56 protein-coding genes and 1 tRNA gene (2 of these 57 only partly in view) are annotated in these 55,825 nt (G+C 69.1%); 29 read left to right on the top strand and 28 right to left on the bottom strand.

Features of this window, described 5'->3' with window-relative positions:
- The 7 genes in view from AB0436_RS07985 to AB0436_RS07955 are tightly spaced (at most 1 nt apart) and all read left to right on the top strand, a layout consistent with a single transcriptional unit that may run on beyond the window.
- On the top strand, positions 1-378 hold the 3' portion of the coding sequence (locus AB0436_RS07985) for a hypothetical protein (protein ID WP_366466839.1). 96 nt of this gene lie to the left of the window's left edge; 378 of the gene's 474 nt are visible here — the last part of the coding sequence; its start codon lies off the left edge, out of view; its stop codon occupies positions 376-378.
- Positions 375-638 carry a monovalent cation/H+ antiporter complex subunit F gene (locus AB0436_RS07980; RefSeq protein WP_366466838.1) on the top strand — a complete coding sequence of 88 codons (264 nt, stop codon included), beginning with the start codon at positions 375-377 and terminating at the stop codon, positions 636-638. The genes AB0436_RS07985 and AB0436_RS07980 overlap by 4 nt, the downstream gene beginning before the upstream one ends.
- On the top strand, positions 635-946 hold the full coding sequence (locus AB0436_RS07975) for a monovalent cation/H(+) antiporter subunit G (protein ID WP_366466837.1): 312 nt from the start codon (positions 635-637) through the stop codon (positions 944-946). Before AB0436_RS07980 ends, AB0436_RS07975 begins: the two co-directional genes overlap by 4 nt.
- A complete protein-coding gene (locus tag AB0436_RS07970) occupies positions 943-1,215 on the top strand; it encodes a DUF4040 domain-containing protein (RefSeq protein ID WP_366466836.1) in 273 nt (90 codons plus the stop codon). Before AB0436_RS07975 ends, AB0436_RS07970 begins: the two co-directional genes overlap by 4 nt.
- On the top strand, positions 1,212-1,967 hold the full coding sequence (locus AB0436_RS07965) for an MnhB domain-containing protein (RefSeq protein WP_366466835.1): 756 nt from the start codon (positions 1,212-1,214) through the stop codon (positions 1,965-1,967). The genes AB0436_RS07970 and AB0436_RS07965 overlap by 4 nt, the downstream gene beginning before the upstream one ends.
- Positions 1,964-2,311 (top strand): sodium:proton antiporter, encoded by a 348-nt coding sequence (locus AB0436_RS07960; RefSeq protein WP_366466834.1) that lies wholly within the window; start codon positions 1,964-1,966, stop codon positions 2,309-2,311. Before AB0436_RS07965 ends, AB0436_RS07960 begins: the two co-directional genes overlap by 4 nt.
- A 1-nt stretch (position 2,312) precedes the next feature.
- Entirely contained in the window at positions 2,313-4,163 is a 1,851-nt protein-coding gene (locus tag AB0436_RS07955; protein ID WP_366466833.1) for a complex I subunit 5 family protein, read from the top strand.
- A gap of 285 nt (positions 4,164-4,448) precedes the next feature.
- On the opposite strand, the gene AB0436_RS07950 is transcribed toward AB0436_RS07955, so the two are convergent.
- The 8 genes from AB0436_RS07950 to AB0436_RS07915 form a co-directional block, all read right to left on the bottom strand.
- Positions 4,449-4,598, bottom strand: coding sequence for a hypothetical protein (locus AB0436_RS07950; protein WP_366466832.1), 150 nt, complete (start codon positions 4,596-4,598; stop codon positions 4,449-4,451).
- A gap of 56 nt (positions 4,599-4,654) precedes the next feature.
- Complete coding sequence (locus AB0436_RS07945; protein ID WP_365852718.1) at positions 4,655-4,861, bottom strand: hypothetical protein; 207 nt, start codon at positions 4,859-4,861, stop codon at positions 4,655-4,657.
- Between the two features lie 10 nt (positions 4,862-4,871).
- Positions 4,872-5,462, bottom strand: a complete 591-nt coding sequence (locus AB0436_RS07940) for a DUF5947 family protein (RefSeq protein WP_366466831.1) — start codon at positions 5,460-5,462, stop codon at positions 4,872-4,874.
- On the bottom strand, positions 5,459-6,010 hold the full coding sequence (locus tag AB0436_RS07935; protein ID WP_366466830.1) for a NifU family protein: 552 nt from the start codon (positions 6,008-6,010) through the stop codon (positions 5,459-5,461). The genes AB0436_RS07940 and AB0436_RS07935 overlap by 4 nt, the downstream gene beginning before the upstream one ends.
- The gene (locus AB0436_RS07930; protein WP_366466829.1) at positions 6,003-7,802 is read right to left on the bottom strand and encodes a nickel-dependent hydrogenase large subunit; all 1,800 of its coding nucleotides are present in this window, start codon (positions 7,800-7,802) and stop codon (positions 6,003-6,005) included. The genes AB0436_RS07935 and AB0436_RS07930 overlap by 8 nt, the downstream gene beginning before the upstream one ends.
- 135 nt (positions 7,803-7,937) lie before the next feature.
- Positions 7,938-9,026: a hydrogenase expression protein HypE gene (locus tag AB0436_RS07925; protein ID WP_366466828.1), complete on the bottom strand. Its 1,089-nt coding sequence runs from the start codon at positions 9,024-9,026 to the stop codon at positions 7,938-7,940.
- A complete protein-coding gene (locus AB0436_RS07920) occupies positions 9,023-9,568 on the bottom strand; it encodes a hemerythrin domain-containing protein (RefSeq protein WP_366466827.1) in 546 nt (181 codons plus the stop codon). The genes AB0436_RS07925 and AB0436_RS07920 overlap by 4 nt, the downstream gene beginning before the upstream one ends.
- Positions 9,540-11,015: a hypothetical protein gene (locus AB0436_RS07915; RefSeq protein ID WP_366466826.1), complete on the bottom strand. Its 1,476-nt coding sequence runs from the start codon at positions 11,013-11,015 to the stop codon at positions 9,540-9,542. The genes AB0436_RS07920 and AB0436_RS07915 overlap by 29 nt, the downstream gene beginning before the upstream one ends.
- A 406-nt stretch (positions 11,016-11,421) precedes the next feature.
- Here AB0436_RS07915 and AB0436_RS07910 point away from each other — a divergent pair, with 406 nt between their 5' ends.
- Both AB0436_RS07910 and AB0436_RS07905 read left to right on the top strand, forming a co-directional pair.
- On the top strand, positions 11,422-11,649 hold the full coding sequence (locus AB0436_RS07910) for a DUF2795 domain-containing protein (RefSeq protein ID WP_366466825.1): 228 nt from the start codon (positions 11,422-11,424) through the stop codon (positions 11,647-11,649).
- A 27-nt stretch (positions 11,650-11,676) separates the two neighbouring features.
- Positions 11,677-12,039 (top strand): DUF488 family protein, encoded by a 363-nt coding sequence (locus AB0436_RS07905; RefSeq protein WP_366466824.1) that lies wholly within the window; start codon positions 11,677-11,679, stop codon positions 12,037-12,039.
- Positions 12,040-12,106: 67 nt separating this feature from the next.
- Here AB0436_RS07905 and AB0436_RS07900 read toward each other — a convergent pair whose 3' ends face one another.
- The 3 genes from AB0436_RS07900 to AB0436_RS07890 all read right to left on the bottom strand — a co-directional run bounded on the left by AB0436_RS07900 (position 12,107) and on the right by AB0436_RS07890 (position 14,947).
- Positions 12,107-12,604, bottom strand: a complete 498-nt coding sequence (locus tag AB0436_RS07900; protein WP_366466823.1) for a hypothetical protein — start codon at positions 12,602-12,604, stop codon at positions 12,107-12,109.
- Between the two features lie 558 nt (positions 12,605-13,162).
- Positions 13,163-14,512 (bottom strand): erythromycin esterase family protein, encoded by a 1,350-nt coding sequence (locus AB0436_RS07895; RefSeq protein ID WP_366466822.1) that lies wholly within the window; start codon positions 14,510-14,512, stop codon positions 13,163-13,165.
- A 33-nt stretch (positions 14,513-14,545) separates the two neighbouring features.
- Positions 14,546-14,947 carry a ChaB family protein gene (locus AB0436_RS07890; RefSeq protein WP_366466821.1) on the bottom strand — a complete coding sequence of 134 codons (402 nt, stop codon included), beginning with the start codon at positions 14,945-14,947 and terminating at the stop codon, positions 14,546-14,548.
- A 163-nt stretch (positions 14,948-15,110) separates the two neighbouring features.
- Between AB0436_RS07890 and AB0436_RS07885 the strand changes: the two genes are divergently transcribed.
- A complete protein-coding gene (locus AB0436_RS07885) occupies positions 15,111-15,593 on the top strand; it encodes a potassium channel family protein (RefSeq protein ID WP_366466820.1) in 483 nt (160 codons plus the stop codon).
- 62 nt (positions 15,594-15,655) lie between these two features.
- Complete coding sequence (locus AB0436_RS07880) at positions 15,656-16,843, top strand: amidohydrolase (protein WP_366466911.1); 1,188 nt, start codon at positions 15,656-15,658, stop codon at positions 16,841-16,843.
- 66 nt (positions 16,844-16,909) lie between these two features.
- On the opposite strand, the gene AB0436_RS07875 is transcribed toward AB0436_RS07880, so the two are convergent.
- The 5 genes from AB0436_RS07875 to AB0436_RS07855 form a co-directional block, all read right to left on the bottom strand.
- Positions 16,910-17,947: a cytochrome d ubiquinol oxidase subunit II gene (locus tag AB0436_RS07875; RefSeq protein ID WP_366466819.1), complete on the bottom strand. Its 1,038-nt coding sequence runs from the start codon at positions 17,945-17,947 to the stop codon at positions 16,910-16,912.
- A 48-nt stretch (positions 17,948-17,995) separates the two neighbouring features.
- Positions 17,996-19,384, bottom strand: a complete 1,389-nt coding sequence (locus AB0436_RS07870; protein WP_366466910.1) for a cytochrome ubiquinol oxidase subunit I — start codon at positions 19,382-19,384, stop codon at positions 17,996-17,998.
- A 182-nt stretch (positions 19,385-19,566) separates the two neighbouring features.
- Positions 19,567-20,472: a biotin-dependent carboxyltransferase family protein gene (locus AB0436_RS07865; protein ID WP_366466909.1), complete on the bottom strand. Its 906-nt coding sequence runs from the start codon at positions 20,470-20,472 to the stop codon at positions 19,567-19,569.
- Between the two features lie 44 nt (positions 20,473-20,516).
- Complete coding sequence (locus tag AB0436_RS07860) at positions 20,517-21,164, bottom strand: allophanate hydrolase subunit 1 (protein ID WP_366466818.1); 648 nt, start codon at positions 21,162-21,164, stop codon at positions 20,517-20,519.
- Positions 21,161-21,967 carry a 5-oxoprolinase subunit PxpA gene (locus AB0436_RS07855; protein ID WP_366466908.1) on the bottom strand — a complete coding sequence of 269 codons (807 nt, stop codon included), beginning with the start codon at positions 21,965-21,967 and terminating at the stop codon, positions 21,161-21,163. The genes AB0436_RS07860 and AB0436_RS07855 overlap by 4 nt, the downstream gene beginning before the upstream one ends.
- 127 nt (positions 21,968-22,094) lie before the next feature.
- On the opposite strand from AB0436_RS07855, the gene AB0436_RS07850 reads away from it, so the two are divergent.
- The 6 genes from AB0436_RS07850 (at position 22,095) to AB0436_RS07825 (ending at position 26,661) form a co-directional block, all read left to right on the top strand.
- Complete coding sequence (locus tag AB0436_RS07850) at positions 22,095-22,802, top strand: GntR family transcriptional regulator (protein ID WP_366466817.1); 708 nt, start codon at positions 22,095-22,097, stop codon at positions 22,800-22,802.
- A gap of 158 nt (positions 22,803-22,960) precedes the next feature.
- A complete protein-coding gene (locus tag AB0436_RS07845) occupies positions 22,961-23,701 on the top strand; it encodes a DUF969 domain-containing protein (protein ID WP_366466816.1) in 741 nt (246 codons plus the stop codon).
- Positions 23,698-24,666: a DUF979 domain-containing protein gene (locus tag AB0436_RS07840; protein WP_366466815.1), complete on the top strand. Its 969-nt coding sequence runs from the start codon at positions 23,698-23,700 to the stop codon at positions 24,664-24,666. The genes AB0436_RS07845 and AB0436_RS07840 overlap by 4 nt, the downstream gene beginning before the upstream one ends.
- A 12-nt stretch (positions 24,667-24,678) precedes the next feature.
- On the top strand, positions 24,679-25,335 hold the full coding sequence (gene pcp / locus AB0436_RS07835) for a pyroglutamyl-peptidase I (protein ID WP_366466814.1): 657 nt from the start codon (positions 24,679-24,681) through the stop codon (positions 25,333-25,335).
- Entirely contained in the window at positions 25,332-26,411 is a 1,080-nt protein-coding gene (locus tag AB0436_RS07830) for a DUF2891 domain-containing protein (RefSeq protein ID WP_366466813.1), read from the top strand. Before pcp ends, AB0436_RS07830 begins: the two co-directional genes overlap by 4 nt.
- Before the next feature lie 28 nt (positions 26,412-26,439).
- A complete protein-coding gene (locus AB0436_RS07825) occupies positions 26,440-26,661 on the top strand; it encodes a DUF6480 family protein (protein WP_366466812.1) in 222 nt (73 codons plus the stop codon).
- A 96-nt stretch (positions 26,662-26,757) separates the two neighbouring features.
- Here the strand turns inward: AB0436_RS07825 and AB0436_RS07820 are convergent, their stop codons facing one another.
- From AB0436_RS07820 to AB0436_RS07810, 3 genes are all read right to left on the bottom strand, one after another.
- Positions 26,758-28,224: an ornithine decarboxylase gene (locus tag AB0436_RS07820; RefSeq protein WP_366466811.1), complete on the bottom strand. Its 1,467-nt coding sequence runs from the start codon at positions 28,222-28,224 to the stop codon at positions 26,758-26,760.
- 50 nt (positions 28,225-28,274) lie between these two features.
- A complete protein-coding gene (locus tag AB0436_RS07815) occupies positions 28,275-29,360 on the bottom strand; it encodes a glutamate--cysteine ligase (protein ID WP_366466810.1) in 1,086 nt (361 codons plus the stop codon).
- Positions 29,361-29,423: 63 nt separating this feature from the next.
- Positions 29,424-30,284, bottom strand: coding sequence for an MBL fold metallo-hydrolase (locus AB0436_RS07810; protein ID WP_366466809.1), 861 nt, complete (start codon positions 30,282-30,284; stop codon positions 29,424-29,426).
- Between the two features lie 303 nt (positions 30,285-30,587).
- Here AB0436_RS07810 and AB0436_RS07805 point away from each other — a divergent pair, with 303 nt between their 5' ends.
- Positions 30,588-30,992 carry a DUF2795 domain-containing protein gene (locus tag AB0436_RS07805; RefSeq protein WP_366466808.1) on the top strand — a complete coding sequence of 135 codons (405 nt, stop codon included), beginning with the start codon at positions 30,588-30,590 and terminating at the stop codon, positions 30,990-30,992.
- A 154-nt stretch (positions 30,993-31,146) separates the two neighbouring features.
- On the top strand, positions 31,147-31,581 hold the full coding sequence (locus tag AB0436_RS07800) for an ANTAR domain-containing protein (RefSeq protein ID WP_366466807.1): 435 nt from the start codon (positions 31,147-31,149) through the stop codon (positions 31,579-31,581).
- 35 nt (positions 31,582-31,616) lie between these two features.
- Here the strand turns inward: AB0436_RS07800 and AB0436_RS07795 are convergent, their stop codons facing one another.
- From AB0436_RS07795 to ligD, 5 genes are all read right to left on the bottom strand, one after another.
- Complete coding sequence (locus tag AB0436_RS07795; protein ID WP_366466806.1) at positions 31,617-32,426, bottom strand: SDR family oxidoreductase; 810 nt, start codon at positions 32,424-32,426, stop codon at positions 31,617-31,619.
- Positions 32,427-32,478: 52 nt separating this feature from the next.
- Positions 32,479-33,663: a PP2C family protein-serine/threonine phosphatase gene (locus tag AB0436_RS07790; protein ID WP_366466805.1), complete on the bottom strand. Its 1,185-nt coding sequence runs from the start codon at positions 33,661-33,663 to the stop codon at positions 32,479-32,481.
- 266 nt (positions 33,664-33,929) lie between these two features.
- Positions 33,930-35,294 (bottom strand): AI-2E family transporter, encoded by a 1,365-nt coding sequence (locus AB0436_RS07785; protein ID WP_366466804.1) that lies wholly within the window; start codon positions 35,292-35,294, stop codon positions 33,930-33,932.
- A gap of 171 nt (positions 35,295-35,465) precedes the next feature.
- Positions 35,466-35,882 carry a CBS domain-containing protein gene (locus AB0436_RS07780; RefSeq protein ID WP_365852776.1) on the bottom strand — a complete coding sequence of 139 codons (417 nt, stop codon included), beginning with the start codon at positions 35,880-35,882 and terminating at the stop codon, positions 35,466-35,468.
- Positions 35,883-36,050: 168 nt separating this feature from the next.
- Positions 36,051-37,100, bottom strand: coding sequence for a non-homologous end-joining DNA ligase (ligD, locus tag AB0436_RS07775; protein WP_366466803.1), 1,050 nt, complete (start codon positions 37,098-37,100; stop codon positions 36,051-36,053).
- Positions 37,101-37,273: 173 nt separating this feature from the next.
- Here ligD and AB0436_RS07770 point away from each other — a divergent pair, with 173 nt between their 5' ends.
- From AB0436_RS07770 to AB0436_RS07745, 6 genes are all read left to right on the top strand, one after another.
- Positions 37,274-39,811, top strand: a complete 2,538-nt coding sequence (locus AB0436_RS07770) for an ATP-dependent Clp protease ATP-binding subunit (protein WP_366466802.1) — start codon at positions 37,274-37,276, stop codon at positions 39,809-39,811.
- A 111-nt stretch (positions 39,812-39,922) separates the two neighbouring features.
- Positions 39,923-42,202 (top strand): catalase, encoded by a 2,280-nt coding sequence (locus tag AB0436_RS07765; protein ID WP_366466801.1) that lies wholly within the window; start codon positions 39,923-39,925, stop codon positions 42,200-42,202.
- A gap of 232 nt (positions 42,203-42,434) precedes the next feature.
- The gene (locus tag AB0436_RS07760; RefSeq protein ID WP_366466800.1) at positions 42,435-44,099 is read left to right on the top strand and encodes a ubiquinol-cytochrome c reductase cytochrome b subunit; all 1,665 of its coding nucleotides are present in this window, start codon (positions 42,435-42,437) and stop codon (positions 44,097-44,099) included.
- A 159-nt stretch (positions 44,100-44,258) separates the two neighbouring features.
- On the top strand, positions 44,259-45,182 hold the full coding sequence (locus AB0436_RS07755; RefSeq protein WP_366466799.1) for a 4Fe-4S dicluster domain-containing protein: 924 nt from the start codon (positions 44,259-44,261) through the stop codon (positions 45,180-45,182).
- Positions 45,179-46,222 carry an NrfD/PsrC family molybdoenzyme membrane anchor subunit gene (gene nrfD / locus AB0436_RS07750; protein WP_366466798.1) on the top strand — a complete coding sequence of 348 codons (1,044 nt, stop codon included), beginning with the start codon at positions 45,179-45,181 and terminating at the stop codon, positions 46,220-46,222. The genes AB0436_RS07755 and nrfD overlap by 4 nt, the downstream gene beginning before the upstream one ends.
- Before the next feature lie 83 nt (positions 46,223-46,305).
- The gene (locus tag AB0436_RS07745) at positions 46,306-46,884 is read left to right on the top strand and encodes a hemerythrin domain-containing protein (protein WP_366466797.1); all 579 of its coding nucleotides are present in this window, start codon (positions 46,306-46,308) and stop codon (positions 46,882-46,884) included.
- A gap of 95 nt (positions 46,885-46,979) precedes the next feature.
- On the opposite strand, the gene AB0436_RS07740 is transcribed toward AB0436_RS07745, so the two are convergent.
- The 4 genes from AB0436_RS07740 to AB0436_RS07725 are packed head-to-tail and all read right to left on the bottom strand — an operon-like array spanning position 46,980 to position 50,200.
- Entirely contained in the window at positions 46,980-47,483 is a 504-nt protein-coding gene (locus AB0436_RS07740) for a hypothetical protein (RefSeq protein WP_366466796.1), read from the bottom strand.
- Complete coding sequence (locus AB0436_RS07735; protein ID WP_366466795.1) at positions 47,473-47,850, bottom strand: hypothetical protein; 378 nt, start codon at positions 47,848-47,850, stop codon at positions 47,473-47,475. Before AB0436_RS07735 ends, AB0436_RS07740 begins: the two co-directional genes overlap by 11 nt.
- A complete protein-coding gene (locus tag AB0436_RS07730; protein WP_366466794.1) occupies positions 47,847-49,547 on the bottom strand; it encodes a cbb3-type cytochrome c oxidase subunit I in 1,701 nt (566 codons plus the stop codon). The genes AB0436_RS07735 and AB0436_RS07730 overlap by 4 nt, the downstream gene beginning before the upstream one ends.
- On the bottom strand, positions 49,544-50,200 hold the full coding sequence (locus AB0436_RS07725) for a cytochrome c oxidase subunit II (RefSeq protein WP_366466793.1): 657 nt from the start codon (positions 50,198-50,200) through the stop codon (positions 49,544-49,546). Before AB0436_RS07725 ends, AB0436_RS07730 begins: the two co-directional genes overlap by 4 nt.
- A gap of 347 nt (positions 50,201-50,547) precedes the next feature.
- On the opposite strand from AB0436_RS07725, the gene AB0436_RS07720 reads away from it, so the two are divergent.
- The 4 genes from AB0436_RS07720 to AB0436_RS07705 all read left to right on the top strand — a co-directional run.
- Positions 50,548-51,381, top strand: a complete 834-nt coding sequence (locus AB0436_RS07720) for a hemerythrin domain-containing protein (protein ID WP_366466792.1) — start codon at positions 50,548-50,550, stop codon at positions 51,379-51,381.
- Positions 51,382-51,461: 80 nt separating this feature from the next.
- Positions 51,462-54,722 (top strand): formate dehydrogenase, encoded by a 3,261-nt coding sequence (fdh, locus tag AB0436_RS07715; protein WP_366466791.1) that lies wholly within the window; start codon positions 51,462-51,464, stop codon positions 54,720-54,722.
- A gap of 113 nt (positions 54,723-54,835) precedes the next feature.
- Positions 54,836-54,928, top strand: a tRNA-Sec gene (locus AB0436_RS07710).
- 533 nt (positions 54,929-55,461) lie between these two features.
- A protein-coding gene (locus tag AB0436_RS07705; RefSeq protein WP_366466790.1) for a hypothetical protein crosses the window boundary here: on the top strand, positions 55,462-55,825 show its 5' portion. Its footprint extends 245 nt past the window's final position; only the first 364 of its 609 coding nucleotides appear in the window; its start codon is at positions 55,462-55,464; its stop codon lies beyond the right edge, outside the window.

Below are 55,825 nucleotides of genomic sequence, written 5' to 3'. Positions count from 1 at the left end.
GCCGCGGCCTGCGGGCTTCCCTGCGCGGTGGCGGCGCGCGCCGGCCGCAGGGCGGTGGGGGGCGCCTGGGCGCCGAGGCTCCGGTGGGCCGCATGGGCGTTGCCGTGGGCCGGTGCAGTGGTCGCGGACACGGCACGGGTGCTGCTTGTACCTCTCCGTCGGCGGGACCGGTCCCGGCCGTTGGGAGAGCTGCGGGAGATCGAGCTTCCGAAGGGTGAATCCCGTGAGGTCGCCGCCGCCCGCGTCGCGTTGGCGACGATGGCGCTCTCGGCGACGCCCGGTTCGTTCGTCGTCGATCACGATGCGGAGGAGCACACGCTGGTGGTGCACTCCCTGGTGGAGGGGCACCCGCGGATGGAAGAGGTGGTCGGCCGGTGAACCCGTGGCTGCTCGGCACGATCGTGCTGCTGGTCGGCGGCTTCTGCCCGGCCGCCTGGCTGGGGACGCGTGGCGATCCCGTCGATCGGCTGGTCGGGCTGGAGATCGGCTCGGTGGTGGCGTCCTTGTTGCTGGTGCTGCTGTCGCAGGCGCTCGGCCAGCCCTCGTACCTGATCGTGCCCTTGGTCATGGTGCTGCTTTCGTTCGCCGGCACGCTTGTGTTCACCCGTCTGCTCGTGCCTCGGGCGCCCGACTCGTGAGCGGCCTGGTGCATGGAGTGATGCTGGCGTTCTACGCCGCCGGGACCGTCGTGGTGATCTGGTCGGTCCTCGCGGCGTTGACGGTGCGGCGGGCCTACAACCGTCTGCACTTCGTGACGCCGGCCACGTCCCTGGGGGCGCCGTTGATCGGTGTGGCGCTCGGCATCGAGAACGGGTGGGGTCTGACCACCGCCTTGGACGAACTCATCATCGTGCTGCTCGCCATCACCGGACCGGTCCTGGAGTCGGCGACCGGGCGGGTGGCGGCCCAGCGCGACGGTCTGGTACCCGAGGACGCACCCTCGTGACGGTCCTGATCGCCGTGGCGCTCACGGTGGTGGGACTGCTGGGTACGGCGGTCGTCCTCACTGCTGCGCCGGAACGCCAGGCGGTCAGTCTGTCGGTGTTCGGGCTGGCGCTGACCGTGCTCTTCGTCGTTCTCCTGGCCCCCGATGTCGCGTTGTCGCAACTGGGTATCGGTGCGGCGATGGTCCCCTTGATGGTGATGCTCGCCAGCCGCAGGATCCGCCGTGACCAGGACCGTGAGAGGCACCGTGCGGAGGGGGAAAACGGGTGAGCAGGAGGGCTCGCACGCTGGTGTTCCTGGTGGGCGCGGCGGGGCTGGCCGCGCTGCTGGCGCTGGTGTTCCTCGACATGCCGGTGTTCGGCGGGTCAGTGCATCGCTACCGGGATCTCGCTGTGGCGGTGGCCGCTCGGCAGGCAACCGCGAACGTGGTGGCATCGGTCAACTTCGATCAGCGGGCCATCGACACGCTGGGTGAGGAGACCATCCTGTTGGGTTCCGTCATCGGTGTCGCGGCGCTGCTGCGTCCGACCCGGCGGGAACGGGAGCAACGGCCGCCACGGACCGGCCGGACGCTGGAGACAACCCGGCTGGCGGGTTACGTGCTGCTGCCGGTGACCCTGATCATCGGCTTCGACGTGGTGGCTCACGGTCAGGTGACCCCGGGCGGCGGGTTCCAGGGCGGAGTCGTGCTGGCCACCGGCCTGCACCTGCTGTATCTGACCGGGAACTACCGGGCTCTTGTCCGGCTGCGCCCGGTGCGGATCTTCGACGCGGGTGAAGCACTCGGTGCGTCGCTGTTCGTCGCACTGGGGCTGGCCGGCCTCGCCGTATCGGGTGCGTTTCTGCGGAACATCTTTCCGACGGGCACCTTCGGGCAGTTGCTGTCCGCCGGGACCGTGCCCGTCTTCAACCTCGCTGTCGGGGTCGAGGTCGCCTGCGGGATGGTCGTGCTGCTGAGCCACTTCTTCGAGGAGGACATCACGGTGACCGCCGGCGCCCGATCGGCGAAGGACGGGGAATGAGCATCTACGCGTACTGTGTGGCCGGCTGGCTGCTGCTGGTCGGCGGCTACGGCATCGTCCGCAGCACCAACCTGGTGCACACGGTGGTGTCCTTGTCCGTCGCCCAGTCGGGCACCTATGTGCTACTGCTCGCGGTGGGCTACCAGCAGGGTGCCACCGCGCCGGTGTTCGGCTCCACCAGCCCGCCGTCCACCGGCGTCGTCGATCCGGTGGTGCAGGCCATGACGCTCACCGACATCGTCGTGTCCGCAACGGTCACCGCGCTGCTCCTGACGCTGGCCGTCCACGTCAACAAACAGCACGGAACGGTCGATCCGCAGGCGCTCACCTCGCTCAGGGGCTGATGTGGGTCACGACACGACGGCCGCCCCTCTGCTTCCGCTTCTCGTCGCGCTGCCCGTCGCCATGGCGTGTGTACTGGTGGCGCTCGGTCGCCGGCTGCCGCATCCGGCCCTCGACATCGCCGCGGTGGGCACCGCCCTGGGCGTCACCGCGCTGGCCGGCACCACGCTGGCTCTCACCGGCACGAGCCGGGTCGTCACCTGGATGGGCGGGTGGACGCCCGTCCATGGTGTCAGTGTCGGCGTCCCGCTGGTGGCGGACCCGGTCAGCGCCGGTCTGGCATTGCTGATCGGTGGCCTGGCCAGTTGCGCCCTGTTGTTCAGCGGGCGCCACTATCCGTCGGTTCGTGGTTACTTCCACGCTCTGGTGCTGCTCTTCCTGGCCGGCATGGAGGGCTTCGTGCTGTCGGGCGACGTCTTCGACATGTTCGTGTTCTTCGAGCTGATGGGTGCGGTCGCCTATGCGCTGACCGGCATCAAGATCGAGGACCGGACGTCTGTGCAGGGCGGCCTCAACTTCGGCGTCGTCAATTCCTTCGGTGCGTACGTGTCCCTGGTCGGGGTGGCGATCCTGTACGCGCGCCACGGGCAGCTGGGACTGGCGCAGCTCGGCGCCGCGGTGGCCGCGCACCGGCCCGATGCGCTGGTCGTTGGCGCGTTCGTCACGCTCATCACCGGTTTCCTGGTGAAAGCGGCGGTGGTGCCGTTCCACTTCTGGCTCGCCGATGCTCACGCCGTCGCGCCGGCCCCGGTGTGCGTGCTGTTCTCCGGGGCCATGGTCGAGCTCGGCCTCTATGGCGCCGCACGTGTGTACTGGACTGTCTTCGGTGTGGCCCTGCCGCATGCCGACATCGGCCGGGCCTTCATGGTGGCGGGTGCGCTGACGGCCGTGGTCGGCGCGGTCATGTGCTTCACACAGCACCATCTCAAGCGGCTGCTGGCCTACTCCACCATCGCCCATGTCGGGCTGTTCACCATGGGGCTGGCCACCCTCGACCAGGACGGCACGGGCGGCGCGGCCCTCTACGTCGCCGGTCACGCGGGGGTGAAGTCCGCTCTGTTCCTGCTGGTCGGCATCCTGTTGGGAAAGCACGGCAACGTCGATGAGCGCCGACTGCACGGACGCGACCGGAAGGCCCGCGTCACACCGGTGCTGTACTTCCTGGCAGCATTCGGTCTGGCCGGTCTGCCACCGTTCGGTTCGGCGCTGGGCAAGTCCGTCACGGAGGAAGCCGTGGGCTCCGCCGGATACGCGTGGGGACCGGCGCTCTTCGTGCTCGTCTCCGCGGTCACCGGTGCGGCCGTGCTGCGGGCCGGGATGCGGATCTACTTCGGTCTGGGGCCGGCGCCCGACGTCGACGGCCCCCACCGGGAAGCCGACCGTGAGAGCAGCGGTAACGAGGAACACCGCGAGACGCCGCCGCTGTCCGGTACTCCGGTGAACATGGTCATCGCCGTCGCGGTGCTGGTGGCCGGTGCGCTGGTGGTCGGCGTACTGCCCGGTTCGGGCGAGGCGTTCGGGCACGCGGCCCAGACCTTCGTCGACGGGAGCGGTTACATCAGCCGGTCCCTGACCGGCCGGGGCGGCGAGTCCCCCGGTCTCGAGCCGCGTACGGAGTGGACGGCTCTCGGCGCGGGCCTCGGCCTGTTGTCGGCGGCCCTCGCGCTCGGCCTGGCGTGCCTGGCCGTGTGGGCGCCACGTCTCCCTGCCCGGGTGCGCGCCCTCGGTCATCCGCTGTCGCCGGCTCTGGCGTTGCTGCACCGGCTCCATTCCGGGCACGTCGGGGACTACCTCGCCTGGCTGCTGTTCGGTGTGGCAGGGCTCGCGGCTCTGGTCGGCCTGCCGCTGCGCTGATCGCCGGATAGCCGTGGTTGGGTCTTCCCCGCCGGGAAAACGCGGTGGGTGAGGTCGACGCGGCACGCGGCATCGGAGGTCACGGGTGCATCCTCGTCCACGTGTGAAGGGTGTCCCGGAGCGGGGAGGTCAAACGGCTCCCGGATGGTCCGGGCGCCCTTCGTTGAGCGGCCCGCACGGCCCGCACGGCCGGTTCGCGCGCCGGGCAGGGCGACGTGGCCGGGGCATGGCTCGGCTCGGCATCGGTGATGTGGCCGATGCCGAGCCGAGCACTATGCGGGGAGCTCAGCGGGGGTGTAGGGAGCCGGCCCGGAAATCCACCATCCGCCAGATCCTGATCTCGCGTGCCAGTCCCGGGAGCTCCTTCACCAGGATGGCGAGTCCGAGTCCTCCGACCAGCACGGCCTGCGCGATCAGCACTCGTTTCGCAGTCACTCACATTCCCTTTCTCTGCTGCCCCGTTGAGTCAGCGTCCCTCGCCTCTGGGGATGTCAGCCGGGCGAGATGTTCGGCATGACCTTCATGATCGCGTTGTGCTTCTTCCAGTGGATGCCTGTTGAGCGCCGTGCGTCGGAGGTGCCGTCCTTGTGGTGCCCGGGCTGGCGCTTGAAGGACTTCTCATTGCCTCTGTGGGTACCGAAGACCGTCTTCGGCGTGTCGGGTTTGACAGCAGGCTTTCCTACTCGGATCTTGCCCATTGCTTCCTCCTTACCGGTGTTCGGTCAGTTCTGCGAAGAACCGCTCGATCTCGGGCCATACCCGGCCGCCGCCGGACAGTCCCTTCCATTCTCGCCGTACGACGGCGACCATGCGGAAGCAGTCGTCGACGGGGACGATCCAGTGGTGCCGGGCGTCACGCGCGGTGTTGACCAACAACGCCTCCACGTCCGCCGCCAGATCCGCGAGCTGGGGGCAGTGGTCGACGACCTGGCACCAGGCCTGCGCGTCGACCTCCCACTCGGTCGCTCCGGCCGGGCTCGGGTAGTGCGCGGACACCGTGCCGTCCGCGCGCGGTACGAAGAAGGCCAGGCCGACCGGCACGCCCAGGGGTTCCGTCGAGACAGGGGCCAGCCGGATCCGCCGTTGCGGAACCAGTCGGTAGTGGCCCCGGCTGGCGGCATCCCGGACGAACAGCAGCGAGCACGGGCGGCACGCGCACAGCAGTTCCCCGCGGTCCGTGTCGACCATGTGCCGGTGGTCGGCGGGCACGGGCTCGCTGCACAGTTCGCAGTGTTCCGCCGCTTCGGCCCGCCGGGCACCGGCCCGGCGAATGACGCGTTCGAGGGCGCCGGCGCTCACGCCGTGCCTCCGGACGCCACGGGCCGGCGCGTCACCGAGTCCAGGGGAACGAAAGCGGCGTCCGGCTGCTCGGCCGCCGGTTCCCAGCGGACGGCCGACAGTTCGGGTGCGGCGGCCAGTACGGCCTCGCGGACGGCCTCCTCGACAGGGGCCGCGGAGGAGCCGCAACCTTTGACCGTCAGCCGCACGCTCGCCACACCGTCGCTGATGCCGGTCAGTTCCATCTCCCCGCCGTGTTTCCGTACGGCCGGCCGGAGGTTGTCCAGAGCGCGGACCACCCGGTGTTCCAACGGGTCGGGATGGATCTCGTGCAGCACCATCAGGTGGCCGAGCAGTTCATCGTCGACCAGCCGGCCGCTGAGCTGCGGGTCGGCGAGGTCCCGCACCCGTGCCAGCGCCTCACCGTAGACCTCGGCGAGCGCCTGGACGGCTTCGATCGCCGCGTCCGACGTCGGCCCCGGCGTTCCCTCGACACGCTCCAGCAGCTCGTCGATGCGGGCGAGGCGCTGACCGATCGCCGGGGCGTCGAGCCTCCCGTGGTCAGTCATGGGTGGCTCCGAACGTCGGCGAGTGCAGCTTCTTGAGTTCCTTGCCCTGACCGAGGTACATGTGCACGCCGCAGGGCAGGCAGGGGTCGAAGCTGCGGACGGTACGCATGATGTCGACGCCCTTGAAGTCGTCCGGACCGTTCTCCTCGAAGATCGGTTGCCCCTGTACGGCGTCCTCGTAGGGGCCGGGGGTGCCGTACATGTCCCGCGGGCTGGCGTTCCACGGCGTCGGCGGATAGGGATGGTAGTTCGCGATCTTCTTGTCCTTGATCACCAGGTGGTGCGAGAGCACGCCCCGGACCGCTTCGTGGAAGCCGCAGCCGATCGCCTCGTCGGGGACTTCGAAGTTGGTGAACATCTTGGTGTCGCCGGCCCGGACCATCTGCATCGCCCGTTCGAGGAAGGTGAACGCCATGGCCGCGGAGTACGCGACGAAGTACGGGCGGGCCCGGTCGCGTTCCAGGGTGTTGTTCCACTGGGGGATCTTCCACTCCAGTGTCATCTCCGGCAGCTTCTCGCTCTTGGGCAGGGAGATCTGCACACTGTGCCCGGTGGCCTTGACGTAAGGGGTGTCGACCAATCCGTTGAGCGCCGTCGACCACAGCCGTGCCAGTGGGCCGCCACCGGTGTCGAGCGCGAGGTGCTCCTCGGTGTTCTTGTCGTACCAGCGTGGGCTCATCACCCAGCTGTAGTTGCCTTGCAGGTCCCTCTTCTGAGGCACCGGCACGGTCGTCTGGTTCCAGGGATGGCGCATGTCGACGGGGTTGCCGAGCGGGTCATGGGTGACGAACGGCTCGTCGCCGGTCCAGTCCTCGTAGTAGGAACTGCCGAGCAGGATCCGCATGCCCAGGTTGATGTCGACCAGGTTGTTGGTGACGAGTTTGCCGTCGACGATGATGCCGGGGGTGACGAACATCGCCTTGCCCCATTCGTTCATGTTCTTGTAGCTGTAGTCGCAGACATCGGAGTCCTGCCACGCACCCCAGCAGCCGAGCATCGTGCGGCGGCGTCCGACTTCCTCGTAGCCGGGCAGCGCGTCGTAGAAGAAGTCGAAGACGTCGTCGTTCATCGCCACCGACTGCTTGACGAAGTCGAGGATTTTCACCAGCCGGGTGAGGTAGTCGGTGAAGGTACTGGGCGCCGGCACGGTTCCCACGCCACCGGGATAGAGCGTCGACGGGTGGACGTGGCGCCCCTCCATCTTGCAGAACATCTCCCGGGTGACCCGGCTGATCTGCAGCGCCTGTTTGTAGACCTCGCCCTCGAAGGGATTGAAGGCACGCATGATGTCGGCGATGGTGCGGTAGCCGTGGATGTCCCCGTGCGGCGCGGGGGTCTTCTCGGCCTTGGCGAGCACACCGGGGTTGGTGACCTTGACCATGGCCTCGCAGAAGTCGACGAACACCATGTTGTCCTGGAACAGGGTGTGATCGAACATGTACTCCGCGGCCTCGCCGAGGTTGACGATGGCCTCGGCGAGCGGTGGGGGCTTGATGCCGTAAGCCATCTGCTGCGCGTAGTTGGAACAGGTGGTGTGGTTGTCGCCGCAGATTCCGCAGATACGGCTGGTGATGAAGCCGGCGTCCCGCGGGTCCTTGCCCTTCATGAACACCGAGTAGCCGCGGAAGAGTGACGAGGTGCTGTGGCACTCGGTCACTTCCCGGTTGGCAAAGTCGATCTTCGTGTAGATGCCGAGATTGCCGATGATCCGGGTGATCGGGTCCCACGACATGTCTACGATCTGCGCGGGCTTGCGCTGCCCGGTGCGCGCCGGCCCCTCGGTGGTCGTCATGTCCGTCCTTGCCTCGTTCCTCGCTCGGTGATGTGGGGTCAAGCGGTGCCGCCGGTCCGGCCCTGCTGGTGGCTCAGGGGCGAGTGGGGGCCGTGGTGTGCGTCAGCGGTGGTGTGCGCCGGGAAGCGGTGCGTGTCAGGGGCGCCAGTGCGGGTCGTAGCCGCTGGTCAGCTCGGACCGGTTGTGGTGCCACTTGGGTTCCTGGTTCACGGCCATGTTGGTGATGCCGCGCATCCGCCGGATGAACGCCCCGTACGGCTTGATGAGGAGGGAGGACAAGCTGCCCCCCGACGGTTCGTCCATGAAGGGCATGAAGGCGTCCGGGAATCCCGGCATCGTGCAGCCGATGCAGATGCCGCCCACGTTCGGGCAGCCGCCCACGCCGGACATCCAGCCGCGCTTGGGAACGTTGCAGTTGACCACGGGGCCCCAGCAACCCACCTTCACCTGGCACTTGGGCGAGTTGTAGTCCTTCGCGAAGTCGCCCTGCTCGTAGTAGGCCGCACGGTCGCAGCCTTCGTGCACGGTCTTGCCGAACAGCCACTGCGGCCGCAGCATGTGGTCCAGCGGGGGTGGCGGCGCCGATCCTGCTGCGTGGTAGAGCACCCAGGTCAGGGTCTCCATGAAGTTCTCGGGCTGGATCGGGCAACCGGGTACGTTGACGATCGGCAGGGCGCCCTGTGACTTGAAGTCCCAGCCCAGGTAGTCGGCCAGGCCCATGGAGCCGGTGGGGTTACCCGCCATCGCGTGGATCCCGCCGTAGGTCGCGCAGGTGCCGGCGGCGACGACTGCCCAGGCTTTGGGGGCGAGTTGGTCGATCCACCAGTTGAGGGTGAGCGGCTCGCCAGTTACCTCGTCGTTGCCGAAGGAGGTCCAGTAGCCGTCGCCCTCGATAATGTTCTGGTTGGGGATAGACCCCTCGATGACGAGGATGAAGGGGGTCAGCTCGCCGCGAGCAGCGGCCCGGAACGGTGCGAGGAACGATTCGCCGCCTTCGGTGGGCGAGAGCACCTTGTTGTGCAGGTTGACTTTCGGCAGCCCGGGGATGAGACCCAGGACGACGTCTTCGATCGATGGCTGACCGGATGCGGTCATGGAGACCGTGTCGCCGTCGCAGCTCATCCCTTCGGAGATCCAGAGGATGTCGATTTCCTCGAAGCCGCTCCGGTCCACTGCCCTGCTCGGCTGCTGGCTCGTGCTCGTGGTGCCGCTTTCGATGCTCATGTCTTCGGCCTCCCTTGCATCCTGTCGCGGAGTCGGTCGTAGATGGCGGCCACCGGGCCCGCGAGCGCGAGACCGGGCGGCTCGTCCGGTGCGTTCGGGTGCGGCCGGGTCGGTGCCTTGCCCTTCGCACGATCGAGCTCATGGCCCAGTTCGTCGAGGGCCTGCTGATCGACCGCATCGCGCAGCTGTGGCAGCAGCTCGCCCTCCTCCTCCCGTACGTGCTCCTCGATCTCCCGCTGCAGGTCGGCCAACAACGTGTCCTCCTGGTCGTCACCCGCGGAGAGTTTGTCGAGGGCCAGCAGGGTCTTCTTGACGTCCATGTGCTCGGCCAGATGCCGGTCGATTTCCTGTTGACCGTCGGGAAGAACCTTCTTGGCGAGGGGATAGACCATCAGCTCCTCCAGCGCCGCGTGCTTGGACAGCTCGCGGACGAGGATCTCGACCACGCCGCGGCGCTGCGTACTGGATGCTGCGGCGGCGTAGTCGCGGAACAGCTGCTCGACCATCCGGTGGTCATGCTTCAACAGCTCGATGGCGTCCATCGGTCCTCTCCTGAGCGGGGTCGGTGGCCAGTGGCTGCAGCTCGTCCGGCCGGAAGTAGAAGAACCGGCCGTACCAGCTGTGCAGTTCAGCGGTCGGGTCGTCCTCGAGGCTGACGGCGACGTGCACGCTCCCGTCGACGTCATGGAACACCGCCTCCACCCGGGCGGTGCGGTCGATGAGGAACATGTCGTGGGCGTCGGCGCCGCGCCCACGCGGGCGCAGTCGCACCCTGCTGCCCTTACTCACCGGCACGCCGTCGACCAGCGCGCTGTCTGTCGCCGGAGACAGACCGTCGTCCCCGCCCTCGTCCCACCAGGGCGTGGACGCCCGTTCCGGTGCCGTGAGGGCGGGCTCGACCTGCGACGGATGAGTGGCTCGCAGGGAGCGGATCGCTCCGTGCAGTCGTGCGAAGACCTCCGGCGGCATGCCGTCGACCCGGTCGAGGATTTCGGCGGCGCGCGGGTCGGTGGCCCGGGCCTCCCGCTTCTCCTCGTCGGTCAGCAGCAGGGTCCGCAGCGACAGGATCTCGTCGATCTCCGCGGCGTCGTGCAGGTCACCGGGGCTCTCGGGCGCCACCTGCGGGTGGTCGGGCAGGAGAATCGGTGAGGACAGCAGCAGATCGCGTGAACCCGCGTCGTCGGCCAGCACCGGGTAGGTGTGAATGTTCCGGCAGGCCCGGGCGGCATCCTCGGCCCACTGGGGCGGATCGGTCAGGGAGATGAACTCCAGTTCGCTGCCGCCGATAAACGTGTGGGTGGCGATGAGGGTATGGCACAGAGCTTCCTCACGCGCGGTGCCCGCTCCGACCGACTGCCCGGTGTTCTCGGTGCGTACCCGCAGCCGGTGGAGCGCGCAAGGGCCATCGAGGCGCTCGGTGCTCAGCGTCGTCACGGCCTCGACCGGGTGAAGCCGGCGCACCACCCGCCCGGCGCCGCCGTCAAGCTCTTCGCTCTCCTCACCGCCGGGCGCGCCGACCGGGAACTGCCGGTCGCCGGTGAGCAGGTCGGCCAGCGGGACGACGATGTCATGCTCTCTCGGTACCGCTTCGTCGAAGGTGAGATGAATCCCCCCGTCGGCTTCCAGGGACTCCACCGGCGTGTACCCATCTTCCGTCCGGCGCTCCACACTCTTGTGCTGCAGTTGCAGGTAGCGCACGCGCACGTGCACCGTCGCATCGGGTCCGGCCTCGAGCAGGCACTCGGTCTGCTGCTGCCAGGACTCCACGGAGCCGGCCAGCGCCGCCGGCACCGGGCCGTCCGCCTCGACCCAGGCGCGTGGGGCAAGGATGCCGAACTGCCAGCGCACCCGGTTCTTGGCCGACGACCTGCGATACGGGTAGAGGAGGTAGCCCTCGTACAGAACGGCGTCGGCCACCGCACGTACGCGCTCGAAACCGGGTCCCGCCGGGCCCGCACTGCCGAGCGCGATCTGCGCCGGGTCTTTCATCGTCCCGTCTCCGTTTCGCAGGTGAGGCTTCCAAACTTCGCAGGTGCGCGTGCACTTCGCAGGTTGCCCGGAGCTCATGAGGGGTGGTCGAGCCGCGCGCCGCTGTCCGGCAGTCAGACTGGGGGCTGCCCTGCATCGGCTCGGCTACCCGCTCCGGTTCCGCCGGAAAAGTTGCTCCGTTAGAGGCCGGGCGGCCCCGCCATTGGTGGGGCCGCCCGGCAAATCGGAAGCACACGACGGAGTGCATGCACCCAGATTCACATCATTCGCGACGAACAGCGCGTTGTGCTGTTGCTGGGCGGGAGGGGAGCTTCCCGCGCATCGGATGCCGGGCCAGGGGTACCCGGCGTGGCGCTCGAGATCAGGACGACGGACGGTTACGCGGACATCAGCTGAGGAGGCAGTCATGGCCGGCACGAACGTGCATGACGTCCTGGGTGCGGTGCGGGATGTGCGTTTCCCCGCGGGCGAGAAGGAAGAGGTGGCACGTTCGGTGCGCTCGGACCCCGCATCGGATCTGGGCCACGGCCGGGCGCAGCGTGCCGAACAGGCGCGTCAGGGCGGCAAGCCCGGACTGTCGCAGCACCTGCGGGACGCCCCGACACCACCGGTGGAGGACGAGCTCGACCAGTGAGGTGGGTGCGCCGCGAGGAGGCCGGGTATGTCACGCAAGGCCGAAATCCGTGTACGGAGGGTGTACGAGGAGCCCGCGCAGGGCGACGGCACCAGGGTGCTCGTCGACCGGGTCTGGCCCAGGGGACTGACCAAGGAGAAGGCCGGACTCGACGAGTGGTGCAAGGAAATCGCGCCCTCGACCGAGCTGCGCAAGTGGTACGGCCATGATCCGCAACGCTTCGAGGAGTTCGGCCGGCGCTACCGCAGCGAGCTGGAGGAACCGGCGCGGGCGCAGGCCTTGGGACATCTCAAGGAAACCGCGAAGGACGGGACGCTGACCCTCCTCACCGCCACCAAAGAGCCCGGGATCAGTCAGGCCCAGGTACTGGCCGATCTGCTCGACGGCTGACGGCTCGACGGCTGACGGGGAGCAGGCGCGGGCGTCAGCGCCGAAACGGGCAGACGTCCGCCACCGTTCATCTGCGGCCGTGGCTCCAGCGAGGCCCGTTGACGGCCCATTCACGCTCCCATTGGGCCATGCGGTGTGCATCGAACCGGGACCGGACGACGGCCCAGAGCAGGAGCAGCAGGAGACCGGTCCCCAGGACGGCGTTGGCGGCGGTGAGGGCAGCCGCGAAGACGGTCTGGGCCGGGCTCGGCGGTCCCGGTACGATCCGGGACTTGTTCGTGACCCACACCTGGGTGGTGGTACCGGCATGCTGTCCTGGTCTCACCATGGCGGTGGCCGTGTGGGTGGTGCCGTCCGGGGAGGTCCAACGCACCGGGGTCTGGACCGTGGGGTGGTCCTGGCTCTGTGCCGCCGGAGCAGAGACCGGCGCGGTGCGCTGGAGCACGGCCGTGACGTGGTGGACGTCCGAGCGCTGGCGGGTCGCCGCGTGCTCAATAGCGGAACTCGTCACCAGAGCCATGAGCGGTGCCATGCTCAGGAAGACCAGGAGGAGGAGCAGGGCCACCCATGCCTCCACGCGGTCGCAACGGCGGCGGAGAGGGTTGTGCCGCCATCTCCACAGGTGCGTCGACAACGGTTGCATCGCTGGACCTCCTGCCGGAACGGAGTGCCGTAAGACCATTGTCCCGCCGACCGTCGGGACTCACCGGGTGGCATTCGAACCAGCTGCGGGTGTTACCCGGTTCGATGGCCGGCGTTGGGGGAAGGGAAAGGAAACGGACAGGTGGACGTGGAACGGTGCCCCTGCCCGGACCACCTAGGAGCAGACCAGTGAGCACACCCCCCAACGACCCGGTTCCGCCCACTCCGACGCCTGCGCCCGGACCGGGTGGGCCGCGGCCGGGACCCGTGCCCGGGCCGGCCCCCGCACCGGGCGGCCCCGACCCCGTACCGCCCGCGCCGCCGCAGCCGGAGCCGGATCCGCCCGCGCCCACGCCGCCGCCCGAGCCCCGCCCGCAGCCAGGACCTCTCCCCGGTCCGGGACCGGCTCCCGAGCCCATCACCTGATCGATCCGCCCGCGCGCAGTCATGTGACCGGGCACAGTCCTGTGACCGGGCCCAGTCATTGACCGGTGGGCCACGTCTCTTCCTCTCCCGTCAGTGCGCTGCGCGGCTGGTGCAGCGGCGTCAGTGCATGGGTGGCATCGATGAAGAGGAAGGCGTCGTAGCGTTCGCCGACGACGGTGGGAACGTAGTTGCCCCACTTCTCGCGATAAGGGTGGTAGACCACCCCGATCGCCCGGTGGTCGAGCGGTGTGTCGGACCAGTCACTGCGTCGGGCTGTCGCCCGGCCGTCGGCGGAGCCGGTCGGGAAGAGGAAGAGCGCCGATCCGTCCGGCAGCGCCCGGTGCAGAAGTTCCTCGACGCTGCCGGGGCGGGCGGCCGGGACCTCCATGGTGCGCTGGGGCGCTCCCCAGGCGTCACCGGCGAGCACCGTGCCGTGATACGAGCCGAACCCGATCAGTACCACGCCGTCCGCCGCGTGGCGTTCGCGCGCCAGTTGTCCCACGTTGACCAGCCCGGCATCCGTCATATCGGTGGCCCTGGCGTCACCGATGTGGGTGTTGTGCTCCCAGACGACGGCTTTGGCCTGCGGGCCATGGTGGCTGACGAGCCGGTCGAGGGTATCGGCCATGTGGTAGTCACGGATGTTCCATGACTGAGGTCCGCCGCGCACCATCGCCCGGTAGTAGCGTTCCGCGCCCGCCAGCACTTCGGCGTTCTGACGGGCGGCGAAGTCGGTGAGATCTCCGTCGGACGTCGCCGCTGCCTCCCGGGCGTGTTCCCGCACCGAGACCAGCAGTCCGACCACCTCCGGCTCGCAGCCGCTGGGCACCAGCCGCGTTGCCCGTGCGTAGGTCTGCGGATCCTCCGCGTAGGGCTCGAAGCATCGATATGCCGCCAGTGCCTGATCCACCAGCTGGGGGTCGTGGTCCCGCAGATGGGACAGCACCGCGGCCAGCGACTCCCACAGGCTGTAGACATCCAGGCCGAAGAAGCCGACACGCCGGTCACTCGGCAGGCCGGCATTGTGGGTGCGCAGCCAGCGGACGAACCGCGCCACGTCGGTGTTCGCCCACATCCACGTCGGCCAGCGGCGGAAGCCCCGCAGGGCCACGACGGGGTCCTCGGGCGCCCCCGGCGCCCCGGTGACCGAGCAGTGCACTGCTTGGCAGTCCGGCCAGTCCCCTTCCACCGCTACGAAGGAGAATCCCTTCTCGACGATGAGCCGACGGGTCAGCTCTGCGCGGCGGCGGTAGTACTCCGACGTACCGTGGGACGCCTCCCCGATCAGTACGTAGCGCGCGCCACCGATCCGTTCCAGGAGGGGGTCCAACGACTCCGGCCCGGACAGCGCGAGGGCGCTCCTGCGTATCTCCGCGGGAAACCCGGTGGCGGGCTCGGCACTCATCGGCGCCCCTTCGTCGTTCCTCTGACGAGCCGGTCAGGTGCGGGCCTCGCGCGTCTTCGACCGGTTGGCCTTGCGGACGGCTGCCAGCAGCTCGGACTTGGTCATGTGGGACCGTCCATCGACGTCCAGGCGTTTTGCCAGCTCGTACAGATGGTGTTTCGACGCCTGCTCGTCGACGCCTTCGCCGCTTCGGCCCCCCTGCTGCCGCGGCCGGGCGGACTGCGGGTCGGACGGCCCCTTGCGGCCGGCTTCCTTTCGCTCCCAGTGGTCGCCGACCTTTTCGAACTTGTGCTTGAGAGCCCCGTAGGCCACCCGGTGAGCCCGCTCCCCTTCGCCGTACTCCTCCACTGCGGAGTCATGGGCCTTGATCCACGTGCGCTGGGCCTCCTGCGGGGACCGTTCCAGCGTCGATGGCAATTCCTGCTGTCCCGGCATGGACTCTCACCTCGTTCCCAGGGGCTCGGACATTGCCGGGTTCCACAGCGGCACGGGCCGAAACGTGGAGCGGGCACGGGCCGCGCCCCGATCGGGTGACGTGCCTGCCGGTGGGGGCGCGTCCGGCCGTTCCGGCCGGGCCCCGGCCGGGCATGATCCGGTCATGCTGCCCGGATTCCTGATCAAGGCGATCAACCTGCTGCTCGACCGGGAAGGCCGTTCCCTCCATTCGAGAACGGCGGCCTGGGCGACCGGCGTCCTCATCGCGACGATGCTCGTGGGGTCATGGGCGGTCGTCATCGCCGAGCGTGGCACCGCAGGAGCCACCCTGACGTCCTACCCGCGCGCCGTTTGGTGGTCGGTCGAGACAGCGACGACTGTTGGATACGGCGATTTCTATCCGCTGACCGCGTGGGGACGGATCATCGCCGCCGTCATGATGGTGGTGGGGATCACCACCTACGGGATGGTTACGGCCGCCCTCGCGACCTGGTTCGTGGCCCGCGAGAACGCACGCCGCCACCGCCTCGCCGAGGCCGCCGACCATACGCACCATGTGTGCGAGGTGGCAGCGCAGGTCCTGCATGAACGTTTCGACCGTATGGAACGTCTGCTTGCCGAAGCCGACGGCAAGCCCCGGGGCTGACGGTTTCCCCGCGGCCCCGGCGGGCCGCCTTTCCCGCACCGACAGAATGGGGAGCCCCAGTGATCACCCCGTACTCCGTCCACGAACGCATCAGCCGCGAGACAACAGCGTTGGCCCCGAGGCTTTGGCAGGTGGCCATGGCATTGCACGAGCAGCCGGAGCTCGCCTTCGAGGAACACTCCGCTGCGGCTCTGCTGACGTCCGAACTGGAAAGCGCCGGCCTTGACGTGGTGCGCGGAGTGGCGGGCCTGCCCACCGCTTTCACCGCCCGGACCGGCGACGGGAACGGACCGTGCGTGGCCCTGCTTCTGGAGTACGACGCGCTGCCCGGCCTCGGTCACGCCTGCGGCCACAATCTGATCGCCGCCGCCGGACTCGGGGCGGCGATCGCCCTGCAACGCTCCGTGCACGAGATCAACGGCAGTGTCCTGGTGGTCGGCACCCCCGCGGAGGAGGGCGGGGGCGGCAAGGCGACCGAGGTCGAAGCCGGTGTCTTCGACGGGGTGGACGCGGCGCTGATGTTCCACCCCGGGGTGCACAGTTGGTCGTCGGCGCCGCTCACCGCCCAGGTTCAGTTCCGGGTGGGGTTCCGGGGCCGCGCCGCGCATCCCACCGGAAACCCCACCGAAGGTATCGACGCGCTCGGCGCCCTCATTCAGCTGTTCAACGCGCTGGCGGCACTTCAGCCGCGACGGCCGTCAGGCTCGCACGTCCAGGGCATCATCACGGACGGCGGCCGCGCCACGAACATCGTTCCGGAGTACGCGGAAGGCCGCTTCGGACTGCGCGGCGCCACGGGAAAGGACCTCGACGAACTGATCAGTGAGCTGCGGAAGTGCGCCGACGGCATCGCCCTGGCCACCGGGACGACAGCCGAGACCGGGCAGGTCTCCGCCCGGTACGAGCATTTCCGCAACAACGACGTGCTGTCCCGGCTGTTCACCGGACATATGGAGCGGGCCGGCGTCACCCTCTGCGCACCGACGCCCGGCGTCTATCTCGGCTCGTCCGATATCGGGAACGTCAGCGCTCAGGTCCCGGCCATCCATCCGTTCGTCGCCATCCTTGATACGTACGAGTCCGACCACACGCCCCGGTTCGCCGAAGCAGCCGCGTCCCCCTGGGGCCGGAGGACGATGCTGGCCGCTACCGAGGCGCTGGCCTCCACCGCTGCCGATGTGCTGCTCGATCCCGCCATCAGCCGTTCGGCCTGGTCGGATTTCCACGCCAAGGCCGCTGCGGGCCAGTGATCCGAGGAGATGCAGCGCTGGGAGTGGCTTCTCGCGTCCTGCTGCCACCGGTCCTGCTGCCGCCGGTCATTCGGCGCCTGAGGGGTCGAGTCCCGGTTGGGCGCCGGCTGCCGGTGGTGGCTTCCGCTGGAAGGTCGCGTACAGCAGCAACAGCGAGGGGACGAGAACCAGGAAGCCGACGCCGAGTGCGATCAGACAGGCAACCAGGACGCTCTCGACGGAGGCAGCCGCGGAGACAGTGACACCGGGACCGAGCATGCGGGGGTACTGGGCGGCGCCCCAGGCCCAGAGGATGGCGGCAACCGCAAGGGCCGCGGCCGCGCGCGCGAGGACGAACCGGCGTCCGGCCAGCAGGGCCAGCCCCAGCAGCCCGGCGACGGCGCTGACAATCACCAGCGGCAATGCCCGATGGGTGAGGCCGTGGAAGAGGAGCGGCGCGTCCTGATCAAGAATGGCGATGCCGACCAGCGCGACCAGGCCGCTCAGCAGTCCGCTCACCATGGCCCGGCGACGAAAGCCCGTCGCGAGTTCCGCGTCCCCTGCGCGCGCCGCATCGGCGCACAGATAGACGGCCGCGAGATGCGCGCAGGCCAATACGGAGAGTACGCCGCCCAGCAGGGACGTCGGGTTGATCCAACTGGTGAGAGTGTCACCGGTGGCGAGGCCGGGCGGCACCCGGCCGGATGCCACGCCGCCGGCGACCGTCCCCAGAAAGAACGGGGTGACAACGGAGGACAGGGCGAAACAGGCGCCGAACAGGCGCTGCTGCCACAGCTCGGTGCTGGCTTTGCGGAAGGCGAACGCGGCCCCGCGGGCGATGATGCCCAGGGCGGTCAGCGTCAGCGGGATGTACAGAGTGGAGAGCACGGCGGCGAAGACGGGTGAGAAGCCGGCCCACAGCAGCACGATCACGAAGATCAGCCACACGTGGTTGGCCTCCCACACCGGCCCGATGCTGTGCTCGATCAGCCGGCGCTGCGGCAGGCCCCCGCGGTCCCGGCCGGCCAGCAGGTCCCAGAGCCCGGCACCGAAGTCGGCGCCGCCGAACAAGGCGTAGCACGTCAGGCCGGCCCACATCACGGCCAGTGTCACGTTGGCGAGCAAGGTGGCCTCCTGGGCTTCCGGCGTGGGACGACAGGGTCGCGAGCGGCGTCACACGACGGAGTAGTCCTGGACATCGCTCTCCTGGGGGGCGATCGGAACGGGTCTGTCGCGGGTCATCCGGCGCAGTACGTACACCGAGGCCGTGGTCATCGCCGCGTAGACGACCAGGACCATCCACAGCCCGGCCATCAGTCCCGGCGCCGGGTTCACCGCGTCCCTCACCCGCATCACGCCCCACACCACCCAGGGCTGGCGCCCGAGTTCGGTGACGCACCAGCCGCATTCCAGAGCGACGACCGCGGCAGGGCCGCTGACGGCGGCGAGCAGCAGGAAGATCCGGGAGCCGCGCATCGCGAGCAGCTCGCCCCCTTTTCGCCGGTGCCACCACGCGGCCAGCAGCAGCCACACCCCCATGGCGAGCAGGAAACAGCCGATGCCGACCATCACGTCGAACGAGAGGTGCACCCCGGTCACCGGAGGCCACTGGTCCCGCGGCACCTCGTGCAGTCCCCGGATGACGGTGCTGGGCCGGTACCCCACCAGCAGGGACAGCCCGTCGGGGATGTCGAGTCCGTAGCGCAGTTGTTCACCGTCCGCGACACCGAGGATGGTGAGCGGCACGTGGGAGCCGGTGCGGAAGACCCCTTCGATGCCGGCCAGTTTCATCGGCTGGTAGTCGGCGAGGAACCGCGCCGCCCAGTCGCCCACGACGAGTTGGAACGGTGTGACCACGACGCCGGACACGAAGGGGATGAAGAAGCCGGCCCGGTGATAGGTGTCGTTGCGTCCGCGCAGCAGAGCGACGGCATACACGGAGGCGGTCAGGAAGGACGCCACCATGAGCGCCGCGAGAATCATGTGGACCGTCTCGGGCGGGCTGGCCGGGTTCATCATCGCCGCCCACGGGTCGACGTGGACGACCTTTCCCCGGCGCAGGGTGAATCCGCGGGGCTGATTCATCCAGGAGTTCGCACACACCACGAAGAAGGCCGAAGCGATCCCGGCCACCACGATCGGCAGGCCCATCAGCAGATGCCGCCGCGGGGGCATCCGGTCCCACGCGTAGAGATAGATCCCGAGAAAGATCGCCTCGATGAAGAAGGCGATCCCTTCCAGCGCGAATGGCAGCCCGATGACCTGCCCGAACCTGCCCATCAGCCCGGGCCACAACAGACCCATCTCGAAGCTCAGAATCGTTCCGGACACCGCTCCGACAGCGAACAGGACACCCATGGCCCGCGCCCAGTGCCGGGCCAGCAGCCGATGGGCCGGATTGCCGGTGCGGATGCCGTACCACTCAGCCATCAGGGTGAGCAGCGGCAGTCCCACGCCGAGACAGGCGACGACGATGTGCCAGGCGAGAGAGAAACCCATCTGGGCACGCGCGGCCGACAGATCGCCCGGGGATGCCGCTGCGGCGATCGCCCACGGCCGCAGGGATTCGTCGAGAGGGAGGCTGCCGGGCAGATACACGTACGGCTCCTAGGGGCCGGGACATCGCCCTGGGTACGGCGGACGCTGGCTGGGTGCAGGGTTCATCATGTCCGAAAACGGCACGACTCGACGCGCGGCTCTCCGTTGGCGGGTCGGGGCGACACCAGAGTTGCGCCGTGCAGGGCTCAGCAGCCGTAGTGGATTTCCGGGCCTGCCGGGACGAAGGGGCCTGCCGGAACGAAGCGCACCGGGGTTCCCGGAAGCGCCTGGGCGGCGGGCGCCAGGTGTTCGGGCGGAACGACGCCGATGACCGGGTAGCCCCCGGTCACGGGGTGATCGGCGAGGAAGACGACCGGGCGGCCGTCCGGCGGGACCTGTACCGCGCCGAGCGTCATGCCCTCGCTGGGCAGTTCGTCGTCGCGGGTGCGTTCGAGTGCGGGGCCGTCCAGGCGCAGGCCGATGCGGTTCCCCTTCGGGGAGACGCGGTAGGTGCAGGTCAGCAGGGCGTGTCGGGCGCCCGACGTGAACCAGTCGGCACGCGGCCCGCTCAGGACCGGCAGTACCAGTTCGCCGGGCGGCGCGGGCCAGCGTGCTGCTTCGGCCGCGGGCAGCCCGCCGGCCGGTCGCGGGCAGCCGACCGGCAGTTCGTCACCCTCGCGCAGCGGCGCGGGCCCGAGGCCGGAAAGAAGGTCCGTGGCGCGGCTGCCCAACTCCGCGGCCACTTGGACGCCGCCGGAGAAGGCGAGGTAACTGCGTACTCCGTACGTGGCGGGGCCGGCGTCCACGACCGCGCCGGCCGGCACGCGTACCGTAGTGCCCCAGGGCGCAGGTACTCCGTCGATCGTAACGGCACAGGGCGCGCCGGTGATCACCACGACCGAGGGAGCGGACACCCGCACGGCGCAGCCGGTGAGGGTGGTCTCCAGGGTGGCGGCGCTCTCCGGGTTGCCGAGCAGTCGGTTGGCCAGTCGGTGCGCGGGTTCGTCCAGCGCTCCCGAGCGCGGAACGCCGAGATGGGCGTAGCCGGGCCGGCCGAGGTCCTGGACCGTGGTCAATGCCCCGGCCCGTACGACCACCAGCGTCCCCCCCACGCCTGCGGTCCTGTTCGGTTCGGTGTCGCTCCGGTCGGCGCCGGTCAACGGACGTCCTCGGCGATGAAGCGGACCCGGGTGCCGGGCGCCAGCAGTGCGGCGGGCGTGCGGGAGCTGTCCCACAGCACGGTGTGCAGGGCCGTGCCGATCAGCTGCCAGCCGCCGGGCGAGGAACGCGGGTAGACGCCGGTGTACGGTCCGGCGAGGGCAACGGCACCCGCGGGAACGCGGGTTCTCGGATCGGCGCGGCGCGGCACGTGCTGCTTCGGACCGAGCCCGGTCAGGTAGCCGAAACCGGGCGCGAATCCGCAGAACGCGACCCGGAACGCGGTACCCGCGTGGATCCGGGCCGCTTCCTCCGTGCTCACACCCCACAGTTCGGCCACTTCGGCCAGGTCGGGGCCGTCGTAGCGAACCGGGATCTCGATGGCGGCGCCCTCATCGCGGCGCAGTGGCGGCACATCCCAGTGCGGCAGTTCGGCGGCGAGCCGCTGCGGCTCGTGCAGGCCGTCGAGCAGCACCGTGCGGGCACCGGGGATCACTTCTCGTACGGAGGGCAGAGTTCCGTCAGCGCGGCGGCGCAGGATCTCGGCATGCAGAGCTTCCGCAGCCTCGGTGTCGGCGAGTTCGACAAGCAGCCCGGAGCGGCCGACGCGGTGGATCCGGCCGTTGCTTGCCGCGCGGGCGCTCACGTGAACGCCCGGACGGCGATTCCGGATTCGGTCAGCTCGGTGCGGATCCTTCCGGCCAGGCGTGCGGCTCCCGGGGTGTCGCCGTGGACGCACAGCGAGCGGGCTGTCATCCGCAAGGTACTGCCGTCGGCAGCGGTCACCGCGCCGTCGCGAGCGAAGGTCACGGAACGCCGGATCACCAGGTCCGGGTCGTCCAGCACAGCGCCGGCCTCGGTGCGGGGTACGAGTGTGCCGTCGGGGCGGTAGGCCCGGTCGGCGAATGCCTCGTGCACGGCGGGCAGCCCCGCCGCAGTGGCGGCGGCCAGCAGTTCGGACCCCGGCAGACCGAGCACCGGGAGGGCGCCGGCCGCGAGCCGGACCCCTTCGACGACGGCGGCGGCCTGGTCGCTGTCGCGGACGGTGCGGTTGTAGAGGGCGCCGTGCGGCTTGACGTAGGTGACGCGGCCGCCGGCTGCTCGGGCGAAGATGTCCAGGGCGCCGATCTGGTAGGCCACTTCGGCGGCCAGTTCGGCGGCCGGTACGTCCATGGCTCGCCGGCCGAAGCCGGCCAGGTCGCGGTAGGAGACCTGGGCTCCGATCCGCACGCCGTGGGCGACGGCCTGTTCGCAGACCCTGCGCATCGTCAGGGGGTCGCCCGCGTGGAATCCGCAGGCGACGTTGGCGCTGGTGACGGATGCGAGCAGCGCCTCGTCATCGGTCAGGTGCCAGCGGCCGAAGCCCTCGCCGAGGTCGGCGTTGAGATCGATCGTCGGCTCTGTCCGCGCGTCGGTGGCCGCGGTGCTGGACGTCGGCGAGGTGCTCATGGGCGGGTCACTCCTGGTGGTCATCGCGGTCAACATATGCGATTGTTGAACGATTCCACAAGATGTTGTTGTCCCGCGCGTGTTTCTTCGCTTCACTGGGCACATCACTCATCTCGGGGAGACCTGCATGCCGACCGATGCCGACATCGTGTCCGAACTCAGCGCGGATCGCGCGCTGCTGGGGCGCACCAGTACAGCCGAGCGGGTGGCCGACATCCTGCGCACCCGCATCACGCGGGGCACCTTGCGTCCGGGCGACCGGCTCACCGAGGGGGAGATCGGCGGCGCGCTCGGCGTCTCGCGCAACACGCTGCGCGAAGCGTTCCGGCTGCTCACTCATGAGCGCTTGCTGGTGCAGCAGCTCAACAAGGGAACGTTCGTACGCCGGCTCAGCACGGCGGACATCGTGGACATCTACCGTGTCCGCCTGCTGGTGGAGTGCGCGGCCGTGCGCTCCCTGGCCGCTCCCCCGTACCCGCTGGGGGATGTGGAGAAGGCCGTCCTCACCGGCGAGGAGGCTGCCGCGGCGGGCCGCTGGCAGGACTGTTCGACCTCCAACATCCGCTTCCACCAGGCCGTGACCGAACTGGCCGGCAGTGCACGAACCGACGACCTGATGCGCGGCGTGCTGGCCGAGTTGCGGCTGGCTTTCCACGTGATGAACGATCCACGCCGTTTCCATGAGCCCTACCTCACCCGCAACCGCGACATTCTCACCACGCTCCAGCAGGGCGACGCCCCCGCCGCCGAGCGGCTGCTCGGCTTCTACCTGGAGGATTCGCGGCGCCAGCTCACGGAGGCGTACCCGGAGGAGACGGCAATCGGCGCTCGCTGATCGCACCTTCCGGGGCTGTGAGACATACGTCATAGTCACATCGTTGAACAATCACTTAGCCTCCTTGGCGACTGGCGGCAGACTGTGGCTTCCAGCAGAGCGACCGCGTATCAGGGTCGCCCGTCCCTGCTCTCTCATGCACGGAAGGCCGAGTCAGCATGATTGTTCTGCTCGGCGTCCTCGTGGTCGTCCTCGGATTCGCCACACGACGCAACCCCCTGCTGGTGGTCGGAGTGGCCGGCATAGCCACCGGACTGCTGGGCCACCTCTCCCCCGACGCCATCCTGAGAACTTTCGGGGAAGGTTTCGCATCCAGCCGCTCGGTGACTATTTTCGCCGTCACACTGCCGGTCATCGGTCTCCTTGAGCGCAACGGCCTGCAGCAGCAGGCCCGCATTCTCGTCACCAAGCTCGGCAAGCTGACAACGGGCCGCTTTCTGGCCCTCTACCTTCTGCTGCGCCAGCTCACCGCGGCTGTCGGCCTGCAGACCATCGGCGGCCCGGCCCAGAGTGTGCGTCCCATGGTCGCGCCCATGGCGGAGGCCGCTGCTGAGCGTGCGAACGACGGCCGCCCGCTTCCCGAGCGGCTGCGGGAGAAGGTCCGCTCCCACTCCGCTGCGGCGGACACCGTCGGTGTGTTCTTCGGCGAGGACTGTTTCCTCGCGATCGGATCGATCCTGCTCATCACCGGCTTCGCCAACGCCACCTATCACACACATCTCGAACCGTTGAGCCTCGCCATGTGGGCCATTCCGAGTGCCGTGTGCGCCTTCGTGATCCACGGCGGTCGGCTGCTGTACCTGGACCGCACGCTGGAGCGAGAACTGATCACCGCCAACGCGGAGATCGCCGTTCCGGCGCCCGGCGCCGAGGGCCGTATCGCCGGAGGGGCCGAATGATCAAGTCCGAATGGTTCTTCTGGCTGGTCGGCGCCGTCTTCATCGTCATGGCGCTGCAGATGCTGCGGGATTCCAGCAACCCGAAGCGGTTCGGTTCCGCCGCCTTCTGGGGCCTGCTGGGCGCGTGCTTTCTCTACAGCACGGGTGTCACCGAGAAAGCGGCGCCCGCCGAGCCGCTCGGGCTCGGCGTCCTCGTCCTGATCTGTCTGGGCGGCTTCAACCAGGTCGGCAAGGGCAAGCCGCGGACGACGTCCGACGAGGAGCGCTCCGCGCTCGCCGCTCGCTTCGGGAACAAGCTGTTCATTCCCGCCCTGACCATCCCGGTGGTGGCCATGGTGTGTGCGGTGCTCGTGAAGAAGGTGTCGATCGGCGGAACGCCGGTTCTCGAGCCGGGCTCCGAAACGATCCTCGGACTCGGTATCGGCGCGATCGCCGCGGTCGGCGTCGGCATGTGGGTGCTGCGGGAGCGCCGGCTGTCCGTCCCGGTGCACGCGGGACGCGGGCTGCTGGAGTCCATGGGCTGGGCCCTGCTGCTGCCGCAACTGCTGTCCGTTCTCGGCACCATCTTCCAGGCCGCCGGTGTCGGCACGCAGGTGCGCAGCGTCACCGAGAGCGTCCTGCCCGACGGTCAGAAGTTCGCCGCCGTGGCGCTCTACTGCGTCGGTATGGCCCTGTTCACCGTGATCATGGGCAATGCCTTCGCCGCGTTTCCGGTGATGACGGCGGCGATCGGCTGGCCGGTTCTCATCGAGCAGATGCACGGCAACCCGCCGGCCGTCCTGGCCGTCGGCATGCTGGCCGGCTTCTGCGGGACCCTCGTGACGCCGATGGCGGCGAACTTCAACCTCGTCCCGGCCGCGCTCCTCGAGCTGAAGGACCAGTACGGGCCGATCAAGGCGCAGACACCGACCGCAGTGGCCCTGCTGGCGTGCAACGTCTGCATCCTCTACTTCTTCGCTTTCTGAACGGTCACCCTCATGAACCCACCTCCGACGCGCGTTCTGATCACCGGTTTCGAGCCTTTCGACGGCGAGGACACCAACCCCTCCTGGGAGGCGGCGCATCGCGTCGCGCAGCAGCCGCCGCCCGACATGACCGTCACCGCGGTAGCGATCAGTTGCGTCTTCGGTCAGGCCCTCGACGAGTTGCGCGACGCGATCGAGGAGAAGTCTCCCGAACTCGTGCTGTGCGTCGGCCAGGCGGGCGGCCGGACAGACCTCACCGTGGAGCGCGTCGCCATCAACGTCGACGACGCCCGCATCCCCGACAACGCGGGCCAGCAGCCTGTCGACGAGCCCATCGTCCCCGGTGGCCCCGCGGCGTACTTCTCCTCGCTCCCGGTCAAGGCGTGCGTCGCCGCCGCCCGCCGGGCCGGTGTCCCGGCATCGGTCTCACAGACCGCGGGCACCTTCGTCTGCAACCACCTCTTCTACGGGCTCGCACACCTCATTTCCACCCGGTACCCGGGGATACGCGGCGGTTTCGTACACGTGCCGTACGTCCCTGCCCAGGTGACACACCGGGCGGCACCCTCCATGGCCGCCCGCGACATCGCCACCGGACTGCGCGCGATCCTGGTGGCCGCACGCGAGAACATCACCGATATCCGGGAGACCGGCGGAGCGACACATTGAGCAAGCAGACACCGCGCCCCTCGCAGCTCCCCGATGCGGCGCTCACCGCCCGCGCCGCCGGGTTCGCTCGGCTGGCGCTGGAGAACGTGACACGCGAGTACCCCAACATCCCGGCCCACCTGCTCGGCGGCCCGGCGGAACTGGTGCCGCCGCGCATCCATCATCCGGCGTTCTACGGCGCCTACGACTGGCATTCCTCCGTGCACATGCACTGGCTGATGGTGCGGCTGCTCCGGCGTTGCGACGACCTGGTCGACGCCGCCGCGATGACCGCGGTGCTGGACGCCCATCTGACGCCCGATGCGCTGGTCACTGAGGCGGACTACCTGCGCACGCACCCCTCGTTCGAACGTCCCTATGGCTGGGCGTGGCTGCTGGCGCTCACCGCCGAGTGCGCGGCGCTCGGCAACACGCGCTGGACCGCCGCCCTCGCGCCGGCTGCGCGTACGGTGTCGGCGCTGATCCTGGACTGGCTGCCGAAGGCGACGTATCCGGTACGGCACGGCACGCACGTCAACAGCGCCTTCGCGCTCGGTCTGGTACTGGACAGCGCGGTGGCCGCCGGAGTTCCCGAGTTGACGCGGCCGGCAGCCGAGCGGCTGCGCAGCTGGTTCGCGGCGGACCACGGCGCCGCACTGCGCTGGGAGCCGTCCGGGCAGGACTTCCTCTCCCCCGCCCTGACCGAGGCCGACGCGATGCGGCGGGTGCTTCCCGGGGCGGAGTTCGCCCACTGGCTGACGGCTTTCCTGCCGGAACTCGAGGAGGGAGCGGACCACCACAGCCAGCCGGGCACCGCCGACACGCGGACGCTCTTCCTGGCACCACCACACGTCTCGGACGCGGCGGACCCGCAGATCGGGCACCTGCTGGGTCTGTGTCTCAGCCGAGCGGCCGCGCTGCGCCGCATCGCCGGTGCTCTCCCCCCGGGTGACGGACGCGTCGGTGCGCTTGCGACTGCAGCCGACGCACACCTGGCGGCGGGGCTGCCGGCCACGTCTTCCGGGGACTTCACGACGGACCACTGGCTGGCCACGTTCGCGGTGCTGGCCCTGGAGAGTGGCCGGGCGCGTGACTGACCTGTCCGGTTAGGGGCACTCGTCGGTCATGACTGCACCCAACCCTGACCCGGACCCCGCCAACACCCCTGGCCTCGAGCCAGGTGGAGGGGTGCCGCCCGGCGAGAGTCCCCCCGCGGAAGGCGGCATGTCCGAGGCGGGCCCACGCAACAGCCCGCCCAAAGGCTGGTCGAAGGGACCCCTCACCGTCATCGCGCTCATCGTCCTGGTGTTCGCTGCGGGGTGTGTCGCCTTCGCGCTCGCCCTCTGACCGGCGGCGGACCTGAGGAAGCCCCGACTGGTCGGGGGAGCCAGCCGGGGCGGTCTGTGGCGAGCCCGGGCGGTCGCCTCTTGGCGAGAGGCACGGTCACTTCTCGACGGCCACGCGCACGGTCTGCACCTCGCTGTCCGACGCGTCCGGCACGACCATGCCGGCGTCCACTCCGCTGCGCAGGTATTCCAGTACGTCCATGGTAAGCCGCTCCCCCGGAAGCGCCGCCGGGATTCCCGGCGGGTAGGGGGTGAGCATCTCGGCCGCGACCCGCCCGGCTGCCTTCTGCCACGGCACCTGCTCGGCCGGCCCGAAGAACGCGTCTCGCGGTAGCCGAGCCTGCTCCAGCCGGAGGTCGGCGGGAGCGGGGATCTGCACGTCCGCGGCGGGCCGGAGTTCCGCTGCGTGCCGGGCCAGATCGTCGAACGCTGCGAGCAACCGGTGCGCGGACTCGTGGTCGTCCGCGTGAGTGAACTGGGCGCTGATCCGGCGGTTGTCACTGAGGTGCAGGTTGATGCGGTGCTGGGCACGGATCCAGTCGGCTGCCCGGTAACCCGAAACGCCCAGGCCGGTGATGTCGACGATGATCTGCAGCGGGTCCATGTCGGTGGCTCGGCCGGGTCCGCAGAAGTCGGCCCGGCCATGGACGCGCATACCCTCGATCGCGTCGATGCCGGCCCGTACGTGATCGACGAGCGCCAGGGCCTCGTCATACAGGGCACGCCCGTGCTCGACCATCTGGCGCCGCCAGCCGTCGAGAGCCGCGTAGATCAGGCAGGAAGGACTCGTCGTTCCGAGCAGGTCCTCCCGGGAACTGAGTACGTTCGGATCGACGAGGTCGCCCCGCAGGTGGAACACCGAGCTCTGTTCCAGTCCGGAGCCCATCTTGTGCACCGAGGTGACACACACATCCGCTCCGGCGTTCATCGCCCAGGCCGGCAGGCCCGGGTGGAACGGCAGGTGTGCCCCCCACGCCTCGTCCACGATCAGCGGCTTGCCCCGCTCATGGCAGACTTCGGCGATCCCGGAGAGATCGGAACACGTACCGTACGGCGTCGGGCTGGTCACCAGCACGCCCTTGGCGTCGGGATGCTCGTCGAACGCGGCCCGGAACGACCGCGCGTCCGGCGGATGGGCGAGATGCAGATCGGGGTCCCACCGCGGGTCGACCCAGATGGGACGCATCCCGGACAGGATGATGCCCGACACCACGGACTTGTGCGCGTCCCTGCCCAACAGCAGTTCCTCGTACGGGCCGGCCACCGAGAGCATCGCCGCCTTCACCGAGAGGGAACTGCCACAGGTCGAGAAGAAGGTGTGCTCGGCGCCCACTGCATCCGCCATCAGCGCCTGCGCCTCGGCGAGCACACCGGTCGAGGACATGCGGTCGTCGAGTCCGCTGGTTGCCAGCACGTCGGAACGGAAGACGCCGTCTCCGAGCGCCTCGCGTACCCGGGGATCGGCGCCACGGCCCTGCTTGTGTCCGGGCGGTGTGAAAGGCAATTGTCCCTCGGCGTGATACTTGGACAGCGCCTCGAGTACCGGTGCCCGTGAGTGGTCCATGGGTGCCGGGTGCCCGTGTGACCGGCACCGAAACGACGTCGGACGGGATCTCAGGCCAGCGTGCGCACCATGGCTTCCCGGACGACGGCGCGCAGGTCGCCAGTGCCCGCGAAGGTGGCGCGCTGAAACCCGGCCCCACCACCACGGCTCATCAAGCGCCTCAGGTTGTCCTTGACCAGCAGCAGGTCGTCGGCGTCCGTCAGCGCGTCGGCGACATGGTCCACGAGTGCCTCGCCCACCTCCTCCGCAGGAGCCGGTTGCCACGTCGCGGGGTGGACCAGCCGGCCGGAGGCGCCCGAGCGCGCTGCTCTCCACGTCGCGAGTCTCAGCAGGCCGACCGTGACGGGCGTGGGTGGCTCATCGGCCTGCCAGGCACGGACGGCGGTCTCCACCAAGCCCCGTACCATCGCGGCCAGAAGCACGGTGTCGTCGACCTCGATACAGACATCGGCCACTCTCACCTCGACGGTCGGGTAGTTGCGTGAGAGGCGCGCATCGAAGTAGATCATGCCCTCGTCGAGCAGCGTTCCGGTCTCGAGCAGTGCCCGCACCTCGGCGTGGTAGCGCTCCGCCGAGCCGAACGTCTCCACCGGACCTGCGGACGGCCAGCGGCCCCAGACCCGGTTGCGATAACTGCTGTGCTCACTGTCGCGCCCCTGCCAGAACGGCGAATTGGCGCTCAGGGCAAGCAATACGGGCAACCAGGGGCGGATTCGGTCGAGGACGGCGACGCCCTCCTCGTCGGAGGCAACCTGTACGTGCACATGACAGCCGCAGGTCAGCTGCTCCTGCGCGGTGAGTCCGAACTCCTCCACCAGCCGGTGATAGCGCCGTCCCGCGCTCACCGAGGGGGCAACGGGCAGCGGAGACGTGGCCAGGGCCACCACGTCCGCGCCGGCCTCGCGCGCCCGTTCCGACGCCACACCACGCCAGCGGCGCAGTTCCGCCGCCAGATCGCTCATCTGCAGCTTCGGGCGGGTGGTGGTCTCCAACTGCTCGCGCTGCAGCTCCGGTGCCAGTCTGGCTCCGTCGCCGTCCGCATCCTGCGCAGCCAGCACCGCCCCCGCGACCGCCTGCGGCTCCCCGGTTTCCGGGCTCACCAGCAGCAGTTCCTCCTCGACACCGACCGTTCGCATGGCAGCAGTCCCCTCCTTCACCGTCCGTGCTGTGCCCGGCACCGCACGGAGCACCCCGGGGCGTCACTCGACGGTCACCGACGTCGCGCCGGGTGTGATGGTCACCCGTCGGCCGTGCTCGCAGCGCACGATGCGGTCGGCCAGCCCGCGCCGGCCGGCTGCGTCGAGGAACGCACTCAGCGGCGACTTCATCACCGTGTAGTCCCCGTAGTGCACAGGCAGTACACATCGCGGCTGCAACAATTCGGTGAGTTCCGCTCCCTGGCCGCCGTCCATCGTGACGACGAAGCCGCCCGGCAACCGCGTACCGCCCAGGTGGAGCACGGCGATATCCATGCCGGGGTAGCGTCGGCCGATTTCCCTGATGCCGTCGAACAGCAGGGTGTCGCCGCTGATGTAGAGACGGAGGCGGACATCACCGGCGACCGGGCCGAATTCGAGCATGCTTCCCATGACCGGGGGCAGCAGGCGGCGCAGCTGACCGACGGCATGGCGGCCCGGCAGGGCGGTCAGCAGCACCTGGCTGTCGTGGTGGACGAGACGGTGCTGCTGCCAGTTCTGAAGACCCGTCGTGCGATGGAATCCGTGCAGGCCCTGCAGCCGGCGTGCAGCGTGCGGCGTGGTGATGACCGGCAGCGACCGGTCCAGATTGCGTCGCGCGACCCGGTCCCAGTGGTCGCCGTGCAGGTGCGAGAGGACTACCGCATCAAGGTCCGGTGGCAATTGGTCAATCGTGATGTCAGGTTCGGTCAGTCGCCTGCTCATCAGTCCGTAACCGAGGTAGGCATGCCGGCCCCGGTGCAGGAAGTTCGGATCCGTGAGGAGTGTCAGGGAGCCGTACCGGATCAACAGTGTCGCATTCCCGATGAAGTGAAGGTGCACCGGGGCTGCGGGGGAAAGAGGCGCTGGAGGAGGAAGCGTCATAGCGGTGAGCTCCGTTCGGTCCCGTCGATCCCGAGGGCCCCCGGCCAATCCGTGCGCCGGGTACCCGGGCCGGATCCCGGTAAGCCGGACGGCAGGCGGTCGACCGGCGCCGCAGGGTGGCGCAGGGCAGCGAACGGGCTGTCGGCCTATCCTGGGAATCAGGGCCAGGCCGAGCGGGATCCCCATGGGCCGCCAGGGGTATGGCGGTTTCCCCGGCCGGACACCGCCGCAGCGTCTCCGGTGCGGTGCCCGGCAGATCCGGTCCGCGCCGTGGCCACCCCGCTGAGAAGGAGGTGCTCCGATATGGAGCGCGGCAGCAACCCCGTGAGCCCACGCAAGGACGACGAGCTGAAGCACGAACTGCAGGGCTACTTGCGGTCCGGGCAGCACACCCGCGTCGAAGAGGCCAACGACCCCGAACCGCCCGCGGATGACGACGTCCGGGTCGACCCGGGTGGGCCGGTACCACCTCCTGGGGAGGAGCGCGATCGGGCGCGGGCGAAAGCCGATGCCGAATCGCTGCGGATGGAGCTGGCCCGCCGACTGGACCGCACGGCGTTCCCTGCCGACCGGCAGTCCCTCCTCCAGGTGCTCAGAGAGGAACAGGCCCCGGACACGCTACTGGCAGCGGTGAGTGAGCTGCCGGCCGAAGGCACGTACGGTAACGCAGCCCAAATCGTGAAGGGGCTCGGCGGCGGAGGCGCCTGACCGGGCGGCCCTTCGCCGATATGCCTACCGGTCCGGAGTCCTGGTCTCAACGACCGACCGCCGACAGCTTGCAACGGCGGCAGGCGGGCAAGCGGGACAGTAAGACGTCAGCAGGGCGGTGTCCCGCCGACCGAGATCGTCAAGGAGCGGTGATATGCGCATGCAGGAGGTGGAAATCATCGGCAGGCAGGGCGGGACCGATGCGGCGAGCCAGGAAATCCCCGACGAATGGCAGGCAGACGAATGGCAGGCATCGGACGCTGCCCAGTACCGGGCCGTGGGCAGCCTGCTGGAGGGACAGACGGCTTCGCGGCAGACCGAGGACCTTCGGCACGAGGTCGACGGCCTGCGCCAGGCCCTCAGGACGCACCCGCTGATCGACACAGCGCGCGGCATTGTCATGGCTACCGGCTCCTGCTCCGAGGAAGAGGCCTGGCAGGTCCTGGTCGACGTCTCCCAGCGCACCAACATCAAGCTGCGGGAAATCGCTCAGCGTCTCGTCGACAGCATCACCGGCCCGCCTCCCTCGCGACCGATACAGCTCGCCTTTCAGTCCGCTCTGGACCGGATGAGGGCCAGCCGGACGTGAGGACCGGCGTGCTCCCGTAGGGGCGAGCACGTCGATCAGCCCCGCCGCCAGTCGCCGCTGGTGAGGTGAGATCCGGCCTGCGGGCCCATCCGCAGCATGCCGCCGTCGACGGCCCACGAGGCCCCCGTGGTGTAGGAAGCGTCCGGGCCGGCGAGGAAGGCGATGACGGCGGCGACCTCCCGGGCGTCTCCCGGCCGCCCCAGCGGGATGCCCGGACGTTCGGCAGCCGTGACGTCGGCGTCCTCCTGGCCGGTCATCGGCGTGGCGATCTCTCCGGGAGCCACGGCGTTGACCGTGATGCCGTGCTCGGAGAGTTCGAGCGCCATCACCTGAGTGAGCAGGCCGAGGCCGCCCTTCGCCGCGCAGTAGGGCGCCGCGCCGACGCGGGGCTGATGTTCGTGCACGGAGGTCACATTGACGATCCGGCCCCCGCCACCCTGTGCGATCATTCGCCGCGCGGCGCGTTGGGAACACAGGAAGGGACCGATCAGGTCCACTTCGATCACCTGGAGAACCGTCGAGTGCCCGATGTCGAGGAAGGGTGTCGAGGTGCCGGTTCCCGAGTTGTTCACCAGGACATCGACGCGCCCGAGCTCATCGGCGAGCGTGTCGACAGCCTGTGCGGCATCCGGCAGATCGGTGAGATCCATCTGGGCGATCGCCGCGCGTCGCCCGAAGCCGCGCACCTCCTCGGCCGTGTCCTCCGCTCCCTGCCGGTCGCTGTGCCAGGTGATGCCGATGTCCATCCCCGCCCCGGCCAGCCGCACGGCGGTCGCACGGCCGATACCCGAGTCCGCGCCGGTGATCAGGGCCACGGGCCGATGTTCGTCTGCTGCGCTGGTCATATACGGGCGTCCTTCCTGCGTGGGTCCTGCACGTGGCGAGTGGCGATGACCACTAGGCGGGCGGCCGCCATTCGATCAGGAGGATGGTGGCGTCGTCCCGGAGTACGTCGTCCTGACGTTCCAGAATCGAGTGCATCAACTGCCGGAGTGCCTCCGACGCCAGCTCCCCGGCGGCGGTCGCACGGATGATGGAGCCCGTGAATCCCGTCAGTCCGAACTCCGCGCCGTCGGCGACGCGGGCTTCCGTCACCCCATCGGTGTAGAGCAGCACCCGGTCCCCCGGCTCGAGTGCCATCTGGTGAACCTTCCGTGGTGTGCCGGCCAGCGTGGCCGGCATCCCCATCGGAGGCTCTCCGGGGCGCTCCAGGGCGTAGTCGAGCACTTGCTGATCACGGATCAGCAGCGGCGGGGGGTGGCCGCAGTTGACCCAGTTCAACAGCCCGTTGGCCAGGTCCAGTTGGATGGCGATCCCGGTGCAGAACTGGTCCGGAAGCCATTCGGCGAGTACCTCGTCGACGATGCGGACGCTTTCGGGCAGTCCCCCATCGTTTCGGCGGGAGCTCCGGAAGCCGGCCATCGCGATGGCAGTGGTCAGCCCCGAAGCGAGGTTGTGGCCCATCGCGTCGAGGATCACGGCGTGCAGTGTCGACTCGGTGAGCGCATGGTCGAAGGCATCCCCGCCGAGTTCGTAGGCGGGTTCGAGGACTGCGGTGGAAACGGCCCATTCGTTGCCGATGGTGCGGGGCGGCAGCAGCGCGCGCACCATCTCGGCGGAGAGTGTCATCGCACCGGTGCGGGCTCGTTGCACGAGCCGGTCGCTGAAGGCCCGCTTGGACGTGATCACCATCGCGAGGATGGAAGCCAGTGTCCGGCAGCGGTCCAGCAGCGTGCTGTCCAGCGAGTCCATGTGTACGGCGATGACACCCAGTCGCTCCACGCCGTCGACCAGCGGAAGCCAGGCGATCAAGGTGCCGTCGGCCGTGGCGGTCACCCGCAGGCCGGGGGCCCGGTAGGCCCAGCCGCCGGGTGAGCGGTCCACGAGGAGCTGCTCCCCGCCCGAGAGAGGTGTCAGCCGGCGTTGCTGAAGGTCGACCAGGTAGATCACGACCCGGCGCAGGCCGAGTTTGGCAGCGTAACTGTCGACCAGGGAGGACAGTTTCGTCGGCGCCGTGGTGTGCACGTTCGCCAGGAATTCCTGCAGGAGGCGTTCCCCGTGGCCGGCTTCCGGACCCGTCATCCGTGCCGCCCGCAGAGGAGTCGGAGTTCCTGCGGGGCGCTCCCTCGATCTCCGCGGAGGCGGCGGGCGACGGCCGGGGCTGGGAGGAGGTGCGCACGGGGCATGGGCGGAACTCCACGGGACGGTCGGGGGCGGGGTGCCCGGGCGAGTACGGCACCGAGCAGGCGTGGGGGGCGGTTCCAGCCAAGTACCCGACCGGCAGCCCGCGCCACTCGGCAGCGACCATACGGGGGGCAGCAACAGGGTCCGGGCCGGGAAGGGCCGTTTTACGGAGACCGGCTGCCGCCTTCGTCGTCCTGAGCCTCATCCGGAGCCTCGTCCTGCGGTGAGGGCAGGGGGGTCGCCGGGCTCTGCGCACCGACCGTGCCGGGGAGCGGCTGGTGCCGGGCGGCCGCTTTCTGGCGGGCATACAGGTAGGAGACCACCGTGTTGGTGACCGCCACCAGCGGCACCGCGACGACCGCGCCGCCGATACCGGCGATCAGGCCGCCGGACGCCACCGAAAGAATGACCGCGAGGGGATGCACGCGTACCGCCCGGCCCAGGATGAACGGCTGTAGTACGTGGCCCTCGATCTGTTGCACCGCGAGCACCACGGCCAGCACCATCAGGGCGGTGAAGACTCCTTGGGTGACGAGCCCCACGACCACCGCGAGTGCACCGGAGACAACCGCCCCGACCAGCGGAACGAAGGAGAAAACGAAGACGAACACGGCCAACGGCACGGCCAGCGGAACACCGAGGAAGAAGATCCCGATGCCGATGAAGACCGCGTCGATGAAAGCGACGATCACGGTTCCGTGCACATAGGCGGTGAGCGTTCGCCAGGCCCGGGGACCCGCTCCTGCGACAGCGGGGCGGGCCGCGGCCGGAACCAGTTTGAGTACCCAGTTCCAGACGCGGCGGCCGTCGTAGAGCAGGAAGAGGGTGCAGAACACGGTCAGCAGCATGCCGGTGATGATCTCGACCAGTACCGTCACGCCCTGCAGACCCAATGAGGTGATCTTGTCGGTGTTGCGGGTGATGCTGTCGCTCAGTTTGCGGGAGATCTGGTCGATCTGCTTCTCGGTCACGTGGAAGGGGCTGTGGAGCAGCCAGCGCTTCATCTGCTCGGTGCCGCCCTGCAGCTGTCGGGAGAGGTCCCCGAAGTTGGCTGTGACCTGCCAGACCACGAACCATCCGATCAGGCCCAGGCAGACGAAGCCGAAGATCGCGGTGAGCGCGGTGGCCGGCCCCCGGGGCACACCGTGACGGCGCAGCCGGGCCACCGTGGGCTGCAGCAGCGCGGTGATCAGCAGCGCGGCGGCGAAGGAGAAGACCACGAGGCGCACGGCACCGAGCGCCTGCATCACGACCCACAGAGCGCCTGCCAGGACGAGCAGTCGCCAGCCGGCTTCGGCGGCGACTCGCACACCCCACGGAACAGCGGTTACCGGCTCCGGTCTGGCCGGCGCGGCCGGCGCCCCTTCGCTCGTGGGTGGATGGCCGACGGCGGCTTCGGATTCCTTCTCCGCCTCATGGTGCCGTGCCTCATGTTGTCGTTCGGAAGCCGCTCGGCGCTCTTCGAGGCGTTCCCCGAGCTCCGCCAGACCGGCGCCGACGCGTCCGATCCACCGGGGCGTTCTCACCATCGACGTGTCCTCCCGCACTCGGCCCTTGCCGCTCGACCCTTGAAGCCAACACCCAACGGCTCCGGGTCGCCGTGTTCGAGGACGCCGTCGCTCGGGCCGGAGCCCCGGCCAGGAGGCCGGGGTCCGGACGTCGGTCAGTGGCGCCGTACCGCCCGGACTTCAGCCCGGGGTTCAGTCAGTGGAAAGTGCTTCGAGGAGCTGTCCGGCCTTGGGATCGGGGAGCGCCCGGGCGGCGTCGGCCAGCGCGACCATACCGACGAGGGTATGACCGTCGATGACGGGCAGCCGACGCACCTTGTGACTCGACATGGTTGAGAACACCTCGTCGGCGCTGTCGTCGGCGCCGATGGTGACTGCTTCGCCCTGAGCAAGGTCACCGGCCTTGACGGTGCCGGGGTCCTTCCCGGCGCCGAGAACCTTGACGACGATGTCGCGGTCGGTGAGTACGCCCTTGAGCTTCTCGTCGGTTCCGCAGATCGGCAGCGCGCCGACGCCCAACCGGGTGAGCTTCTGGGCGGCGTCCAGCACACTTTCCTGGGCTCCCACGCACTCAGCACCTGCGGTCATGATCTCGCGTGCGGTGGTCATCGAGGTTGCCTCCTGTAAGGGGTTGGTACACGGAGCGGCGGCGTCGGGGGCTGTCTTTTCAACCTTCCGACGCCTACGTTGCTCCGTACGCAGGAAACGCACCCTTTGAGTAACCGGTGACCGCGCACCGAAACAGCATCCGCCCGATTCCTCGCACGTTCGCCCGGCTCATCCGGGGAGCGAGCCGGGGCTCTCCCGAACGACGTCGGCCGCCTGCTTGTCGTCCCGCAGACCGAGGAATCGGGGATGGCGCAGCATGCCGTCCCGAGTCCATTCGGTGAATCCGATCTGCGCGACGAGTCGCGGCCGCACCCAGTGGGCCCGTTGCTCCTTGATCCGGCCGGCGAACGGTGAGGTGTCCGTGCCCAGTTCGTCGAGGTGGCGGCGGATGTTCAGCAGCGCGGCGCGGTCGTATCCGGTGCCGACCTTGCCGGCGTACCGCAGCCGGCCGTCCCGGTAGTAGCCGATGAGCAGAGCACCGAAGCCGACGCGGGTGCCGGACGGTTCGGTGAACCCTCCGATGACGAACTCCTGGCCCTGCTGGCACTTGAGTTTCAGCCAGTCGGGTGATCTGCGCGGCTGGTAGCGGCTCCCCGCCCGCTTGGCGATCAGTCCCTCCCAGCCCCGGGCGCATGCCTGATCCAGCAGATCCTGGCCGCCTTCGTTGCGGTGCACGGTGAAGCGCAGCGGCGCCCGGTACTCCAGCGCCCCTCGCAGCAGGGATTTACGCGAGCGGAGCGGAAGGCGGGTGGTGTCCGCGCCGTTGAGCCGCAACAAGTCGAAGAGGTGATAGGTGACGGCGACGGTGGTGGCACGGATCCGGCGGGCGTCGGACAGCTGCATACGCTGCTGGAGCAGCCCGAAGTCCGTACGGCCGTGTGCGTAGGCGACGATCTCACCGTCCGCCGTGAAATCGGGGCATTCCTGGGCGGCGAGGGCGTCGATGATCTCCGGGTAGGCGTCGTTCAGCCGCCTGCCGCTGCGGGACAGCAGACGCACACCGCTGCTGTCCCGGACGGTCAGCGCCCGAATTCCGTCGAGCTTGCGCTCGAAGATCCAGCCGGATGTGAAGTCCCGCCGATCACTGAGAGTGGCCAGCATGGGTCGCGAAGCCAGTTCGATGCCGGGCCGCGCGGCGGTCAGCAACCGCTGCTCCTGCTCCGTCAGTGTTTCCAGACTCTTGCCACGGCGCGCGCTCCGGGTGTCCTGGTCGTTCATGGCGTCTCCTTGCGCGACGTACGAGTCGGCCGTTGCGGTGGATCGCCGCGGGTGTGGCCGGGTTTCCTGTGGGCACCCGCGACAGCAGCAGCATCGTGACCCCGACACCCCGACATCATGACCCCGACAGTGCAGCTTGTCGCGGCACCGCCGTGGCAGCGGAACGGACACGCATGAGCAGCGGTTTCATGGGTCCGGAGGGCTACCGCCCCGACCCGTTCGGTGAATTCCTCGCACGCTATTTCGGCAGCGGCGCCGATCCCCGGAGCGGTGCCCGGCCTCCCCGGCAGGCTGACCTCGCGCGGCTGATGAGCGGGCCCGCCCGGGAGTTGGTGACTGATGCGGCTTCCTACGCCGCGGAGCACGGCAGCTCCGAGCTGGGTACCGAGCATCTCCTCCGGGCGGCTCTCGAAGCGGAGCCGACGCGCAGCCTGGTGGAGGATGCGGGCGCCGACCCCGACGCCCTGGCCGCCGATATCGACCGCAGCGTCGGTTCGGGGCCCCAGCAGTCGGCCGTCGCCGTCACCCCCGCGGTCAAGCGGGCCCTGCTCGGCGCGCTGGACCTGGCACGGGCCACCGGCGCCTCGTACATCGGCCCGGAACACGTTCTCGGGGCGCTGGCGGCCAACCCCGACTCGGCGGCGGGCCGCATCCTGAACGTGATGCATTTCGATCCGCAGGCCGCCGCCATCGGCGGGCCCGGCCCACAGCCGTCCGGCACGGAGCAGCGGGCGGGGCAGCATCAGGACACTCCGACGCTCGACAAGTACAGCCGTGATCTCAACGATCTCGCCCGGGCCGGCCGGATCGATCCGGTCATCGGCCGCGAGGAGCAGATCGAGCAGACGATCGAAGTGCTGTCCCGCCGCGGCAAGAACAACCCCGTGCTGATCGGTGACGCCGGGGTCGGAAAGACCGCAATCGTCGAGGGTCTGGCCCAGCGGATCGTGGAGGGCGACGTCCCCGACACGCTGCTCGGCCGTCGGGTGGTCGCCCTCGATCTGACCGGCGTCGTCGCCGGTACCCGCTACCGCGGTGACTTCGAGGAGCGGCTGAACGGCATCATCGAGGAGATCCGTGCTCACTCCGAATCCCTCATCGTGTTCATCGACGAGTTGCACACCGTCGTCGGTGCCGGGGGCGGTGGCTCGGAGGGGTCCCTGGAAGCGAGCAACATGCTCAAGCCCGCCCTGGCTCGCGGCGAGTTGCACATCATCGGTGCCACGACGCTGGAGGAGTACCGCAGCCATATCGAGAAGGACGCCGCACTCGCGCGTCGCTTCCAGCCCATTCTCGTGCCGGAGCCCACGGCCGCGGACGCGGTGGAGATCCTGCGCGGTCTGCGTGACCGGTACGAAGCCCACCACCAGGTGCGATACACCAACGAGGCGCTGCTCGCGGCCGTCGAACTCTCCGACCGCTACATCACGGACCGTTTTCTCCCCGACAAGGCCATCGACCTGATCGACCAGACCGGTGCCCGGGTACAGCTGCGTTCACGGACCAAGGCCACCGACGTACGGGACCTGGAGCGCCAGGCCGAGCAGCTGACCAGGGACAAGGACCAGGCGGTCGCGTCCGAACAGTACGAGCGCGCCTCCGAGCTGCGCGATCGCATCAGCGCGCTCACCGAGCGGATCAGGACGGAGGAATCCGGACGGCCCGGCGACGGCCGCATCGTCGAGGTCACCGCGGAGGACATCGCCGAAGTCGTCTCACGGCAGACCGGCATCCCGGTCAGCAGCCTGACCCAGGAGGAGAAGACACGGCTGCTGGGTCTTGAGGAGCATCTGCACGCACGCGTGGTGGGGCAGGACGAAGCCGTGAAGGCCGTGTCGGAGGCGGTGCTGCGCTCCCGGGCGGGGCTCGCCGACCCCCAGCGTCCCATCGGCAGTTTCCTCTTCCTCGGGCCGACCGGGGTGGGCAAGACCGAGCTGGCTCGCGCCCTCGCCGAAGCGCTTTTCGGCAGCGAGGACCGCATGGTCCGGCTCGACATGAGCGAGTACCAGGAACGGCATACGGTCAGCCGACTGGTCGGCGCCCCACCGGGATACGTGGGGCACGAGGATGCCGGCCAGCTGACCGAGGCCGTCCGCCGACACCCGTATTCGCTGCTGCTCCTGGACGAGGTCGAGAAGGCGCACCCCGACGTCTTCAACATGCTCCTTCAGGTGCTCGACGACGGGCATCTCACCGACGCGCAGGGCCGCCGGGTGGACTTCAAGAACACGGTCGTCGTCATGACCAGCAACCTCGGTTCGGAGGCCCTGGCGGGCGGCCGCGGGGTGCTCGGCTTCGGCTCGCCGGACGCCGCGACCAGCGCGGAGAACACCGCGAAGGAGCGGGCGCTGAGCGCGCTGCGCGAGCACTTCCGTCCCGAATTCCTCAATCGTCTCGATGAGGTCATCGTCTTCCGCCGTCTCACCGAGGACCAGCTGCGCGAGATCACCCGGCTCCTGCTGGAAGGCACCCGGCGCAGGCTGCACGCCCAGCACGTCACCATCGACTTCGACCCGCAGGCCATCGACTGGATCGCCGAGCGGGGCCATCAGCCCGAGTACGGGGCGCGACCACTACGGCGCACCATCCAGCGCGAGATCGACAACACGCTGTCCCGACTGCTCCTCGACGGCGCTCTGCCGGAAGGGACCCGCGTGCGCGCCGAGGTCGAGAACGGGGAGCTGGCGTTCCACACGCACGACGGGCCGTGAGCCGAACGGGCGAGTGAACCGCCGCCGGGTCGGCCGACCCGGCGGGACGTCGTTTAAACCGCATGGGCGAAGGTCACAGCTGCGATATTGCCCCCACAGTTGGAGAGAGTGATGAGCGACAAGAATCCGGTGAAAGCCGCAGCGGAAAAGGTCACCGACACGCTGAGTGGCGGCTCCGGACCGGACGGCGGAATTCCCGGCAAGCCGGGCCCCGAGTCGCCGCCGGTCGACGAGCCGACCGAGCCCAGGGCGCCGCTGCCTCCCAAGTCGGACCAGAGCGGTCCCGATACCGTGACCCCCACCGGACAGGCGACCGGCGCCGATCAGAAGGCCATGGCTCAGTCGGGTCCCTACCTGACCACCGCTCAGGGCGCCCGCCTGTACGATTCCGATCACTCCCTCAAGGCGGGTGAGCGCGGGCCGATTCTGCTGCAGGACCACCATCTGCGGGAGAAGATCACCCACTTCGACCACGAGCGCATTCCCGAGCGCGTCGTCCACGCCCGGGGGGCCGCGGCCCACGGCGTCTTCAAGGGCTACGGGACGGCGGCGAAGGTCACCAAGGCGGCGTTTCTCACCAAGGACGCCGAGACCCCGGTCTTCGTGCGCTTCTCGACCGTCCTCGGTTCCCGCGGTTCGGCGGACACGGTACGGGACACCCGCGGATTCGCGACGAAGTTCTATACCGAAGAGGGCACGTTCGACCTGGTGGGCAACAACATTCCGGTGTTCTTCATTCAGGACGCGATCAAGTTCCCCGATGTCGTCCACGCCGCGAAACCCCATCCGGACCGGGAGATCCCGCAGGCGCAGAGCGCGCACGACACGTTCTGGGATTTCGTCACCCTGCACACGGAGGCGACACACCACACCCTCTGGAACATGTCCGACCGGGGAATTCCACGCTCCTTCCGGATGATGGAGGGCTTCGGGATCCATACGTTCCGGCTCGTCAATGCCGAAGGCGCGACGACCCTGGTGAAGTTCCACTGGAAGCCCAAGCTCGGCGTGCACTCCCTGGTGTGGGAGGAGGCGCAGATCGTCAGCGGCATGGATCCCGACTTTCACCGCCGGGACCTGGCCGATGCCATCGAGGCCGGTGCCTTCCCGCAGTGGGAAATGGGGATCCAGACCTTCCCCGACAATCCTGAGCAGATGTTCCAGGGCATCGATCTGCTGGATCCCACCAACATCGTCCCGGAGGAAATGGCGCCGGTGCAGCCGATCGGCCTGCTGACCCTCAATGCGAACCCGTCGAACTTCTTCGCCGAAACCGAGCAGGTGGCCTTCCACCCCGGCCATCTTGTGCCGGGCATCGACATCACCGATGACCCGCTGTTGTCCGGCCGGCTCTTCTCGTACCTCGACACCCAGATCAGCCGGCTCGGTGGTCCGAACTTCGCGCAGATCCCCATCAACCGCACGCATGCCCCGGTGAACGACATGCTGCGGGACGGAATGCACCAGACGGCCGTGCACAGCGGCGCAGCGCCCTACCGCCCGAATTCACTGGACGCCGGCTGTCCGTTCCTGGCGGGCGCGGACAACGGTGCGTTCGTCGAGGTACCGCTCGACGTGCCGGCAGGCAAGAAGGTACGTGAGGCCCCGGCGTCATTCGATGACCACTTCAGCCAGCCGCGGCGGTTCTGGCTCAGCATGACGCCCGTCGAGCGCGAACACATCATCGGCGCCTACACCTTCGAACTGGGCAAGTGCTACGAGCAGGCGATCAAGGAGCGGGGACTGAAGGTACTCGCCAACATCGACCCGGAGCTGTGCGAGCGGGTGGCCATGGGGCTGGGGCTTCCCGCGCCGAAGGCCACGGAGCCACTGGCATCGGTGGACCCGAGCCCCGCGCTGTCGCAACTGGGCCAGGTCTGGCCGCTGGACGGACGCATCATCGGCATCGTGGCCGACGAGCAGGGCGACCTGGCCGGCGTCCGCACGGTGCGCCAGGCCGTTCTGGATGCCGGTATGGTGCCGCTGGTCATCGCGCCGGCGGGCGGAAAGCTCGACGCAACCGGAGACCCCATCACCGTCCAGCGCACCTTCGCCACAGCCCGCTCGGTCGAGTACGACGCCATTCTGCTGGCAGGCGTACCGGGAACCGGCCGCGACGCCTACGGTTCACGCGACGCGAGGGCCGGCGAAGGAGCTACCCGGCCCGCCACAGCGACCGACCCGCGCGTTCTGCTGTTGGTCACGGAGGCGTTCCGGCATGGCAAGGCCATCGGAGGCTGGGCCGGCGCCGAGGCGGTCCTGGAAGCGGCGGGTGTCCCCGCGGACGCTCCGGGTCTGGTGATCGGCGGCGGCGGTGACAGCACGCTGGAGCAGGTCACGCAGTTGCTGGGCACGCACCGCGTCTGGGAGCGGTTCCCCACCACCGTCTGAGCGCCCTGAGCCCGTGTCACCGTTGAGGAGCAGCGGCTGACACGGGCTCAGGTCTGCCGCCCACTCCCCCGGTCGACCGGCTGACTGTGCGTTTCGAATCGATACGGACGGGACACTCGTACGCCCATCGGCTCCACCGGACAGTCAGCAGGAGGTCGAACGCACCGTGTCTGCGTCGCACAGGGAGGACCGGGCCGGCGGTCCGGCGCAGCGGGGGGAGCGCGTCGCAGTAATGTTCGACCGGCGGTTGCCGGTGATGTCGGCCGGCAAGGAATTGCTGCGCAAGGCCTTCCCCGACCATTGGTCCTTCCTGCTGGGCGAGATCGCGCTCTACAGCTTCATGGTCCTGGTCGTGACCGGTGTCTATCTCACCTTCTTTTTTCACCAGGACATGACCGAGTTGCCTTACACCGGCTCATATCGGCCGCTGCAAGGGGTCGAGGTAACGCAGGCCTACAGCTCGGTCCTGCATATCAGCTTCGATATCCGCGGCGGGCTGCTCATCCGGCAGATCCACCATTGGGGCGCGTTGGTCTTCATCGCCGCCATCGGCGTGCACATGCTGCGCATCTTCTTCACCGGGGTCTTCCGCAGGCCGCGTGAGGGCAACTGGATGATCGGTGTGACGCTGTTCTGGCTGTCCATGCTGGAGGGCTTCTGCGGCTACTCACTGCCCGACGACCTGCTGTCCGGCACGGGGTTGCGTACCGCGGACGGCATCGTGCTGTCCATTCCCGTGGTCGGCAGCTATCTGAGTTTCTTCATCTGGGGTGGGGAATACCCTGGCAAAGAGATAATTCCCCGCCTGTATGCCGCCCATATTCTGCTGATCCCCGGTATTCTGATCGCGCTGATCACCTTTCATCTCTTTCTGGTGATCTATCTGAAACACACTCAGTGGGCCAAGCGGGGAAACACGAACCGCAATGTGGTCGGCAAGCCGATGGTCCCGCAATATACCGCGAAATCCATCGGCCTCTTCTTCATCATCGCCGGCGTGCTGACCGCGATGTCCGCACTGATGCAGATCAACCCGATCTGGGACTATGGCCCCTACCGTACGGATCAGGCCTCCATCAATGCCCAACCCGACTGGTACGTGGGTTTCCTGGAGGGTGCTCTGCGGCTGATGCCCGGGGTCGAGTCGGATGTGGCCGGCCATACGATCGTGTGGAACGTGTTTCTGCCCGGGGTGGTGCTGCCGGTATCGCTTTTCGCCCTCCTCTATCTGTATCCGTTCTTCGAACGGTGGATCACCGGGCAGACCGGCGAGTACCACTTCGCCCAGCGGCCGCGTAACCAGCCCACCCGCACCGGGCTGGGGGTGGCCGGTGTCTGCGTCTACGCCGTGCTGCTCCTGGCAGGTGGTCAGGACGTGCTCGCCTACGTCTTCAAATGGCCCGTGGAGTGGCTGACGTACATCTTCCGCACCGCGTTGTTCGCCCTGCCGCTGCTGGCCTACTGGATCACCAAGCGGGCCTGCCTCGGGCTGCAGGCCCGGGACCGGCGCCGCCTCGGAGCGGGGGACGGGATCGGCGACGTGCAGCTGACCGACGCCGGCGGCTACCAGGAACGCCGCGTCCCGCTGCCGGGAGCGGAGCAGCACCGGCTCCTCGTCCGGGACGCGCCGCGCCCACTGACCTATGGCACGGAGCCCTCGCGCTTCTTCCACAAGCACCGGGTGCGCAACGCCCTCAGCTCCTGGTTCTTCCGCGACCGTGTCGAACTGCCCGCCACGGAGCAACAACAGCAGCGGATCGAGGAGGTCCTGACGGATCCCCCGGATGCGGAGGCGCAGGAGAAGGCCAAGGATGAAGGAAGAAGAGCGACCGGGCACCGGGTGAGGAAGGCAGCGGCGCGGATATTGCTGGCGGCAGGGAACAAATTGAACCCTTGATTTCGGGCCCCTGATGACGGGACAGGACAGGCATCCATGACCGACAAAAGTTCTCAGGAGGAGAGCCCGCCACGTGCCGCGCGCTCCGCGCGGAATCTGCTCGCCGGGCCGCAACCGGACGCCGCAGGGGCGGCCGGGTACACGGATCATCCTCCTCGGATGGGTTTCTTCACTGACACGTCGGTGTGCATCGGATGCAAGGCGTGCGAGGTGGCGTGCAAGGAGTGGAACGCCATTCCGGAGGACGGCCTGGAACTCACCGGCATGTCCTACGACAACACTCAGGGACTGGGTGCCGACACCTGGCGGCATGTGGCCTTCATCGAACAACGCAAGCCGCTGGGCGGCCAGGAACCAGGAGTCGACCACAGTGGTCTGAGCGTCTTCGACGCCGCTCGGCAACTCGCCACGCCTCCCGGAGCTGCCGAGGGCGGCTCGACCGCGCCGCCTCCGGAGGCGGCGGCCGACGGTGCTGCAGCCGGTGGTATCTCCCCCGTCGCAGCGGACGGACGCACGGAACTGCGCTGGCTGATGTCCTCCGACGTGTGCAAGCACTGTACGCACGCCGCCTGTCTGGATGTCTGCCCCACCGGATCCCTGTTCCGGACCGAGTTCGGCACGGTGGTCGTCCAGGAAGACATCTGCAACGGCTGCGGTTACTGTGTGCCCGCCTGTCCGTACGGGGTCATCGACCAGCGCAAGGACGACGGCCGGGTGTGGAAGTGCACCCTGTGCTACGACCGGCTCGGCGAGGGCATGGAGCCGGCCTGCGCCAAGGCGTGCCCGACCGACTCGATCCAGTTCGGGCCGCTGGAGGAGCTGCGGGAGCGTGCTGACGTACGGGTGGCTCAACTGCACGACGCCGGCGTCGCCGACGCCCGGTTGTACGGCGAGAGTCCGGACGACGGGGTGGGCGGTGACGGTGCCTTCTTCCTGCTGCTCGACCAGCCCGAGGTGTACGGGCTGCCACCGGACCCGGTGGTCACGACGCGCGATCTGCCCTCGATGTGGCGGCATGCCGGTGCGGCTGCCGTGACGCTGGCGGCCGGGGCCGCGCTCTGCTTCGCCGGGAGGTCCCGGTGAGCGAGTCCGAGGTGACCCGCGAAGGCGTCAGGGGGGCGCGGCCCGGCCGGGAGGCGGTCACCGGCAAGGCCGCCGGGCGCAAGCGGCGTGGCGGCAAGCGCGGCGAGCAACCCATGGTTCCTGAGGCGGAGTTCTCCTCCTACTACGGCAAGCCGGTCCTCAACAAGCCCACCTGGCAGGCGGCCGACATCGCCGGCTACCTCTATCTGGGCGGCCTGGCCGGGGCGTCTTCGCTGCTCGCGGCCGGCGCTCAGGCCACCGGGCGGCGCCCACTGGCCCGGACGGCCAAGACCGGCGCGGCCGCGGCCATCAGCCTGTCGCTGGCAGCGCTCGTCCATGACCTCGGGCGGCCCTCGCGCTTCATCAACATGCTGCGGGTGTTCAAGCCGACCTCACCCATGAACCTGGGGTCATGGCTGCTTGCCGGTTATGCACCGCTCGCCACCGCCTCGGCGCTCAGCGACGCCACCGGCCGGCTCCCCCGTACCGGCGCCGCGGCCACCGTCGGCGCGGCTCTGCTCGGTCCTGCCGTCGCCACCTACACGGCTGTGCTGCTTTCGGACACGGCCGTTCCGGCATGGCACGAGAGCTACCGCCAACTGCCGTTCGTCTTCGCGGGGTCCGGGGCCTCTGCCGCGGCCGGGCTGGGTCTGCTGGGCTCGCCGGTGGCGCACGCGGGTCCCGCCCGCCGGCTGGCCGCATGGGGAGCCGCGCTCGAACTCGGAGGCGCTCAGGTGATGAAGCGGCGCATGGGACTGGCCGCCGAGACCTTCGAACAGGGCAAGGCCCACCACCTGATGCGGGCGTCGGAAGTCCTGACCTCGGGCGGAGCCCTGCTGGCTCTCTGCGCCGGGCACCGGAACCGGCCGACGGCGGCGATCGCGGGGGCCGCGCTGCTCACCGGTTCGGCGGCTCTGCGCTTCGCGGTCTTTCACGCCGGCGTCGCCTCGGCCGAAGACCCCAAGTACACCGTGGTTCCGCAGCGGGAACGGTTGCACGAACAAGAAGCGCGACTGTCCGGACAGCCCGCCGCCGAGTGACCGACGGGATCCGGGTTTCGACCCGGCACCGGCGGTGACCCGTCCGGGAACGAACGTCGAACGTCGAAGAGAGAGCTGACGACATGAGTGAAGCACAGAGCGACCGGGACCAGGCAGCACGTCTTCCCGAGGGCGACGTGGTGGCGATCCTGCTGGAACAGCACGCGGATATCCGGGATCTCTTCACCCTGGTGAAGAACTCTCAGGGCGAGGCCAAACAGGAGGCGTTCGACCACCTGCGCACGCTGCTCGCAGTGCATGAGACCGCCGAAGAGATGATCGTCCGTCCGGTCGCCGAGGACACCGCGGGCAAGGAGGAGGCCGAGGCCCGCAACGAAGAGGAGAAGGAAGCGAACAAGGTCCTCTCCGAACTGGAGAAGATGGACCTGGCCAGCCCCGAGTTCGCGGCTCAACTGGCGGAGTTCGAGCAGGCGGTCATCGACCACGCCGAGCACGAGGAGCGGGAGGAGTTTCCCGCGGTGCGAGCCGGGCGGACCGAGGAGGAGCTCCAGTCCATGGGCAAGCGGCTGCGGAAGGCCGAGCGGACCGCTCCCACCCACCCCCATCCCACGGCGGCCGGTTCGCCGAAGGCGCAGTGGGCGGTGGGCCCCTTCGCGTCCATGGTCGACAGGGCGCGCGACGCCATCAGGAGCAGCGGCTGAGCGGCGGCCGGACGAGTCGGTGCGGGCCCTGCGACACATGGAGCGCGGGGCCCGCACAGGCATGGAGCCCGACCGATCGGATGAAGCGGTCCGGATCAACCGACCGGGCTCTCCGACGACAGCTCGTGGGCCGCCGCCGTCTGGATCCTTTCCTCGTCGATCACCCAGCGCCAGGTCACCACCATGGCGGCGATGCCGATCGGCAGCATGGCCACGATCATCGCGAGCCCGCCGAAGGTGTCTCCCAGGGCGATCATCCCGACCGCGGGCATGTCCAGCAGCGGTGCGGCGAGAAACAGGTACATGCAGCGCCCCGGATCGCTCAGCCGGTGACGGGTCCCCAGCACCGGCAGCCAGAAGAGGAAGCCGCCCGCGATCAGCACTGCCTCCAGCGCCCGGTGCAGAAGCGGGCCCGGAGGGTACCTGCAACTGCCGAGCGTGACAGCGGCGTGCAGCAGCAGGAACAGCGACAGCGCCGGTGCCGGTGGCAGCGTGACACGCTGCCAGAACCGGCCGGCCCGGGTGATCAGGATGACGGCGGGGACCAGCACGGCGATGACGAACGCCGCCCAGCCCATCTCGACTGCCTCAATCACCACGGGGCAGTTCCTCCTTCTCCAGCGGGCCCCGCCTGACGCGCAGGACCAGGGCCAAGGCAAGGAGCGGGGCGGCCAGGGCGATCAGCCAGAACCCGTAGATGAACGACAGCCCCACGATCGCCGCCCCCAGAGCGGTCGGCAGGGCCGCCGCCTCTCCCTTGGCCGGCAACCGGTAACGCCGGTGCTGTTCGGGACCGGTCAGCGACGACAGCAGCACCGCCAGGGCGGCCAGTTCGATCAGCACGACGACTCCGCCCCAGAGCCAGTAGACAAGGGAGCTCTCGCCGTAGATGGCCAGTACTGCGAGAAGGATGCCGTTCAGCAGCCCCCAGCCGGCCACCACCAGAAACGCCGGATGCCTCTTCATGACCGGCCTCCCGGGCCGGGCTCCGAACCGGTGGCGGCTCCTTCGGCGGCTGCTGCCGCAGCGCGTTGCCTGAGGTCGAGGAGCGGCGCATGGCCGGTGATGGGGGGCAGCGGATGCTCGGCGGTGAAATTCATTCGTGGTGGCGGTGACGTGGTGGCCCATTCCAGGGTGTGCGCGTCCCAGGGGTTGTCACCGGCCGGTGGCCGCTCCGGGTGCAGGGCACGCTTGCGCAGCGTCCAGAAGACGTTGACCACGAAGACGGTCATGGCCGCGGCCAGAGCGGCCGCACCACAGGTGGCCAGCAGGTTGAGCAGGCCGAATCCGTCGAACGTCTGGTAGGTGTACACCCGGCGGGGCATCCCCGCGTAGCCGAGGCCGAACATCGGCAGGAAGGTGAGGTTGGCACCGAGGACCATCAGCCAGAAGTGGATCTTGCCGAGCCGTTCGCTCAGCAGCACTCCGGTGACCTTGGGGAACCAGAAGTACACCGCGGCGAAGAGACCGAAGGCGCTGCCCGCGAACAGCACGTAGTGCAGGTGCGCGACGATGAAGTAGCTGTCGGTGACGTGGTAGTCGACGACCGGGGTACCGACCATGATGCCGGTCAGCCCGCCGATCAGGAACTGCGGGATGAAGGCGAGGGCGAAGAGCATCGGGGTGCGGAAGCGGAGGCGTCCACCGAGCACCGTACCGAGCATGCCGAAGTACTCCACACCCGCGGGGATCAGCAGCGTGATCGACGTCAGCGAGTAGTAGTCGTTGGCGGCCTGTCCGGTGGCGAACATGTGGTGTCCCCATACGCTCATCGACAGCGCCGCGAACGCCAGCAGGGACAGGACCGTCCCCTTGTAGCCGAAGGGAGCCCGCCCGGAGAAGACCGCCAGCACCTCGATGACCGCGGCCAGGTAGGGGAAGAACATCACGTAGACGACCGGGTGACCGTAGAACCAGAACAGGTGCTGATAGCCGATGTTCCACACGTTCGATGTGAAGACCGACGGGTCGGCGCGACCCGCTGTCAGCAGGCTCAGGGCGGCGAGCAGGGAGGGGAACGACCCGATGACCATCAGGCAGGTGACGACCATCGACCAGGAGAAGACCGGCATCCGCAGCATGGTCATTCCCTTGGCCCGTTTGCGCAGCGCAGTCCACAGCACGGCCCAACCCATGATGATCATGCCGATCGTGGTGAGGAACACGCCGACGATCCACAGGTCCGAGCCCATGCCGGGGGAATGCTCGCTGTCGGCCATCGGGGGGTAGGAGAACCAGCCGTCCGCATGCGCACCGGTGGGTGTGGCGAACCCGGTCAGGATGATGACCGCTCCACTGACGTACAGCCAGTAGCCCAGCAGTGTGGTGCGGGGGATGGCGATCGTCGGCGCGCCGATCTGCAGGGGAACGAGATACACGCCGAGTCCCAGCGCGAACGGCGTCATCACCAGGTAGATCATGCCGGAGCCATGAATGGTGAACAGCTGGTTGTACGTCTGGGCGTCCACGAAGTGTTCGTCGGGCTGCGTCAGTTGGCTGCGCATCAGGAGGGCCAGGATGCCCATCAGCAGCAGCAGTACGAGCGAGGTGGCGACCGTGAGGATACCGATGCGTTTGTGGTCGGTTGTGGTGATCCAGTCGAGCCAGCCGGCCGGCTTGACGGTCCGGGACCCCGCGTTCTCCGCGGGAGGCGCCACGGTCATGCCGCGGCCCCGGCCGTATGCCCCGCCGACTGGGCGGCGAGCCACTTGCTGTACTTCTCCGGGGACACCGCCTTGAACCAGAAGTGCATCTCGGCATGGCGTTCCCCGCAGAACTCGGCGCACCTGCCGATCCAGCGGCCCTCCCGGTCCATGGTGATGGTGAAGGTGTTCTTGTGGTCGGGAAAGGCGTCCATCTTGTAGCGCAGCGCGGGAACCCACAGCGAGTGGATCACGTCTCGCGAGGTGACCGTCACCTGGATGGTGCGCCCGGTCGGTACGACGAGTGTGGGGAGCTTGTCGCCGCGGCAGTTCGACGTCGTACTGACCGGTTTCGACGCCTGCGGATAACTGAACTTCCAGCACCACTGGAACGCCGTCACATTCACCCGCACCGGTGACTGTTGCGCTGTCTGCTGTTCCCGGTGGTTCTGCCACGCGGTGTAGGCGACCAGGAACGCGGCGATGGCGGCGAGCACCACGACGTAGCACTTCTCCAGCTTCGGCCGGTTGGCGCGATGGGAGGCGGCGATGCCCGGACGCGCCCTACGGCGGGCAACGGAGAAGAACACCATGCCGAGGATCACCAGGAAGACCACGCCGGCGATGATCGACTCCAGGCCGAAGACCTGACCGAAGATGTGCCGCCGGTTCATCGCTGCTCCCGGCGCCCCCGGCGGCCCCCCGCCGGCACCGACCCGCCGGCGTGGTGATCCGGCGTTCCGTTTCCGGCGCGCCTTAGTCGGATCAAGAATCGCATGGGATCACTCCTGTCGGGTCGCGCCAAGTCCGGCGCGCAGCCACCTGGACCCTACGGTCGTGCGTGGTGGGCTGCGAGGGGACACACCGCACGGCCAAGTGCCCGGTGATGGCGCTCCGACACGTCCCTTGCGTGGAATAGCCGGAAGTTTTGCCCGCTGGGATGCGGGTACCCAGCGTTTCCGGAACGGCAGACCTCCGGGAGCGGCAGCGTTTCCGGAACGGCGCAGGAGGCGAAGCGAGAGTGCCCACTCAGGAGCAGGTGCTCCGTTTGCTGGAGGCCGGCCTCGATTACCGCGAAGCAGCGGCGCGTCTCGGCGTGCCCGCCGGGCAGGCGTTCCTGATCGCCACCGGCCTGCCGGCCGACGGTGGGGACACTTTGACCGGGGAGGAACAGCGGCGGCCGGGCATGCCGTCGTCCTCCACGCAGCACCTGGTCAACCCGGCGGCGGAGAACCCGACCGGTAAGGACTCCGTACGGCAGTGGTTGAAGCAGCGGGCGGCCGCGGACACGCAGATGCGGTCCGCCGCGCAGCGCCGGGACGCGGACCCGGGGAGCAGTCAGGACACCGACGAGACCGACGAGGTGACGGACCTGCTCACCCGCGACCACGACCGGGTTACCGCCCTGCTCAAACAGCTGAAGACGATCCCGGGCCGAAAGAAGGGCGGGTCGCCGGCGCAGATGTCCCGCCGCGGCTCCATCGTGGACATGATCGAGGTGGTCCTGGCCGCTCACGAGCCCGCGGAGCAGCAGCACTTGTGGCCGGCCGTGCGACGGGTGCTCGGCGACGGGGATGCCCTCGCCGACCAGGCCCTGGAACAGGAACGGGAGGGAACGCGGACGCTGGCCGCACTGGCCGCCGCCGCGCCCGACACCGATGAGTTCGACGACCTGGCGGAGCAGTTGAGCAGCCGGCTGCGTCGGCACGTCGCCTTCGAGGACACCGTGTTCGCCGCGCTCCGCGATGCGCTGTCGGCGGACGAACGAAGCGCGCTCGGAAAGAAACTGCGGCGAGCCCGCAGTGCCGAACCGACGCGCCCCCACCTGCACGGCACAGCGGAGACGGACCCCTAGACGAGCAGGCGGGCAACGGCCGGCGGAGGAACGGCCGAGACGGGCCGACGGAGACTGCGCGACTGCGAGAGGCGGATGTCATGGGTGTGCGGACCTGGATCGACTCCTGGCCGGTGTACCGGCAGCTGAAGGGCGACGACCCACTGGGTCGCGGTGCGGCGGCCAAGAGCGCGCACAGCACCCGGCTCGCTCCGCGTGTCGCCACCGCGGACAAAGTGGTGAAGTCGATCTGTCCGTACTGCGCGGTGGGCTGCGGCCAGAACGTCTACGTGCAGGACGAGCAGGTGACGCAGATCGAAGGGGACCCCGACTCCCCCGTGTCGCGCGGCAGGTTGTGCCCGAAGGGCTCAGCCAGTCTGCAGCTGACCACCGGCTCCGCCAGGGAACACGGTGTGCTCTACCGCAGGCCGCATGGGACCGAATGGGAACGGCTGGACCCGGACACGGCCATGCACATGATCGCCGACCGTGTCATCAAGGCCCGCCGGGAGGGCTGGCAGTGGGAGGCGGACGGGGTACGTACCCGGCGCACCCTGGGTATTGCCAGTCTGGGCGGTGCCACCCTCGACAATGAGGAAAACTACCTGATCAAGAAGCTCTTCACCGCGCTCGGCGCCGTACAGATCGAGAACCAGGCCCGAGTTTGACACTCTGCCACCGTCCCCAGTGTGGGGACCTCGTTCGGCCGCGGCGGCGCGACCACCTTCCAGCAGGATCTGCAGAACTCGGACTGCATCGTCATCGAGGGCTCCAACATGGCCGAGTGCCATCCGGTGGGGTTCCAGTGGGTGATGGAGGCCAAGGCGCGCGGAGCGAAGGTGATCCACGTCGATCCGCGGTTCACCAGGACCAGCGCGCTCGCCGACGTGCACGTGCCTCTGCGCGCGGGCAGCGACATCGCCTTTCTCGGCGGCATCATCAACTACGTGCTGCAGAACGACAAGTACTTCCGTGACTACGTCGTCGCGTACACCAACGCGCCGGTCATTCTGCGGGAGGATTTCCAGGACACCGAAGATCTCGACGGGGTCTTCTCCGGGCTGGACGTGGACAACCGCACGTACGACAACAGCACGTGGCAGTACCAGGGCATGGAGGTGCAGGCGGCATCGGGCCAGCGCGACCAGATGTACGAGAAGCGGACCGGAGGCGGCAGTTCGGTCGCCGAGTCGGGCGGCGGGGAAGCACACGGTTCGGGCGGGGCCGTGCTCGGCGAGGGCGAACCGGAACGCGACGAGAGCCTGAGCCACCCGCGGTGTGTGTTCCAGGTCGTCAAGCGGCACTACCAGCGGTACACACCGGAGATGGTGGAGGACATCTGTGGCGTACCGCAGGACATGTTCCGCCAGGTCTGTGAACTCGTCACGGAGAACTCCGGTCGGGAGCGCACGACCGCCTTCGCCTACGCCGTGGGATGGACTCAGCACACGGTGGGGGCGCAGTACATTCGCTCGGCCGCGATCCTGCAGAGCCTGCTGGGCAACATCGGGCGCCCGGGAGGCGGGATTCTGGCTCTGCGCGGACATGCGTCGATCCAGGGTTCTACCGATATCCCGACGCTGTTCAACCTGCTGCCGGGTTACATCCCGATGCCGCACGCGCACAAGGGCCAGGATCTCGATGCCTTCGTCAAGGCGGAGAGCGCCGACAAGGGTTTCTGGGGCGAGACGCGCTCCTACCTGGTGAGCCTGTTGAAGGCCTACTGGGGAGAGGCCGCTACCCAGGACAACGACTTCTGCTTCGACTACCTACCCCGACTCACCGGGTCGCACAGCACCTACGAGACGGTCATGGCGCAGTTGGACGGCGTCTGCAAAGGCTACTTCCTGCTGGGCGAGAACCCGGCCGTGGGCTCGGCCAACGCGAAGATGCAGCGCCTGGGCATGGCCAATCTGGACTGGCTGGTGGTCCGGGACTTCTCGCTCATCGAGTCCGCCACCTGGTGGAAGGACGGTCCGGAGATCGAAACGGGCGAACTGCGCACCGAGGACATCGGCACGGAAGTGTTCTTCCTGCCGGCCGCGGCCCACACCGAGAAGGACGGCAGCTTCACCAACACCCAGCGCATGCTGCAGTGGCACCATCAGGCGGTGGAGCCCGCCGGTGACGCGCGCAGTGATCTGTGGTTCATGTACCACCTGGGTCGCATCCTCAAAGAGAAACTCGCCGGTTCCGCCGACGAGATGGACCGGCCCGTGTTGGATCTCACCTGGGACTATCCGACCACGGGCGAGCGGGCCGAACCCGAGGCCGAAGCGGTCCTCGCGGAGATCAACGGCTATGACGCCGAAGGACAGCCGCTCGCCTCGTACGAGCAGCTCAACCCCGACGGTTCCACGGCCTGCGGTTGCTGGATCTACTGCGGGGTCTACGCGGACGGCGTCAACCAGGCCGCCCGCCGCAAGCCGGGCAAGGAGCAGAACTGGGTGGCGAACGAGTGGGGCTGGGCCTGGCCCGCCAATCGCCGCATCCTGTACAACCGGGCGTCGGCGGACCCGGACGGCAAACCATGGAGCGAACGCAAGGCGCTGGTGTGGTGGGACGCGGACGAAGCACAGTGGACCGGGCACGACATTCCCGACTTCGCAGCCGATAAGTCGCCCTCCCACCAGCCCCCGAAGAACGCCACCGGCGCCGAGGCGCTGTCCGGTACGGACGCCTTCATCATGCAGGCGGACGGCAAGGCGTGGCTCCATGTGCCGTCAGGCCTGACCGACGGCCCGCTGCCCGCCCACTACGAGCCCCAGGAGTCCCCCTTCCGCAACCCGCTGTACTCCCAGCAGCGCAACCCCGTCCGGCATCTGCCCCCGCCCCATCCCGGCAACCGGTATCACCCCAGTGGGACCGGGCCGGGTGCGGACGTCTTCCCGTACGTGCTGACCACTTACCGCCTCACCGAGCACCACACGGCCGGTGGGATGACCCGGTGGCAGCCGTATCTGGCGGAGTTGCAACCCGAGTTCTTCTGTGAGGTGTCGCCGGAACTGGCCGCCGAGAGGGGCCTGACGCACATGGACTGGGCCACGGTCGTCAGTGCCCGGGGGGTGGTCGAGGCACGGGTGCTGGTCACTGACCGGATGGCGCCGCTGACCGTACGCGGGCGCACGCTGCATCAGGTCGGGCTGCCCTACCACTGGGGACCGAACGGCTACACCGTCGGGGACGCCGCCAACGAGCTCACCCACCTGTCGCTCGACCCCAACACACACATCCAGGAAAGCAAAGTCCTCACCTGTGACATCCGCCCGGGCAGGCGTCCGCGCGGTCCGGCAGCCGTGGCGTTCGTCCGCGCCTACCGGGAGCGGGCCGGGATCGACGAGCACACCGGGACGGAACCCTGAGGCACCCGCGGCCGTCCGCGGCGACACCAGCCGTTCGCGGCTGGGGTGTTGCTCCGCGAGTGCGCCTCCCCGGCGTAGGCTGGCCGGGCAGTCGGGCGTGCAGTCGCTCGCGGGGAGGCGTGTGGGTGCCTGGTGGCCCTCCCGGTCTTCAAAACCGAGGTGCCCGAGCATCTCGGGCAGGCGGGTTCGATTCCCGTCCGCCTCCGCTCCTCGCATCGGTTCGGCAGCGCCGAAGCGTCCCGTCGACACGCTCGGTGCGCCCGGTGCGGTCCAGGTACTCCAACAGCGGTACCGCCACCCGGCGGGTGGTGTCCAGCGCCCGGCGGGCCTCGCTCATGGTGAACGGCTGGTTCAGCCCGGCCAGGATCTCGACCGCCCGGATGTCCGCGCCGGGCAACAGCACGATGCCATCGGTGATCTTCAGCAACGCCCCCGCAGCCACCGCCGCGGCCACCATGGAGGGGGACAGGGCGAGTTCGCCCATCCGGTGGGCCTCCGGCGCACGGAACGGAGCCACCGCCAGCTCGCTCCGGACCGCCTCGACCGCGACTCGGACCTCGGCGGGCAACTCCGGCCGGGCCGCACGCCCGTAGATCCTTCCGCCACGCTGCCGCAGGCCTGCCGCGTCTGCCGCTCCTGCCGCGCTGACCAGCGCGTCGACCAGGCACCGGTCGGGCAGACCGAGAAGCCGCCGGGCGGCTTCGGCGGGCAGACCGGGATCCATCGGATGTGCGGCGGCGTGCTCGTCGACCGCGGCTGTCAGGCGCAGCCCGAGTTCCTCCCACCGGGCTGCGTCGGCCAGCCAGTTACCGGCCACCGGGTCGGCGACCGGCCGCACGCCCATGGCCACCAGCTCCTCCCGCCGGATCAGTCCGCGCCGTTCGAGCTCGGTGGCCCCGTCGGGGTTTCCGGTCATGCCGGCGAGTTGCTGGGCGCGGGCGGCGGCCGCGCCGCGCCGGGTCAGCCGAGGCGGTCGGACGTCCAGCACCGTGACGCCGGCCGGAATGCCGTGCCGGCCCGGGTCCCGCAGCAGCGCCGCATCACCGATCCGCAGCGGCAGCTTCCGTGGAAGTTGCAGTCTGGCGGTGTCCTCGCCCAGCGGC

The sequence above is a fragment of the Streptomyces sp. NPDC051322 genome (assembly GCF_040689485.1).
Taxonomy (GTDB): Bacteria; Actinomycetota; Actinomycetes; order Streptomycetales; family Streptomycetaceae; genus Streptomyces.
Note: the sequence above shows the minus strand (reverse complement) of the source record. Positions and strands in the feature narration are given on the sequence as shown.

What these genes read in the sequence shown, in the direction of transcription:
- AB0436_RS07845 (WP_366466816.1), top strand. Translation starts at nt 22,961, where the DNA reads ATGATTGTTCTGCTCGGCGTCCTCGTGGTCGTCCTCGGATTCGCCACA.
- AB0436_RS07895 (WP_366466822.1), bottom strand. Translation starts at nt 14,512, where the DNA reads ATGAGTGCCGAGCCCGCCACCGGGTTTCCCGCGGAGATACGCAGGAGC.
- AB0436_RS07890 (WP_366466821.1), bottom strand. Translation starts at nt 14,947, where the DNA reads ATGCCGGGACAGCAGGAATTGCCATCGACGCTGGAACGGTCCCCGCAG.
- AB0436_RS07905 (WP_366466824.1), top strand. Translation starts at nt 11,677, where the DNA reads ATGTCACGCAAGGCCGAAATCCGTGTACGGAGGGTGTACGAGGAGCCC.
- AB0436_RS07820 (WP_366466811.1), bottom strand. Translation starts at nt 28,224, where the DNA reads ATGGACCACTCACGGGCACCGGTACTCGAGGCGCTGTCCAAGTATCAC.
- AB0436_RS07840 (WP_366466815.1), top strand. Translation starts at nt 23,698, where the DNA reads ATGATCAAGTCCGAATGGTTCTTCTGGCTGGTCGGCGCCGTCTTCATC.
- AB0436_RS07810 (WP_366466809.1), bottom strand. Translation starts at nt 30,284, where the DNA reads ATGACGCTTCCTCCTCCAGCGCCTCTTTCCCCCGCAGCCCCGGTGCAC.
- AB0436_RS07735 (WP_366466795.1), bottom strand. Translation starts at nt 47,850, where the DNA reads ATGAAGAGGCATCCGGCGTTTCTGGTGGTGGCCGGCTGGGGGCTGCTG.
- AB0436_RS07745 (WP_366466797.1), top strand. Translation starts at nt 46,306, where the DNA reads ATGAGTGAAGCACAGAGCGACCGGGACCAGGCAGCACGTCTTCCCGAG.
- AB0436_RS07850 (WP_366466817.1), top strand. Translation starts at nt 22,095, where the DNA reads ATGCCGACCGATGCCGACATCGTGTCCGAACTCAGCGCGGATCGCGCG.
- AB0436_RS07910 (WP_366466825.1), top strand. Translation starts at nt 11,422, where the DNA reads ATGGCCGGCACGAACGTGCATGACGTCCTGGGTGCGGTGCGGGATGTG.
- AB0436_RS07785 (WP_366466804.1), bottom strand. Translation starts at nt 35,294, where the DNA reads ATGGTGAGAACGCCCCGGTGGATCGGACGCGTCGGCGCCGGTCTGGCG.
- AB0436_RS07780 (WP_365852776.1), bottom strand. Translation starts at nt 35,882, where the DNA reads ATGACCACCGCACGCGAGATCATGACCGCAGGTGCTGAGTGCGTGGGA.
- AB0436_RS07945 (WP_365852718.1), bottom strand. Translation starts at nt 4,861, where the DNA reads ATGGGCAAGATCCGAGTAGGAAAGCCTGCTGTCAAACCCGACACGCCG.
- AB0436_RS07815 (WP_366466810.1), bottom strand. Translation starts at nt 29,360, where the DNA reads ATGCGAACGGTCGGTGTCGAGGAGGAACTGCTGCTGGTGAGCCCGGAA.
- AB0436_RS07925 (WP_366466828.1), bottom strand. Translation starts at nt 9,026, where the DNA reads ATGAGCATCGAAAGCGGCACCACGAGCACGAGCCAGCAGCCGAGCAGG.
- AB0436_RS07805 (WP_366466808.1), top strand. Translation starts at nt 30,588, where the DNA reads ATGGAGCGCGGCAGCAACCCCGTGAGCCCACGCAAGGACGACGAGCTG.
- AB0436_RS07960 (WP_366466834.1), top strand. Translation starts at nt 1,964, where the DNA reads ATGAGCATCTACGCGTACTGTGTGGCCGGCTGGCTGCTGCTGGTCGGC.
- AB0436_RS07795 (WP_366466806.1), bottom strand. Translation starts at nt 32,426, where the DNA reads ATGACCAGCGCAGCAGACGAACATCGGCCCGTGGCCCTGATCACCGGC.
- AB0436_RS07760 (WP_366466800.1), top strand. Translation starts at nt 42,435, where the DNA reads ATGTTCGACCGGCGGTTGCCGGTGATGTCGGCCGGCAAGGAATTGCTG.
- AB0436_RS07915 (WP_366466826.1), bottom strand. Translation starts at nt 11,015, where the DNA reads ATGAAAGACCCGGCGCAGATCGCGCTCGGCAGTGCGGGCCCGGCGGGA.
- AB0436_RS07885 (WP_366466820.1), top strand. Translation starts at nt 15,111, where the DNA reads ATGCTGCCCGGATTCCTGATCAAGGCGATCAACCTGCTGCTCGACCGG.
- AB0436_RS07800 (WP_366466807.1), top strand. Translation starts at nt 31,147, where the DNA reads ATGCGCATGCAGGAGGTGGAAATCATCGGCAGGCAGGGCGGGACCGAT.
- AB0436_RS07930 (WP_366466829.1), bottom strand. Translation starts at nt 7,802, where the DNA reads ATGACGACCACCGAGGGGCCGGCGCGCACCGGGCAGCGCAAGCCCGCG.
- AB0436_RS07855 (WP_366466908.1), bottom strand. Translation starts at nt 21,967, where the DNA reads ATGAGCACCTCGCCGACGTCCAGCACCGCGGCCACCGACGCGCGGACA.
- AB0436_RS07725 (WP_366466793.1), bottom strand. Translation starts at nt 50,200, where the DNA reads ATGAACCGGCGGCACATCTTCGGTCAGGTCTTCGGCCTGGAGTCGATC.
- AB0436_RS07730 (WP_366466794.1), bottom strand. Translation starts at nt 49,547, where the DNA reads ATGACCGTGGCGCCTCCCGCGGAGAACGCGGGGTCCCGGACCGTCAAG.
- pcp (WP_366466814.1), top strand. Translation starts at nt 24,679, where the DNA reads ATGAACCCACCTCCGACGCGCGTTCTGATCACCGGTTTCGAGCCTTTC.
- AB0436_RS07790 (WP_366466805.1), bottom strand. Translation starts at nt 33,663, where the DNA reads ATGACGGGTCCGGAAGCCGGCCACGGGGAACGCCTCCTGCAGGAATTC.
- AB0436_RS07920 (WP_366466827.1), bottom strand. Translation starts at nt 9,568, where the DNA reads ATGGACGCCATCGAGCTGTTGAAGCATGACCACCGGATGGTCGAGCAG.
- AB0436_RS07755 (WP_366466799.1), top strand. Translation starts at nt 44,259, where the DNA reads ATGGGTTTCTTCACTGACACGTCGGTGTGCATCGGATGCAAGGCGTGC.
- AB0436_RS07765 (WP_366466801.1), top strand. Translation starts at nt 39,923, where the DNA reads ATGAGCGACAAGAATCCGGTGAAAGCCGCAGCGGAAAAGGTCACCGAC.
- AB0436_RS07825 (WP_366466812.1), top strand. Translation starts at nt 26,440, where the DNA reads ATGACTGCACCCAACCCTGACCCGGACCCCGCCAACACCCCTGGCCTC.
- AB0436_RS07770 (WP_366466802.1), top strand. Translation starts at nt 37,274, where the DNA reads ATGAGCAGCGGTTTCATGGGTCCGGAGGGCTACCGCCCCGACCCGTTC.
- AB0436_RS07935 (WP_366466830.1), bottom strand. Translation starts at nt 6,010, where the DNA reads ATGACTGACCACGGGAGGCTCGACGCCCCGGCGATCGGTCAGCGCCTC.
- ligD (WP_366466803.1), bottom strand. Translation starts at nt 37,100, where the DNA reads ATGAACGACCAGGACACCCGGAGCGCGCGCCGTGGCAAGAGTCTGGAA.